This is a genomic window from Pseudomonas sp., assembly GCF_049590575.1.
Lineage (GTDB): Bacteria > Pseudomonadota > Gammaproteobacteria > Pseudomonadales > Pseudomonadaceae > Aquipseudomonas.
This window is the reverse complement of the sequence record NZ_JBAWDE010000120.1, coordinates 1-44173: the sequence shown is the minus strand read 5'-3', so window position 1 is coordinate 44173 and position 44173 is coordinate 1. Positions and strand designations below refer to the sequence as shown.

At 62.2% G+C, this 44173-nt stretch carries 46 protein-coding genes; 26 read left to right on the top strand and 20 right to left on the bottom strand.

All coding sequences use genetic code 11. From position 1 onward, the window contains the following. A partial coding sequence (locus WBR57_RS09845; protein ID WP_424083659.1) for a thiamine pyrophosphate-binding protein occupies positions 1–492 on the bottom strand: 492 nt, incomplete at its 3' end. A 110-nt stretch (positions 493–602) separates the two neighbouring features. Between WBR57_RS09845 and WBR57_RS09840 the strand changes: the two genes are divergently transcribed. Beyond that, positions 603–1475, top strand: a complete 873-nt coding sequence (locus WBR57_RS09840; RefSeq protein ID WP_424083658.1) for a LysR substrate-binding domain-containing protein — start codon at positions 603–605, stop codon at positions 1473–1475. 62 nt (positions 1476–1537) lie between these two features. Here WBR57_RS09840 and WBR57_RS09835 read toward each other — a convergent pair whose 3' ends face one another. Beyond that, entirely contained in the window at positions 1538–2152 is a 615-nt protein-coding gene (locus tag WBR57_RS09835; protein WP_424083657.1) for an NAD(P)-dependent oxidoreductase, read from the bottom strand. Between the two features lie 34 nt (positions 2153–2186). Then, positions 2187–3053 carry an MBL fold metallo-hydrolase gene (locus WBR57_RS09830; RefSeq protein WP_424083656.1) on the bottom strand — a complete coding sequence of 289 codons (867 nt, stop codon included), beginning with the start codon at positions 3051–3053 and terminating at the stop codon, positions 2187–2189. Between the two features lie 106 nt (positions 3054–3159). Between WBR57_RS09830 and WBR57_RS09825 the strand changes: the two genes are divergently transcribed. After that, the gene (locus WBR57_RS09825) at positions 3160–4065 is read left to right on the top strand and encodes a LysR family transcriptional regulator (protein ID WP_424083655.1); all 906 of its coding nucleotides are present in this window, start codon (positions 3160–3162) and stop codon (positions 4063–4065) included. A gap of 100 nt (positions 4066–4165) precedes the next feature. After that, complete coding sequence (locus tag WBR57_RS09820) at positions 4166–4342, top strand: hypothetical protein (protein ID WP_424083654.1); 177 nt, start codon at positions 4166–4168, stop codon at positions 4340–4342. Here the strand turns inward: WBR57_RS09820 and WBR57_RS09815 are convergent. Further along, positions 4335–5216, bottom strand: coding sequence for a helix-turn-helix domain-containing protein (locus tag WBR57_RS09815; protein ID WP_424083653.1), 882 nt, complete (start codon positions 5214–5216; stop codon positions 4335–4337). The genes WBR57_RS09820 and WBR57_RS09815 overlap by 8 nt on opposite strands. 189 nt (positions 5217–5405) lie before the next feature. Here WBR57_RS09815 and pobA point away from each other — a divergent pair, with 189 nt between their 5' ends. Together pobA and WBR57_RS09805 are read left to right on the top strand one after the other, a co-directional pair. After that, positions 5406–6590: a 4-hydroxybenzoate 3-monooxygenase gene (gene pobA, locus WBR57_RS09810; RefSeq protein ID WP_424083660.1), complete on the top strand. Its 1185-nt coding sequence runs from the start codon at positions 5406–5408 to the stop codon at positions 6588–6590. 65 nt (positions 6591–6655) lie between these two features. Beyond that, positions 6656–8173 carry an MDR family MFS transporter gene (locus WBR57_RS09805; protein WP_424083652.1) on the top strand — a complete coding sequence of 506 codons (1518 nt, stop codon included), beginning with the start codon at positions 6656–6658 and terminating at the stop codon, positions 8171–8173. 135 nt (positions 8174–8308) lie between these two features. On the opposite strand, the gene WBR57_RS09800 is transcribed toward WBR57_RS09805, so the two are convergent. Together WBR57_RS09800 and WBR57_RS09795 are read right to left on the bottom strand one after the other, a co-directional pair. Beyond that, the gene (locus tag WBR57_RS09800) at positions 8309–9148 is read right to left on the bottom strand and encodes a cache domain-containing protein (RefSeq protein ID WP_424083651.1); all 840 of its coding nucleotides are present in this window, start codon (positions 9146–9148) and stop codon (positions 8309–8311) included. Positions 9149–9199: 51 nt separating this feature from the next. Then, entirely contained in the window at positions 9200–9973 is a 774-nt protein-coding gene (locus WBR57_RS09795; RefSeq protein ID WP_424083650.1) for a transporter substrate-binding domain-containing protein, read from the bottom strand. 366 nt (positions 9974–10339) lie between these two features. Between WBR57_RS09795 and WBR57_RS09790 the strand changes: the two genes are divergently transcribed. From WBR57_RS09790 to WBR57_RS09770, 5 genes are all read left to right on the top strand, one after another. Beyond that, positions 10340–11710, top strand: coding sequence for a glutamine synthetase family protein (locus tag WBR57_RS09790; protein ID WP_424083649.1), 1371 nt, complete (start codon positions 10340–10342; stop codon positions 11708–11710). 150 nt (positions 11711–11860) lie between these two features. Then, the gene (locus WBR57_RS09785) at positions 11861–12460 is read left to right on the top strand and encodes a class I SAM-dependent methyltransferase (RefSeq protein ID WP_424083648.1); all 600 of its coding nucleotides are present in this window, start codon (positions 11861–11863) and stop codon (positions 12458–12460) included. 121 nt (positions 12461–12581) lie between these two features. Continuing rightward, positions 12582–13715: a ribonuclease D gene (rnd, locus tag WBR57_RS09780; RefSeq protein WP_424083647.1), complete on the top strand. Its 1134-nt coding sequence runs from the start codon at positions 12582–12584 to the stop codon at positions 13713–13715. Then, the gene (locus tag WBR57_RS09775; RefSeq protein ID WP_056857316.1) at positions 13712–14005 is read left to right on the top strand and encodes a YcgL domain-containing protein; all 294 of its coding nucleotides are present in this window, start codon (positions 13712–13714) and stop codon (positions 14003–14005) included. The genes rnd and WBR57_RS09775 overlap by 4 nt, the downstream gene beginning before the upstream one ends. Before the next feature lie 107 nt (positions 14006–14112). Beyond that, positions 14113–15045 carry a D-2-hydroxyacid dehydrogenase gene (locus tag WBR57_RS09770; RefSeq protein ID WP_424083646.1) on the top strand — a complete coding sequence of 311 codons (933 nt, stop codon included), beginning with the start codon at positions 14113–14115 and terminating at the stop codon, positions 15043–15045. A 63-nt stretch (positions 15046–15108) separates the two neighbouring features. Here WBR57_RS09770 and WBR57_RS09765 read toward each other — a convergent pair whose 3' ends face one another. Next, complete coding sequence (locus tag WBR57_RS09765; RefSeq protein WP_424083645.1) at positions 15109–15693, bottom strand: nitroreductase family protein; 585 nt, start codon at positions 15691–15693, stop codon at positions 15109–15111. A 153-nt stretch (positions 15694–15846) separates the two neighbouring features. Between WBR57_RS09765 and WBR57_RS09760 the strand changes: the two genes are divergently transcribed. Together WBR57_RS09760 and WBR57_RS09755 are read left to right on the top strand one after the other, a co-directional pair. Continuing rightward, positions 15847–16296 carry a YcgN family cysteine cluster protein gene (locus WBR57_RS09760; RefSeq protein ID WP_424083644.1) on the top strand — a complete coding sequence of 150 codons (450 nt, stop codon included), beginning with the start codon at positions 15847–15849 and terminating at the stop codon, positions 16294–16296. Between the two features lie 12 nt (positions 16297–16308). Next, positions 16309–17529 (top strand): hypothetical protein, encoded by a 1221-nt coding sequence (locus WBR57_RS09755; protein ID WP_424083643.1) that lies wholly within the window; start codon positions 16309–16311, stop codon positions 17527–17529. A gap of 82 nt (positions 17530–17611) precedes the next feature. Here WBR57_RS09755 and WBR57_RS09750 read toward each other — a convergent pair whose 3' ends face one another. The 3 genes from WBR57_RS09750 to WBR57_RS09740 all read right to left on the bottom strand — a co-directional run bounded on the left by WBR57_RS09750 (position 17612) and on the right by WBR57_RS09740 (position 19048). Continuing rightward, the gene (locus tag WBR57_RS09750) at positions 17612–17962 is read right to left on the bottom strand and encodes a YgaP family membrane protein (protein WP_424083642.1); all 351 of its coding nucleotides are present in this window, start codon (positions 17960–17962) and stop codon (positions 17612–17614) included. Between the two features lie 67 nt (positions 17963–18029). After that, positions 18030–18497 (bottom strand): RNA methyltransferase, encoded by a 468-nt coding sequence (locus tag WBR57_RS09745; protein WP_003189607.1) that lies wholly within the window; start codon positions 18495–18497, stop codon positions 18030–18032. A gap of 176 nt (positions 18498–18673) precedes the next feature. Beyond that, positions 18674–19048: a YajD family HNH nuclease gene (locus WBR57_RS09740; RefSeq protein WP_003210675.1), complete on the bottom strand. Its 375-nt coding sequence runs from the start codon at positions 19046–19048 to the stop codon at positions 18674–18676. A gap of 153 nt (positions 19049–19201) precedes the next feature. Between WBR57_RS09740 and WBR57_RS09735 the strand changes: the two genes are divergently transcribed. Further along, positions 19202–20122 (top strand): ParB/Srx family N-terminal domain-containing protein, encoded by a 921-nt coding sequence (locus WBR57_RS09735; RefSeq protein WP_424083641.1) that lies wholly within the window; start codon positions 19202–19204, stop codon positions 20120–20122. A 69-nt stretch (positions 20123–20191) separates the two neighbouring features. Here WBR57_RS09735 and WBR57_RS09730 read toward each other — a convergent pair whose 3' ends face one another. Further along, positions 20192–20878, bottom strand: coding sequence for a spermidine synthase (locus WBR57_RS09730; protein WP_122542824.1), 687 nt, complete (start codon positions 20876–20878; stop codon positions 20192–20194). A gap of 78 nt (positions 20879–20956) precedes the next feature. Between WBR57_RS09730 and WBR57_RS09725 the strand changes: the two genes are divergently transcribed. Beyond that, positions 20957–21235: a hypothetical protein gene (locus tag WBR57_RS09725; protein WP_424083640.1), complete on the top strand. Its 279-nt coding sequence runs from the start codon at positions 20957–20959 to the stop codon at positions 21233–21235. Here the strand turns inward: WBR57_RS09725 and WBR57_RS09720 are convergent. Together WBR57_RS09720 and WBR57_RS09715 are read right to left on the bottom strand one after the other, a co-directional pair. Continuing rightward, a complete protein-coding gene (locus WBR57_RS09720) occupies positions 21232–21705 on the bottom strand; it encodes a cyclic nucleotide-binding domain-containing protein (RefSeq protein WP_424083639.1) in 474 nt (157 codons plus the stop codon). The genes WBR57_RS09725 and WBR57_RS09720 overlap by 4 nt on opposite strands. A gap of 68 nt (positions 21706–21773) precedes the next feature. Then, positions 21774–23828 carry a S9 family peptidase gene (locus WBR57_RS09715; protein ID WP_424083638.1) on the bottom strand — a complete coding sequence of 685 codons (2055 nt, stop codon included), beginning with the start codon at positions 23826–23828 and terminating at the stop codon, positions 21774–21776. Between the two features lie 24 nt (positions 23829–23852). On the opposite strand from WBR57_RS09715, the gene WBR57_RS09710 reads away from it, so the two are divergent. From WBR57_RS09710 to WBR57_RS09700, 3 genes are read left to right on the top strand one after another with little or no spacing between them, the layout of a single operon-like run. Further along, on the top strand, positions 23853–24389 hold the full coding sequence (locus WBR57_RS09710; protein WP_424083637.1) for an MFS transporter: 537 nt from the start codon (positions 23853–23855) through the stop codon (positions 24387–24389). 30 nt (positions 24390–24419) lie between these two features. After that, positions 24420–25196, top strand: a complete 777-nt coding sequence (locus WBR57_RS09705; protein WP_122542814.1) for a class II glutamine amidotransferase — start codon at positions 24420–24422, stop codon at positions 25194–25196. An 11-nt stretch (positions 25197–25207) separates the two neighbouring features. Further along, on the top strand, positions 25208–25750 hold the full coding sequence (locus WBR57_RS09700) for a DUF2937 family protein (protein ID WP_424083636.1): 543 nt from the start codon (positions 25208–25210) through the stop codon (positions 25748–25750). 42 nt (positions 25751–25792) lie between these two features. Here the strand turns inward: WBR57_RS09700 and WBR57_RS09695 are convergent, their stop codons facing one another. Further along, positions 25793–26707: a LysR family transcriptional regulator gene (locus WBR57_RS09695; RefSeq protein WP_424083635.1), complete on the bottom strand. Its 915-nt coding sequence runs from the start codon at positions 26705–26707 to the stop codon at positions 25793–25795. 174 nt (positions 26708–26881) lie between these two features. Between WBR57_RS09695 and WBR57_RS09690 the strand changes: the two genes are divergently transcribed. From WBR57_RS09690 to WBR57_RS09680, 3 genes are read left to right on the top strand one after another with little or no spacing between them, the layout of a single operon-like run. Beyond that, the gene (locus tag WBR57_RS09690; RefSeq protein ID WP_424083634.1) at positions 26882–27622 is read left to right on the top strand and encodes a 5-oxoprolinase subunit PxpA; all 741 of its coding nucleotides are present in this window, start codon (positions 26882–26884) and stop codon (positions 27620–27622) included. Next, positions 27619–28323, top strand: coding sequence for a 5-oxoprolinase subunit B family protein (locus WBR57_RS09685; RefSeq protein WP_424083633.1), 705 nt, complete (start codon positions 27619–27621; stop codon positions 28321–28323). The genes WBR57_RS09690 and WBR57_RS09685 overlap by 4 nt, the downstream gene beginning before the upstream one ends. Further along, positions 28320–29234 (top strand): biotin-dependent carboxyltransferase family protein, encoded by a 915-nt coding sequence (locus tag WBR57_RS09680; RefSeq protein ID WP_424083632.1) that lies wholly within the window; start codon positions 28320–28322, stop codon positions 29232–29234. The genes WBR57_RS09685 and WBR57_RS09680 overlap by 4 nt, the downstream gene beginning before the upstream one ends. 59 nt (positions 29235–29293) lie before the next feature. Here the strand turns inward: WBR57_RS09680 and WBR57_RS09675 are convergent, their stop codons facing one another. From WBR57_RS09675 to WBR57_RS09665, 3 genes are all read right to left on the bottom strand, one after another. Continuing rightward, positions 29294–30472: a vWA domain-containing protein gene (locus WBR57_RS09675; RefSeq protein WP_424083631.1), complete on the bottom strand. Its 1179-nt coding sequence runs from the start codon at positions 30470–30472 to the stop codon at positions 29294–29296. Continuing rightward, positions 30472–31317 carry an AAA family ATPase gene (locus tag WBR57_RS09670; protein WP_003210690.1) on the bottom strand — a complete coding sequence of 282 codons (846 nt, stop codon included), beginning with the start codon at positions 31315–31317 and terminating at the stop codon, positions 30472–30474. Before WBR57_RS09670 ends, WBR57_RS09675 begins: the two co-directional genes overlap by 1 nt. 105 nt (positions 31318–31422) lie before the next feature. Continuing rightward, a complete protein-coding gene (locus WBR57_RS09665; RefSeq protein WP_424083630.1) occupies positions 31423–32499 on the bottom strand; it encodes a DUF748 domain-containing protein in 1077 nt (358 codons plus the stop codon). Between the two features lie 124 nt (positions 32500–32623). Between WBR57_RS09665 and cysK the strand changes: the two genes are divergently transcribed. Both cysK and WBR57_RS09655 read left to right on the top strand, forming a co-directional pair. After that, entirely contained in the window at positions 32624–33598 is a 975-nt protein-coding gene (cysK, locus tag WBR57_RS09660; protein ID WP_424083629.1) for a cysteine synthase A, read from the top strand. A 127-nt stretch (positions 33599–33725) separates the two neighbouring features. Further along, positions 33726–34664, top strand: a complete 939-nt coding sequence (locus WBR57_RS09655; RefSeq protein WP_424083628.1) for an aspartyl/asparaginyl beta-hydroxylase domain-containing protein — start codon at positions 33726–33728, stop codon at positions 34662–34664. 65 nt (positions 34665–34729) lie between these two features. Here the strand turns inward: WBR57_RS09655 and acnA are convergent, their stop codons facing one another. Continuing rightward, the gene (acnA, locus tag WBR57_RS09650) at positions 34730–37471 is read right to left on the bottom strand and encodes an aconitate hydratase AcnA (protein ID WP_424083627.1); all 2742 of its coding nucleotides are present in this window, start codon (positions 37469–37471) and stop codon (positions 34730–34732) included. 190 nt (positions 37472–37661) lie between these two features. On the opposite strand from acnA, the gene rlmM reads away from it, so the two are divergent. Then, positions 37662–38738 (top strand): 23S rRNA (cytidine(2498)-2'-O)-methyltransferase RlmM, encoded by a 1077-nt coding sequence (gene rlmM, locus WBR57_RS09645; protein ID WP_034126637.1) that lies wholly within the window; start codon positions 37662–37664, stop codon positions 38736–38738. A gap of 126 nt (positions 38739–38864) precedes the next feature. Continuing rightward, positions 38865–39116, top strand: coding sequence for a sulfurtransferase TusA (gene tusA / locus WBR57_RS09640; protein WP_424083626.1), 252 nt, complete (start codon positions 38865–38867; stop codon positions 39114–39116). On the opposite strand, the gene WBR57_RS09635 is transcribed toward tusA, so the two are convergent. Continuing rightward, on the bottom strand, positions 39113–40507 hold the full coding sequence (locus WBR57_RS09635; protein ID WP_424083625.1) for an MATE family efflux transporter: 1395 nt from the start codon (positions 40505–40507) through the stop codon (positions 39113–39115). The genes tusA and WBR57_RS09635 overlap by 4 nt on opposite strands. Before the next feature lie 140 nt (positions 40508–40647). Between WBR57_RS09635 and pdxB the strand changes: the two genes are divergently transcribed. Further along, the gene (pdxB, locus tag WBR57_RS09630) at positions 40648–41790 is read left to right on the top strand and encodes a 4-phosphoerythronate dehydrogenase PdxB (RefSeq protein ID WP_424083624.1); all 1143 of its coding nucleotides are present in this window, start codon (positions 40648–40650) and stop codon (positions 41788–41790) included. A 53-nt stretch (positions 41791–41843) separates the two neighbouring features. Here the strand turns inward: pdxB and WBR57_RS09625 are convergent, their stop codons facing one another. Then, a complete protein-coding gene (locus WBR57_RS09625) occupies positions 41844–42017 on the bottom strand; it encodes a PA1571 family protein (RefSeq protein WP_424083623.1) in 174 nt (57 codons plus the stop codon). 246 nt (positions 42018–42263) lie between these two features. Between WBR57_RS09625 and WBR57_RS09620 the strand changes: the two genes are divergently transcribed. Further along, positions 42264–44039, top strand: coding sequence for an ABC transporter transmembrane domain-containing protein (locus WBR57_RS09620; protein ID WP_424083622.1), 1776 nt, complete (start codon positions 42264–42266; stop codon positions 44037–44039). Positions 44040–44173 lie beyond the last annotated feature (134 nt).

The following is a 44173-nucleotide window of genomic DNA, read 5'->3' as shown; positions in this document are numbered from 1 at the left end:
ATCCAACGGGATTTCGATATGCACCGGGCGCGGCCGCCCCGCCTGGAACAGCGCAAACGCCCGCGCCAACACACCCGGCAACTCCGCTGCCGACATCAGTGTGTGCGAGAACGCCGCCACACCGGCGATCATCGCGCCCTGGTTCGGCAGCTCGTGCAGCTTGCCGCGCCCGCCGCCCAATTGGCTGCGCGATTGCACGCTGGAAATCACCAGCATCGGGATCGAGTCGGCATACGCCTGGCCCATGGCTGTGGTGATATTGGTCATGCCCGGCCCGGTGATGATAAAGCACACGCCCGGCTTGCCGCTGGTACGTGCATAGCCGTCGGCCATGAAGCCGGCGCCCTGTTCGTGGCGCGGGGTCACGTGGCGGATGCTCGAGCGGGCCAGGCCGCGATACAGCTCCACGGTGTGCACGCCGGGGATGCCGAACACCTGGTCGACGCCGTAGCGTTCCAGGAGGTTGACCAATACTTCGCCGCAGGTCGCCATACATGTCGCTCTTGTTATGGATTCGAGGCGGTATTGGAGCGGCTGGCCGGTAGCGGCAACAATCGATAAAAAGTCATACTAGCCATGTCTCCACGTCATGGCTCAACCCGATGAAGCGCCTTCCGCCACTGCCTGCCTTGCACACGTTTTGGGTCACGGCCCAGTGCTGCAATTTCACCCGCGCCGCCGAGCGCCTGCACATCACCCAGGGCGCGGTGAGCCGGCAGATCGCCGGGCTCGAAAGCCACTTGGGCTACGCGTTGTTCCAGCGCCAGGCGCGCGGCCTGAGCCTGACCGAGGAGGGCCGCGAATGGTCGCTGCGTGCCCAGCAGGTGTTTGGCCTGCTGGGTGAGGCCGTGGAGCAGATCGGCAGCCGTCGCGAAACCCTGCAACTCAAGGCCTCGACCTGTGTGATGCGTTGGTTGCTGCCGCGTTTGATGCAGTGGCAGAAGGAGCGCCCGGACGTGCCGGTGGAGCTCACCACCACCGTGGCCTACACCGTGGACTTTCGCCGCGAGCGATTCGACGCGGCGGTGATTTATGCACCGATCGCCGAGCAATCGACCGAGGCGCGGCATCTGTTCGATGAACAACTCACACCGGTTTGCGCCCCCGCGTTGCTCGGCGCCTTGCGCGAGCCTGCGGACCTGCAGCAACAGGTGTTGCTGCACCCCACGCGCGACGAGCGCGATTGGGCGTTGTGGCTGAAGGCGGCGAATACGCGTTTGAGCAACCTGGCCCAGGGGCACCATTTTGAAACCCTGGATTTGGCGATGACGGTAGCGTCCCAGGGTTCAGGCGTGGCGATTGGCGACAGTGCGTTGATTGGCGAGGACCTGAAGGCCGGACGCCTGGCCACGCCGTTTGAACTGCGGGTGCCGACGGGGATGGGGTATCACCTGGTGTATCCGCCTGGGTCGCAGCCGTCTGTGGGGCTGCTGGCCTTGATGAACTGGCTGGTCAGCCAGGCACAACAGCCTTAACACCGAATTTCAAAATGTGGGAGGGGGGCAAGTCGAATCGTCGCACCGCCCCTCCCACAGGGTCAGTAGCCCACGGTGAAACGCTGGCGCGAATGCTTGGGTGTTTCCACCTCGTCAATCAAGGCGATGGCGTAGTCGGCAAAGCTGATCCAGCTGCGGCCTTCACTGCTCACCAGCAGCTCATCCTGGCCCAGACGGAATGTACCGGTGCGCTCGGTTTCAACGAACTCTGCCGAGGGTGACAAGAAGGTCCAATCCAGTGCCTTCTCCTGGCGCAGCACGTCGAGGAATGCCGCCCCGGCGCTGGCTTCGGCCTTGTACTCAGCCGGGAAGCCTGCGCTGTCGATCACTCGACTGCCGTCCGGCAGCAGCAGCGAACCCGCACCGCCCACCACCAGCAGGCGTTTCACCCCGGCCTGTTTCACCGGGCCGATCACGGCGGCGGCGGGCAGGGTGGCAAAGTGCGCGGCACTGATCACCACATCGCTGCCGCTGACCGCCTGTTGCAGTTCGTCAGCGTTCAAGGCATCGGCCTGTTTGACGGTGACGCCCGGCTTCGGATCAATTGATTCAACATTGCGCGCAATCGCCACAACGCTGTGCCCACGACGCAGTGCTTCTTCCAGCAGTTGGCTACCGGCACGGCCGGTGGCGCCAATGATTGCGATCTTGCTCATGATGTTCTCCAGTCAGTCAGGGTTTGAAACCAATTCACCACTTCATTTCGCCCTTGGCGACTTTGGCGCTGAGTTCCAGCGAGCTTTCGTCGGCGAGGGTGGGGTAGCGCTTTTTCATTGCTGCGATCAGGGCCGCGGAGTCCTTGGCCTTGGCGGTTTCATCGTCAAAGGCCTGGATGTAGTCGGCGGTAAAGGTCACGGATTCAAGTGTAGGTGTGCCCAGGTAGTGGCCCGGAACCACCGTGCGCGGGTTCAGCTGTTCGATACGGTGCAGGGTTTCGAGCCAGTTTTTATGCGATTGGGCGCTCTGGGTGTCAGCCATCCACAGGTGAATATTCTCTGCGACCACCACGCCACCCACCACGGCCTTGATCGACGGGATCCACACAAAACTGCGATCCGGTTGCGGGCCGTCCAGGCCGATCACTTCCAGCGGCTGGCCTTCAAGGGTCAGGCTGTGGCCTTCGAGCACCTGCGGCACGATGGTTTTGGCGGGTTTGTCGGCGCCCATTTTCGGGCCCCAGAACGCCAGCTTGCCGGCCACGGTGGCCTTGATATGGTCGACCACCGGTTGCGGGGCCAGCACCTTGGCATCGGGGAAGGCGGCGGTCAGGGTGTCCAGGCCGAAGTAGTAATCCGGGTCGCCGTGGCTGATATAGATGGTGGTCAGGTGCTTGCCGCTGGCGCGGATTCTCTGCACCAGTTGCTCGGCCTGGCTTTTGCCGAACTGCGCGTCCACCAGGATCGCGTCCTTGGCGCCGCTGACCAGCACCGAGCTGACCGGGAAGATCGCCGCTTCGCCTGGGTTGTACACGTCCAGGGTCAGCTCAGCGGCGGCCGCGTGGGCAGCGAAGGCCAGCGCGGCGGTGGCCAGGCTCAAGCGCTTGAAAGTCGAGAACATCGGGGCAGCTCCTGCCATCGGTATGGGATGTGCAGAGCTTAGTTGCACTAAACGAGACTAAAAATGCGATGCTGGGACATAGTTTGTTTCTAAAAGCGTGCAAATCATGGATCGTCTTCAAGCAATGCGTGTGTTTGTTACTGTGGTGGATCTCGGCAGCCAGTCCGCCGCCGCCGACCATCTGGACCTTTCGCGCCCGGTAGTGTCGCGTTACCTCGCCGAGCTGGAAGACTGGGTCGGCGCGCGCCTGCTGCACCGCACCACGCGCAAGCTCAGCCTGACCGCCGCCGGCGCAGAAACCCTGCCACGCTGCCGTCAATTACTCGACCTGAGCGCCGACATGCAGGCCGCCGTCAGCGAGCCGGATGACGCGCCCCGTGGCCTGCTGCGCCTGAGCGTCAGCACCTCGTTCGGCCAGGCGCAACTGGCCGATGCGATTGCCGAGTACGTGCGGCGCTACCCGCTGGTCACCGTCGACCTGCAGATGCTCGACCGCACCGTGAACCTGGTGGACGAGCGCATCGACCTGGCGATTCGTACCAGCAATGACCTGGACCCCAACCTGATTGCCCGGCGCCTGACGGTCTGCCGTTCTGTGGTGTGCGCCACGCCGGCTTATCTGCTCGAGCATCCGGCGCCGCAGAAAGTCGAGGACCTGGCCCGGCACAATTGCCTGACCCACTCTTATTTCGGCAAAAGCCTGTGGCATTTCGAAGAGCACGGCGAGCACGTCTCGGTGCCCATCACCGGCAACATCACCTCCAACGAGGCGAGTACCTTGCTGCGCGTGACGCTGGCCGGCGCCGGGGTGTCGATGCTGCCCAGTTACCAGGCCGGCGACTACATACGCCGTGGCGAACTGGTGCGCCTGCTGCCCAGTGCCGAACCCCGGCAGATGCACATCTACGCGGTGTACGCCTCGCGCAAACACATGCCGGCGGCGCTGCGCAGCCTGCTGGATTTTCTGGTGGTGAGGTTCCCGGAGGAGCCGGCGTGGGATATCGGTCTCTGAGCCGACATAAACGTGTTGAATGTCGCCCGATAATGGCAACTCGCCGTGGCTGGCCTATGCTTTAAACAGCACCGAGTAGATCCGCTCAGAGGTCTGTGCCATGCCACTAAAAATCAGAAAGTACCTGATGATTTTCATGCTTGCCGCCCTGGCCACCGCGCTTTACGGCACCGCCGCCTACCGGGTTGAACAGACCCGCATGCAGCCGACCTTCGCGATCAGCTGCCATCAGGACCAATGCGTGCCCCATACCGGCAGTTTCAGCGCGCTCAGGTAACCGGCTGTTCGGCCTTGAGTTGCTCGCGAAACGCCTTGGGTGAGAACCCGACCCGTCGGCGAAACAGCCGAGAAAAGTTGGTCGGGTCGGAAAAGCCCAACACCTCCGACATTTCATTGATGGTCATGCTGGTGTAAGTCAGCAGGCGCTTGGCTTCCAGCAATTGGCGGTCATGCATGATCTGCAGCGCAGGCTGCCCACCCAATTCCCGACACGTGCCATTGAGGTGTGAGACCGAGATCCCCAGCTTGTGGGCCAAGTCCTCGATCTTTGGGTGTTCGCGGTAATGTTGCTCGACCAGCTGGGTGAAGCGTCGGAAATACTCCCGCCCCCTGGGCGCGCGCGTGTGACGACGCTGGATGGCCTGGCGGCTGATCCACACCAGCAACACACTGACCAGGGCATGCATCAGCATGTCCCGGGCCGGTTGCTCATCGGCATATTCTTCCTGCAGGCGGGTGAACAGGCTGTTGAGGCAGTCGCTGTCCTTGCCCGCCGGGTAGCTGCCCAGTATCTGCAAGCCCTCAGCCGAGGCACCGGCCAATTGCGTCTGCAAATGGCTGACCAGCGGCGCCGCCAGGGTCACGATGTAACCTTCCACATCTTCCGCAAACCGGAATCCATGCACGCACAGCGGCGGCAATACCTGCAGCGTTGCTTCGCTGAGGGTGGTGCGCCGGCCTTCGATTTCCAACTGAGCCTGGCCTTTGTGCACATACAGCAATTGGCACAGATCCGCGTGCCGGTGGGGCTGGATTTCCCACTGGTACTCCCGACTGCGGCGGGAAATGGTTTCGCAGTGCAACAAATCGGGCGTCGGCCATTGCTGGCGTTCCCCGTAAAGCTTGAAGACCGGAATCGCGGTATTGGTCATGGTTTCAATCCGATACTCAGAAGAGTGGTGCGGTAATCGCCCCGATTGGCAAAAAGCGCAGGCTTTGTCTCAGTTTTCACCTTCTTATGCCGGCCACTCAAGTGAAAAATGTCAGCAACAATTCCAATGACAACTCTTTCACTCGATCCGTTCGGGTGGAACTTGCGGGCCATAACAATAATGAAAACCCTGAAAACCCAAGTCGCGATTATCGGCGCCGGGCCGTCCGGTCTGTTGCTCGGCCAGTTGCTGCACAACGCCGGCATCCACACCCTGATTCTAGAGCGCCAGACCGCCGATTACGTGCAAGGCCGCATCCGTGCCGGAGTGCTGGAGCAGGGCATGGTCGACCTGCTGCGCCAGGCTGGCGTCAGTCAACGCATGGACAGTGAAGGGCTGGTGCATCACGGCTTCGAGCTGGCATTGAATGGTCAGCTCACGCATATCGACCTCAAGGCGCTGACCGGTGGCCAGTCGGTGATGATCTACGGCCAGACCGAAGTCACCCGCGACCTGATGGCCGCCCGCGTCGCTGCCGGCGCCACCACCCTCTACGAAGCGCACAACGTGCAGCCGCACGACCTGAAAACTGATCAGCCCTGGCTGACCTTCGAACACCAGGGCGAGGCCTTTCGCCTGGAGTGTGACTACATCGCCGGCTGCGATGGTTTCCACGGCGTGGCGCGCCAGTCGATCCCGGCTGAATCACTGCAAGTCTTCGAGCGCGTCTACCCGTTCGGTTGGCTGGGCGTTCTGGCCGACACACCGCCAGTGCACCCTGAGCTGGTGTACGCCAAGCACCCGCGCGGCTTTGCCCTGTGCAGCATGCGATCGCCGACGCGCAGCCGTTATTACCTGCAAGTGCCGCTCGAAGAGCCGCTGGATGAGTGGCCGGACGCACGCTTCTGGGACGAGCTGAAAACCCGCCTGCCCAGCCAGCTTGCCGAGCAGTTGGTGACCGGCCCGTCCATCGAGAAAAGCATCGCGCCCCTGCGCAGCTTTGTGGTGGAACCGATGCAGTACGGGCGCCTGTTCCTGCTCGGCGATGCGGCGCATATCGTGCCGCCCACCGGGGCCAAGGGTTTGAACCTGGCGGCGAGTGATGTGAGCACGCTGTTCAGGATTTTGCTCAAGGTGTACCGCGAGGGGCGGGTGGACTTGCTGGAACGCTACTCGGCAATCTGCTTGCGGCGCGTGTGGAAGGCCGAGCGATTCTCGTGGTGGATGACTTCGATGCTGCACCCGTTTCCCGAGGCGGATGGGTTCAGCCAGCGGATTGCCGAGAGTGAGCTGGCGTATTTCATCGGTTCCCAGGCGGGGCGCCAGACCATCGCAGAAAATTACGTCGGGCTTCCTTACGAGGCTATCGAATAGCCTGCTATCGTATCGGGCATTCCCGCGGGCGACCTTATCCGTGGGCCCTGCTCGAAGGTTCTGCCGTGACTCAGCTCAATCAACCCGCCCCGCCTGTCCCTGCCGTGCGTAGTATTCTCGCCGCGTTGATGATGGCGATTTTCCTTGGCGCCCTCGACCAGACCATCGTCGCTGTGTCGATGCCGGCGATTTCCGCGCAGTTCCACGACGTCAACCTGCTGGCCTGGGTGATCTCCGGCTACATGGTGGCAATGACGGTGGCGGTGCCGATCTACGGCAAGCTCGGCGACCTGTATGGGCGCCGGCCGATGATGCTGATCGGCATGGGCCTGTTCACCCTGGCATCGCTGTTCTGCGCCATGGCGCAAAGCATGGAGCAACTGGTGCTGGCGCGGGTCCTGCAGGGCATCGGCGCGGGCGGCATGATCTCGGTCAGCCAGGCGATTATCGGCGACATCATCCCGCCGCGTGAGCGCGGTCGCTACCAGGGCTATTTCAGCAGCATGTACGCGGTGGCCAGCGTGGCCGGGCCGGTACTGGGCGGTTACATGACCGAATACCTGTCGTGGCGCTGGGTGTTCCTGATCAACCTGCCGTTGGGCGCCGGCGCCTGGTACGTGGCCCATCGCACTCTGGTGGGCCTGCCGGTGCCGCAACGCAAGCCGATCATCGATTACCTCGGCACCGTGCTGATGATCATCGGCTTGACCGCCTTGCTGCTGGGCATTACCGAAATTGGCCAGGGCCACGCTTGGCGCGACGATGAAGTGCTGGGGTTGCTGGCCTGCGCGCTGGTGGCGCTGACGGTGTTTGTCTGGCATGAGCGCCGCGCACGTGAGCCGTTGTTGCCGATGCATTTGTTCGCCAACCGCAGTGCGGTGCTGTGTTGGTGCACGGTGTTTTTCACCAGCTTCCAGGCGATCTCCCTGACGGTATTGATGCCGCTGCGCTTTCAGACGGTGACCGGCGCCGGTGCTGACAGTGCGGCCTTGCACTTGCTGCCGCTGGCGATCGGGCTGCCCATCGGGGCTTATTCTGCGGGGCGCATGACCTCGGTGACCGGGCGCTATAAACCGATGATCCTCAGTGGCGCGCTGTTGAGTCCTTTCGCGATTCTTGGCATGGCGTTCAGTGCACCGCAGGACGTGATGCTGGCCGGGATGTTTATGCTGCTGTGCGGGATTGCCGGGGGGATGCAGTTTCCTACCTCCCTGGTGGGCTCGCAGAATTCGGTGGAACAGCGGGACATCGGGGTGGCGACCAGTACCACTAACCTGTTCCGTTCGTTGGGCGGGGCGGTGGGCGTGGCGTGTATGTCGGCGTTGCTGCTGGCGTTGTTGCAGGGTTCGAGTTTTGCGCATTTGGCCAGTGCCGGGCTGGGGGGGGAGGGCAGCTCCGGCAATGTGCTGCTGGACGGGCTCAACGCGGCGCCTGGGGCGGCGCAGGATGCGTTGCGCGCGGAGTTGGCGCTGACGTTCCGGCATTTGCTGATGGTCAGTGCGGCGGTGTCGTTGCTGGGGTTGGCGGCGGCGATTGCGATGCCCAACCGGGTGCTGCGCGGGCGTGAAGACAAGGCCAGCTAACTGGAAGAATACAGATCCAGATGTGGGAGGGGGCTTGCCCCCGATGAGGGCGTGTCAGTTGATGCATCGGGTGGCTGACCCACCGGTATCGGGGGCAAGCCCCCCCTCCCACATTTGGGTGCATTTCAATCCGGATCAAGGACTGTAATACCCCACCGCCACCATAAAGTGCCCAGCCTTACGCACATACGCGTGCTTGTTCTCAACCTTGTCAGTCACCGGATTTTTCCAGCGGTACTTGTACTCACCCTGGTCCTGCTCGGCCATCAGCTTCAAGATCGGCTCGCCCACCGGCTTCCCGTCAGGGTCCTTGACCTTGCTGAAGTCCGTATTGATCAGCCGCAACGTGGTGCCATGGGCCACATAACGCTGGGTATTCAGGTCCACCACAAACACATACAGATCATCCTGCAGAAACCCGCCCTGCAATGAATTGATCGCCTTGAGCGTACCCACCTCATCCTTGAGCAACGCGTTCACCGCTTTGTTACGCAGCCCCCGCGCCTGTTCCGGCGTCGCGCGCGGCAGGTAATAACCCACCGCCAGGATGCGCTCACCTACCCGCTGGAAGAACACATGCTTGTGCTCGACCTTGCCGTCGTTCCAGTTCTGCCAGCGGTAGTCGGCCTGCTGCACACCCTGGCCCTCCGGCACCTTGAGTGCCTCCTTGAATGACTGGCGCAAGTCCGGCCCGAGCACCTCGGACACATCGCGGCCGATCAGCGCGGAGGAGGGGCCGCCGCTGGCCAGCAGCACGCCCTGGGTATCGACCACAAACACGTAGCGGTCCTGGTCGATAAACTCGCCCTGGCGGCTGAACGCGGCAAACGCCTTGTCGCCGTTGCTCTGGTAATAGGCCAGGGCTTTTTCCAGCAAGGCCTTGGCCGCCTGCGCGTCCTCATCCTGAGTTGTCGCGGCGTGCACCTGGCTGAAACACAACAGCAGCAGCCAGGTGGCGCGAAGCAGTCCCTTCATGTTGCGTCCCTCATTATTATTGGATGTGCCAACAGCGTAGACGGCTGCGGCTCATGGCGCCGCCAGCCATTGATTGACGATGCCGTCGTATACACCGGTGGCGACGCTCAAGTGCAACCACTGGTCGACATAACTTTTCCACGCCACATCATCGCGGGGCAGCAGGAAGGCTTTTTCGCTGTATTGCATCTGCCGTTCCGGGTTGACCGCACACAGCCCCGGCTTGAGTTTTTGCTGGTAACGCGCTTCGCTGGCGTCGGTGATCATCACGTCAGCCTTGCCCGCCAGCAGTTCGTCGAAAATCGTCACGTTGTCATGCAGGCGGATTTGCGCCTGGCCCAGGTGGGTCCGGGCAAAGATTTCGTTGGTGCCGCCCGCCGGTTCGATCACCCGGACCTGCGGCTGGTTGATCTGCTCGACGGTCTGGTAGCGCTGCACATCCGCGCAGCGCACCAGTGGGATCTTGCCGTCGACTCCAAGGGACTGGCTGAAGAAGGCTTTTTTCTGGCGCTCCAGGGACACCGAAATCCCGCCCACCGCGATGTCGCAACGCTGCGCGAGAAAGTCCGGCATCAGGTTCTTCCAGGTGGTGGGCACCCATTGGATTTTCGCGTTGAGGCTCTTGGCCAGGGACTCGGCCATGGCGATGTCGATGCCTTCGTAGCTGCCATCGGCGCGCAGCGAGGTGTAGGGCTTGTAGTCGCCGGTGGTGCACACGGTCAGCGTGCCGCGCTGCAGCACCTGGTCGAGGCGCGACGGCGTGGGGTCGGCCAAGGCGCTGGTTGCCAGGCTTGCGAGGACGCACAGGGTTATTGTTGTTTTCATGCGATCGAGTCCTTGGGGCATGATCGGGGGCGGCCATTATTTCCAGCTGCGCGGCGCGCTGGCAAGGGCGGCGAATGTTTAGCCAAGTCGCAACCTAACTCCATCAACCCTGAATTTAACCCCCCATCCAGGCGTGTGACGCTGCTGGGCATCCCTTTGACTGTGACGTGCGTATGGACGGCTGCACCGACATTCACCTCGCAAAACTGCCTTCCGCACTGGCCTTCTGGGCCTTGTTCCACTGCCGACACGCGCGCCCACCAGATACCTTTCTCCTACGTTGATCTATCCCATGGATGACGCACCTGTGCGCATCTGCCCGGCAGCGCCTGCGCGCCTGCCTGACGCAAACGTATGAGATTTCCCATGAGTGTTTTCGCCAACCTGCACGAAGCCCAGTCTTTCCTTGAACACAACCCCGACATCGAAATGTTCGAGCTGTTTATCCTCGACAACAACGGCGTGCCGCGCGGCAAGTTGCTGCACCGCGACGAACTGTTGGCGGTGTATGAAAGCGGCCGACCGTTGCCCAGCACCATCCTCGGCCTGACCATCAATGGCGATGACGTGGAAAACTCCGGGCTGGTGTGGGAGGTCGGCGATATCGACTGCCGCGCCTACCCGGTCAGCGGCAGCTTGCAGCGCATGCCGTGGCGCCTTATCCCGACCGCCGCCGTGCAAGTCAGCATGCACCCCACCGAAGGGTTGCCTGCCACCGTGGCCGACCCCCGGCACTTGTTGGCCAAGGTCATCGACGGGCTGAAAGCCGACGGTTATTACCCGGTGATGGCGGCTGAACTGGAGTTCTATCTGATCGATCAGCAGCGCGACAGCCATGGCCGGCCGCAACCGGCGCGGGATGTGGACGGCAACCGCCCGCGCTCGACCCAGGTGTATGGCCTGCGTGAACTGGAGCAGATCGAGCCATTCCTCGCGGACTTGTACAGCGCCTGCAAGCTGCAGGGCATTCCGGCGCGCACGGCGATCTCCGAATACGCCCCGGGCCAAGTGGAAATCACCTTGGAACACCGCTCCGACGCCCTGCAGGCGATGGACGAAGCCGTGCGTTACAAGCGCCTGGTCAAGGGCGTGGCGCACAAACACGGGATGGCCGCGTGTTTTATGGCCAAGCCGTTCGATGACCTGGCGGGCACCGGCATGCACATGCACGTCAGCCTGGCCGATGCCCAGGGCAATAACCTGTTCGCCAGCGAAGCCGCCGACGGCACGCCGCTGTTGCGCCACGCGGTCGGCGGCATGCTCAGCACCTTGCTTGATTCGCTGCTGCTGTTCTGTCCCAACGCCAACTCCTATCGCCGTTTCCAGACCAACAGTTATGCGCCGCTGGCCGCCACCTGGGGCGTCGACAACCGTACCGTGAGCCTGCGCGTGCCGGGCGGCCCGGCTCATTCGCGGCACATCGAACATCGCCTCTGCGGGGCCGATGCCAACCCGTACCTGGCGGCGGCGGCGATCCTTGCTGGGATCCACCGTGGCATCCGCGAACAACGCGACCCCGGCGCCCCCGTGGAAGGCAACGGTTACGCCCAGGCCAAGCAATTGCTGCCCACCGATTGGCTGACCACCCTGCGTGCGCTGGAAGATTCGAGCTGGGCGCGGGAGGCGTTTGGCGGTGAATTTCTGGGTGTTTATTTGGCGGTGAAACGTGCCGAATATCGTCAGTTTATGGGTGAGGTGGGCGAGCAGGATTGGCGCTGGTACCTGCATCAGGCGTGATGCAGCGCAATGGGCTGTTCTGGAGTGAGCAGGCCCTTTCACCACAGATAAAAGCAACGGGCCATGGCGGCTTCGACCTTTTTTTCACGTTGCAGTGTTTAAGCTGCGAATCAAGGTCGTTTACCACCGTTTAACTCACATGAGCCCGTGATGTCGCCACAACCTCCTTCCTCGATCGAAATTGAATACGCCGAGCGTTGCGACCGCGAGCACGCCAGGGTCTGCGCGGACACACGCCCACCGGGGTTGCGTCGGCGCCTGGCGTCATGGCGCGATGAGTGGTTGGTGCGCCAGGCGCTCAAGGTTGCCGGCGAACCCGGGCTGGTGCTGGACCTGGCCTGCGGCTCGGGGCGCTTCTGGCCGGTGTTGGCCGAGCACGTCAACCGGGTGATCCTGGCCTGTGACAGCTCCCAGGACATGCTCGACCACGCGCGCACCCATCACCCGGCGTCCTTGCTCAAGCGAATCAAGACGTTTCAGGGTTCGGCATTTTCCATTGGTTTGTCGGCTAACGCAGTGGATTGCATCTTTTGCGTGGAGTTGTTTCGTCATGTGCCCAGCAGCGAAGGGCGCCTCGCCTTGCTGCGCGAGTTCCATCGGGTCAGCCGTGACACGGTGATTGTCTCGGTGCCGTCGCGCACCCCGGTGGAAGACGAATTTCGTCAGGCCGGCTTCAAGATTCTGAATCACCAGGAATTCATGCCAGGCTCCCACCTGTGGCGGGTCTACGTTCTGCGTAAGAGAGGATAACTTCCGCCTGTCGGACTATTCTTCGTCTGCTGTCTGAGTTTTCATGGTTGCCTGTGCACTCGGATGCTCGCAAGTCCCTTTCGCGATATATACTGCGCGCCATTCTTCAAGGGAGAGCCGTGTGGCCATCGATATTCACTGGATCTGCGACAACGATAGCCTCGGCCAGCATTGCGCCGAATGGCAGCAGTTGCCATTCGTCGCCCTCGACACCGAATTCATGCGGGTCGACACCTTTTATCCCATTGCCGGGCTGATCCAGATCGGCGATGGCGTGCGCGCTTACCTGATCGACCCCCTGACCATCGACAACTGGCAACCCCTGGCCGCCTTGCTGGAAAACCCGGCGGTGATCAAGGTGGTGCACGCCTGCAGTGAAGACCTGGAAGTGTTGCTGCGCCTGACCGGCAGCCTGCCGGTGCCGTTGTTCGACACCCAATTGGCCGCCGCTTACCTGAACCTCGGGTTCTCCATGGGGTATTCGCGCCTGGTGCAGGCCGTGCTGGATATCGAGCTGCCCAAGGGCGAGACCCGCTCGGACTGGCTGCAGCGGCCATTGTCCGAGACCCAGGTGAGCTACGCCGCCGAAGACGCGGTGCACCTGGCCGAGGTCTACATTCGCCTGCGCCCGCAGCTGTCGGACGACAAGTACGCCTGGGTGCTGGAAGACGGCGCCGAACTGGTGGCCAACTTGCGCCGCGAGGTCGACCCGTACGAGGTGTACCGCGACGCCAAGCTGGCGTGGAAACTCTCGCGTGCCCAGCTCGCGGTCTTGCGTGAACTGTGCGCCTGGCGCGAGCAGCAGGCGCGCGCGCGTGACCTGCCGCGCAACCGCATCATCCGCGAGCATTCGTTGTGGCCGCTGGCCAAATCCCAGCCGGATAACCTCGCCGCCCTGGGCAAGATCGAAGACATGCACCCGCGCACCGTGCGTCAGGATGGCCAGTTCTTGCTGGACCTGATCAAGCGCGCCGGCAGCGTGCCGATGGACCAATGGCCGCCTGCGGTGGCCGAGCCGCTGCCGGTGGACGCCGCCACGCTGATCAAGCAACTGCGCGCCCTGGGCCAAGCCGAAGCCGAACGCCTGGACATGGCACCGGAACTGATGCTGCGCAAGAAAACCCTCGAAGCCCTGGTTAAAAGTGGCTACCCCGACGGGCCTTATAAATTGCCAGACTCGCTGCGTGGCTGGCGCCGCGAGTTGATGGGCCAGGCGCTGCTCGACAGCCTGGCCACTGCCGGAGAACAGCCTTGAAACGTATCTGCTCGATTTATCGCAGCCTGAAAAAAGACGGCATGTACCTCTATGTGCTGAAAAGCGACGCCCTGGAGCGCGTGCCGGAGCCCTTGATGGCCGCCTTCGGCAAGGCCCATCTCGCGTTTGAAATGATACTGACCCCTGAGCGCAAGCTGTCGCGCGAAGACATCACTGTGGTCCTGGAAAACCTCGACAAGCAGGGCTACCACCTGCAGATGCCGCCGGCCGAGGACGAGTACATCGAGCACTTGCCCGAAGAGCTGCTGCGTCGCAACGACCCGATGTGATCGGTCAGTGCCCTGTTCGGGGCACATTCTTCAATGCAATTGTCTGCGTGGGCGGTGGCCGTAAGGATGCGGGCGGCCGTCTGCAGTGTTTTTGAAAGGTTTGAACCATGCGTGTTCTGATTGCTGAACAGGATCACCCCCTATACGCCCAATTGCTGAGCGAAGCGGCCCCGGACCTTGAGGTGCTGACCAGCGGCGACTCGGCCGAGCTGTCGCGCCTGGCCGCCGATTGCCCGGTATGGCTCGGCCAGCCGGACCTGTTGGCCACCTTGTTGCGCCAGGGCCACCAGCCGCAATGGCTGCAATCGACCTGGGCCGGCATCACGCCGCTGCTGGCCGAAGGCTTGCCGCGCGACTATCGCCTGACCCGTGCGGTCGGCATCTTTGGCCAGGTCATGGCCGAGTTCGTGCTCACTTATATGCTTGGCCACGAGCGCGAAGTGCTTGCGCGGCTGGTCAGCCAGGTCGAGCGCAAGTGGGACAACCGCATGGGCCAGAGCCTGGCGGGGCGCAAGGCATTGATCGTGGGGACGGGGGATATCGGGCAAAGTGTTGCCGAGTTTCTGTTGCCATTTGGCGTCAAGCTGTATGGCATCGCCAGCAGCGCCCGTGAGCAGGCGCCCTTTATCGAAGTCGCCGGGCTGGATCAACTGGGCCGCCTGGTGGGGGAGGTGGATTACGTGATCAACCTGCTGCCCAACACGCCGGAAACCCACGATGTGTACAACGCGGCGCTGTTCAAGCAATTCAAGCCGACCGGGTTGTTTATCAATGTCGGGCGCGGTGTGGCCGTGGTCGATGCCGATCTGGTCGAAGCCTTGAAAGAAGGGCACCTGGCCGGCGCGGTGATCGACGTCTGCCGCCAGGAGCCGTTGCCGCAGCGCCATCCGTTCTGGACCGCGTGGGGCCTGCTGCTGACCGGGCACAGTTCGGCGCCGACCTCGCCGTCGATGATGGTGGCGTTGTTTGTACAGAACGTGCGCGCGTATCAGGCCAAGCACGCGTTGCGCGGCGAAGTCAGCTTCGAGCGCGGTTACTGACACAACTAAGCTCAACAGGTGGCAGGGGGCTTACTCCCTCCCACCTGTTGTCCTGTATCAGGCTTACAGGCTGAAATCACCTTCAGACACCAGCTCGCTCAGCGGCTTGCGCGGGCTCGGCACTTCACGGCCTTGCAGGTATTCAGGCAGGGTCGACTTGTCGCCCAGCTTGCCCACGGCCACGGCGGCGTGCAGCGCGTAACCGTCGGGGATTTTCAGCTCTTTGCGGGTCAGTTCCTGATCGAAACCGGCCATGCCGTGGGTGTGCCAGCCGCTGATGCTGGCTTGCAGCGCCAGGTGGCCCCAGGCCGAGCCGGTGTCGAAGGTGTGCCACAGCGCCGGGGTTTCTTCGGTGGCGCCGGGGGCGATGAAATCGGTTTTCGACGCGATGATCACCAGGGCCGACGCGTGCTGCGCCCAGCCCCGGTTGAATTCATTCAGCAGGCCCAGGAAGCGTTGCCAATCCGGCGTATCACGGCGTGCGTAGAGAAAGCGCCACGGCTGCGAGTTGTAGGCCGACGGCGCCCAGCGCGCGGCTTCGAAAAAGCTCAGCAGGGTTTCCTGCGGAATGCTCTCGCCGGTGAATGCGCGGGGCGACCAGCGTTCGGTGAACTGGGTGTGGATCGGGTAATCGGCAACGCGTGTCATGGGCTATTCCTGATCGTCAATTCGGCGTTCAAAGCTACTGCGCCGCCGCTGGACTGACAAGTCTTGTAACACCGCCAGTCGCAAGCGCTTGGCCCCAAGGGTCTGTGGCACTAGACTGGCGGCCTTTTCACCGACCGATACTGATGTAGAGCCATGGCCGCCAAAGTCGAACCTTTCTGGATACGCAAAACCCTTGAACACCTCGACCAGGAGGAGTGGGAGTCGTTGTGCGACGGCTGCGGCCTGTGCTGCCTGCAAAAGCTTGAGGATGAAGACGACAGCAGCGTCTATTACACGCGCATCGCTTGCAAACTGCTCGACCTGAAGACCTGCCAGTGCACCGACTACCCCAACCGCCGCGCCTCGGTGCCCGACTGCATCCAGCTCACCCCGGGCCAGGCCGACCAGTTCAAATGGCTGCCGCCGACCTGCGGCTATCGCCTGGTCAGCGAGCGCAAGGACCTGCCGTTGTGGCACCACCTGGTCTGCGGCGACCGCGACGCCGTGCACCACGAACGCATTTCCCAGTCCGGGCGCATGCTCAGCGAAGGCAGCGTGCCCGAGGACGACTGGGAGGATTACCTGATTTTCCGCGCGGGTTAAAAAGGAGTGTGTATGAGGGTGGTAACCAAGCTGGCGGTGAGCCTGGCAGTGTTGGCGCTGAGCTCGCCGGCGTGGTGCGCGAAGAAAGTCGACCTGGATTATCACGTCAAGCTGCTGCCCCAGAGCGATCAGGCCGAGGTACGGCTGAGCCTGTCCCAGGGCTCGGCGGTGCGCAGCCTGAACTTCGACCTCGGCACGGGCGGTGACTACAGCGACTTCAAGGCCGATGGCCAGTGGAGTGTCAATGCACGCCATGGCCTGTGGCAACCCAGCGCCAGCAAAGCCAGCCTGACCTACCGGGTACGCCTGACCCATGCGCGCAAACCGGGTGTCTATGAAGCGCGGATGACGCCAGCCTGGGCACTGTTTCGCGGCGAAGACCTGGTGCCGCCCGCACGTCTCGACCAGCAGGACGGTGTCGAACTGGTCTCGCGCCTGGTGTTCGAGCTGCCGGCGGGCTGGAAAAGCATCGAAACCGCCTGGCCACGCATCGGCAAGAACAAATTTCGCATCGACAACGTCTCGCGCCTGTTCGACCGGCCGACCGGCTGGATGCTCGCCGGCAACCTCGGCAGCCGCCGCGTACGCCTGGGCGACAGTGAAGTGACAGTCGCTTCGCCCAAGGGCCAGGCCATGCGCCGCATGGACGTGCTGACCCTGCTGACCTTCGTCTGGCCGCAGGTGGAAGCGGCGTTCCCGCGCCATCCGGCCAAGCTGTTGATTGTGGGGGCCAGCGACCCGATGCGGCGTGGCGCCTTCTCGGGCCGCGACTCGATCTACCTCAACAGCCGCACGCCGCTGGTCAGCGAAAACGGCAGCAGCCCGCTGATTCGGGAAGTGGTGCAGGCGATCGGCCGTTTCAACGATCACGAGACCAGTGACTGGATCAGCGAGGGCATGGGCGAGTATTACGCCATCGAATTGCTGCGCCGCGCCGGTGGCATCACCGATGAACGGTATCAAGCGATACAGGCGCGTCTGGCGAAGGAGGGCAAGGACGTGACCACGCTGCGTGGCGAGCAGATCAGCGGCGCGACGGTGTCACGGGCAGTGGTGGTGTTGCAGGACCTGGACCGCGAGATTCGCGTGAAAACCCACAACAAACGTTCCCTGGATGACCTCGCGCAGGCTGTGATGCGAGCCAACAGCATCACCACCGCGGAGTTTGTGCAGCTGGCCGCGAGCATTATCGGTGAGTCGTCGGTGGTGCTGGACTCAAAACTGCTGCACTGATTCCAAGCCGTACACAGAGCAAAATGTGGGAGGGGGCAAGCCCCCTCCCACATTCAGATCTTCATTGGATAGGCGTTGAGCATCAGCCTGTGGTTTTCACGGTTTTTTCTGCGGCCACTTCAGCCTTGGTCTTCAAGTTTTTCAACTCGGCGCCCGCACGTTCGATCTTGGTGCGCACGCTGTTCATTTCCTGGCGCCCCTGCTCGAGTTTGTCCTTGAACGAACTGTGCCCGGTGACACCGCGCACCAGCGCCACACCGCCAATCGCCACCTGGATCAGGCCGAAAATCCCGCCACGGCGCAGGCCTTTGCCCACCATCATCACGCCGCCGGCCACCGAGCCGATGCGTTCCCAGCCGTGCACGTTCTGGGTGGGCTGGTTTTCATACGAGGTGTGTTCGATGACAGGTCGCAGGATTTTGCTGTCGCTCATGGTCCGTCTCCAATAAGGGCAAGTGTAAGTAGCTGACCTTTGGCGGGCGCAGGATGTTCCCGAAAAATCAGTACTTGGGGCCCGAACGGGTGTTGTTGCCCTTGGCCAGGCGGTCGTAGAGCACCACGTTGACCGTGGCGGCCAGGTTCATGCAGCCGGTGGTGGGGATGTACACCACGTCTTCGCACCAGTCGCGGATCTCTTTATCCAGCGAGCCGTCTTCGGGGCCGAAGATATACAGCGCGCGGTCGGGGTGGGTGTATTCGGGCAGCGGGCGGGCGCCTTCCACCAGTTCCACCGCGACCGGGATACAGCCCAGCGGCAGAATCTTTTTCAGGTCATCGATGCCGATCAGCGGAATGTCGTGGTGGACCTTCTTGGTGTCGGTGATGAAGTCCCGCGCGCGCTCGTAACGCACGCCGGTGTAGAACACCGAGGCCACGCCGTAGCAGCCGGCGGCGCGCATGACCGAACCGACGTTTTCGGGGGATTTGGGGTTATACAGACCGATGCAGCTGTAGCGTTTATTGCCCACGGGGAAGGGTGCCTTGGAGAAAAACGGCGATTATACGGCCTGTAAGCGATGGAGTGCTTGGGCTATCGCCTTCGCGAGCAAGCCCGCTCCCACATTTGTCCGCGTCTATCCTTTGGAGTGCGATCGAGTGTGGGAGCGGGCTTGCTCGCGAAGAGGCCCGGACAGTCAGTGACGATTCAGTCGTCCTTCTTCATCAGCCCCGCCAGCGCCGCAAACGGATTGTGCGTGGCCTTGGCAATCGTCGGGCTGCTGGTGGAGCCTTCGCCGAAGTATTGCTGGTCGGTGTAGCGCGAGTGTTCGTTGTCGTGGCAATACAGGCACAGCAACTCCCAGTTTGAACCGTCCTGAGGGTTGTCATCATGATTGTGGTTTCGGTGGTGTACGGTGAGTTCGCTCAAGCGTTTGCCGGCGAATTCCCGGGCACAACGGCCGCAGACATGGGGATACATCTTCAGGGCTTTGTCGCGGTAGCCCATTTCCCGGTCGCGCTGGGCATCGGCAAGGATGCGGTCCAGCTTGGCGGTGTGGGAGGGCGGGTTGGTCGAGCTCATCATGGCTCCTGGCTGTTTGGTGGGGCACGGATGAGGTTGATTCTAGCCGCTCGCGCACTAAATGACTGCTGGCTTTTTCAGCAACCGTACAGCCCCGGCACCGGCATGCGTTTGTAGTATCGATTCACTCAATTTCATAAGGATCTGAAACCTATGCGTTTACCCACATGGACAGCTGCACTTCTGCTTTGCGTACTGACGGCTCACGCCCAGGCGTTCTCCACCCCCAAGCCGGGCGAAGTGATCGAGGTTGCCCTCGACCGATTACACCCGACCCAGGCCGTGGTGGGGTTCGACCAGATTTATTACAGCCTGGGGCTGTTTGCCGACAAACCCGAGAAAATCTTCGACGAATACTGCGAGACCAATGGCCAGGGCAAAGCTGACAAGGTGCCCAAGAAAGCCGACCTGCACCGGCCCGACAGTTTCACCTGCAAAGACCCGGTAGGCACCCACCCCGAGGACATGAAAACCGTGGTGGTCGGCCTGGCGGGCCAGCTCTACCTGACCGACGGTCACCACAGTTTCACCACCTTGTGGGAAGCGCCCGGCGCCGGGCCGCAGTTGAAAATGTGGGTCAGGGTGACCGACGACTTCAGCAATAGCCCGGACCTGGCTACGTTCTGGCAGCGCATGCAGACGGCGCGCAAGGTCTGGCTCAAGGACAATCAGGGGCAAACCCTGACGCCGAACGAACTGCCGGCCCAGCTTGGCTTCAAGCACTTGCAGGACGATATGTTCCGCAGCCTGGTGTACTTCACCCGCAAGGCCGCCTATGACAAGCCGGATGATGGCGCTGTCGCACCGGAATTCCTCGAGTTCTACTGGGGTAACTGGCTGCGCACGCAGATCGATTTGAGCCAGTACAACCTGAACAAGAAGGGCGGCTACAAGGATGCGATTGAAGCGCTCGCCAAGCGCATGGTCAGCCTGGCGCCGGGTTCACAGGTCGGCGACAGCGGTTTTACTGCCCGTCAACTGGGTGGCATGACGCAACTGGACCGCGATGAGCTGGAGAAGACCTTCGATAAAAAAGTGCCGTATGTGATCGATTACCGCCAATCCCACAACTGACCCGTATGAAAATGTGGGAGGGGGTAAGCTCCCTCCCGCGTTGGCTCTGCAGTGTCCTGGGGCGCGTGCTCAGCCCTTGAGCTTCTCGGCAATCCAGATGGTATGCCGGGTGCCCTTGTTGCCATGGGCAAATACCTGCACTTCCTCGGCCTTGAACCCGGCTTTGCGCAGTTTGTCGCTGAACAGCTTGTCAGCGCTGGCCGACCATACCGCCAGCACGCCTTTAGGGCGCAGCGCCTTGGCACACGCGGCCAGGCCCCCGGCGGAGTAGAGCCAGCTGTTGGCCTTTTGCGTCAGGCCTTCGGGGCCGTTGTCGACGTCGAGCATGATCGCGTCAAACCCCTGTGGCTCGGCCTGGAGCACCTTGGCCACGTCCTCCATGCGGATCACCGTGCGCGGGTCCAGCAGCGGCCGGCCGGATTTCTCCCCCAGCGGCCCACGGTTCCACTCCACGACACCGGGCACCAATTCCGCCACCACCACTTCAGCGGCCTTGCCCAAATGCTTGAGCGCCGAGGCCAGGGTAAAGCCCATGCCCAAGCCCCCGATCAATACGCGCGAACCCGGCCGCCCGGCAACCTTGCGGCAGGGAATTTCCGCCAGCGCGTCTTCGGAGCCGTGCATGCGCGTGTTCATCAACTGGCCGCCGTCACCGCCCTGGATCTTGATGACAAAATCTTCACCGTATTCGAACAGGCACAAGGCACCGCCGTTGTCGGGGATGGGGGTGGTGTCCAGCAGAACGAAACGTTTCATGGAAATCTCATTGGGAAGGGCATTCTTGCGCGGTTGGGAGTAGCCTTGTGACATTCCGGTCAGGCCATGGAGCCATCGATGAAGTGCAGCATTCTAACGGTCATTGTGCTTGGCGCGCTCACATTGGGTGCGGCGCAGGCTCAGGAGTTGCAAACCGTACCGGTCGCGCCCGCCCCAACGCCGGGTGCACCGGGCACCCCCACGCCGACGCTGTACCCACAAGTCAGCCCGCCGGCCCAGCCCAAGACAAACGGCTCGCCACCCCTGGTGCCCATCGTGTTACCCACGCCGCCGAAGGACCAGACCGTCCCCGGCCTGCTGCAAAACGACAGCAAGCCGAAGACGCCGGGCGGTTAAAACTGCTGCGAGAGCAGTTGCCCGTCCGCCATGCGCAGGCGCTTGGACAACGCGATGGCAATCGCACGGATGATCTTGGCGGCCACCCTGGGGGCTTCGTTGAGCATCTTTTCCAGGGAGTCCTTGCCCAGGTTCAGCAACACGCAGTCGCTGGCGGCCACGCAACTGGCGGAGCGCCGCTCGCCGTCAAGCACGGCCATTTCACCGAAGGCCCGGCCGCTACGCAGGGTGGCAATGCTCAGGCGCTGGCCGTCGTGGTTGGTTTTTTGCACCGCCACCTGGCCGCTGTGGATGATGCACATAAAGGTGCCGGCATCGCCCTCGAGGAAAATCGCCTCGCCCTGGGCAATGCTGCTGATATTGAAGTAGCCCGCGGCCACATGAAAATCTTCCGGCAGCAACGGGTCGAACAGGCCGCAGTCCATCAGCATGTCGCGGATTTCGTTATTTAGCAGTGTAGGTTGGGACATGACTGATCTTGGTCCATCAAGCATTCGGGGCGGTCCTGTGTTCAGACAGGGCCGCCCTGCTAAGTTCCTTAAATCAAGCCCAATGCCTTGAACACGAACGCATATTCGAGCGCTACGTCACGTAATCCCTGGTAACGCCCGCTCATCCCGCCGTGGCCCGCGCCCAGTTCGGTCTTGAGCAGCAACAGGTTGTCGTCGGTCTTGGTATCGCGCAACTTGGCCACCCACTTGGCCGCTTCCCAGTACTGCACGCGGCTGTCGTTGTAGCCGGCGATCACCAGCGTGGCCGGATAGGCCTGGGCGCTGACGTTCTCGTACGGCGCGTAGGCCTTGATGCGTGCGTACACGTCGGGCTCTTCAGGGTTGCCCCACTCGTCGTACTCGGTGATGGTCAGCGGCAGCTCCGGGTCGAGCATGGTGTTGAGCACGTCGACAAACGGCACTTCGGCAATCGCCGCCTGGAACAACTCCGGACGCTGGTTGAGCGCCGCGCCGATCAACAGGCCACCGGCGCTGCCGCCGCTGATCGCCAGTTGCCTGGAAGTGGTCAGGCCTTGGGCGATCAGGTGTTCGGCACAGGCGATAAAGTCGCTGAAGGTATTTTGTTTGTGTGCCTGTTTGCCGTTGCGATACCAGGCCTCACCCAGCTCGCCGCCGCCGCGCACATGCGCAATCGCGAACGCCACGCCGCGGTCGAGCAGGCTCAGGCGCGCATGGGAAAACCACGGGTCGAGGCTGTGACCGTAGGCGCCGTAGCCATACAGGTAGAGCGGCGTCGGCTTGCCCAGCTGGTCGCGCTTGACCACCAGGCTGATCGGCACTTGGGTGCCATCGGCAGAGGTCGCCCACAGACGTTGGCTCACGTAGTCGTCGGCATTGAACTCGCCGAGTACCGGGGTTTCCTTGAGCACCAGCTGCGCGCCGCTGGCGAGTTCCAGCTGGCGCACCTGGGCCGGGCGGTTCAGCGCCTCGTAACGCAGGCGGATCTTGTCGCTTGGGAATTCCAGGCTGTTCTGTACGTAGAGGCTGTAGGCGGCGTCAGGCAATTCCACACGGTAGGCGGGTAAGCCTTCCGGGTGCACTTCGATCACCGGCAGGCCGCCGATGCGCAGGCTCAGGGTCATGGCGCCGGCGTTCAGGCTCACGCCGTCGAGCATCACCTCGTCGCTGTGCGGGATCAGGTTCTGCCACTCATCCTCGGTCGGCACGTCGCCAATGTCGGTCGCCACGAACAGCGCGTAGTTGATGCCGTCGCGGTTGCTGCGGATAAACCAGGTCCACGCGCCATTCAGCTGGCCGTGGTCGACATCGTACTCATGGTCCTCGACCCGTGGCGCCAGGCAGGTGAAGTCCAGGTGTGGCTGGTTGGCGTCCAGCGCCCAGATTTCGCTGGTGGTCTTGCTGCCCAGGGCCAGCAGCAGCTGGCGCTCGGAGCTGGAACGGTAGCAATGCAGGAAGAAACGTCCGTCGGGCTCGTGGAACACTTCCTGCGCCGCCGTGCCGTCCAGGCGGTAGCGGTAGAGTTTGTGCGGGCGATGGGTGTCGTCCAGCTCGCCGAAGAACAGGGTCAGGCTGTCATTGGCCCACGTCATGCTGCCGTCGCAGTTCTCGAACACCAGTTCGCTGACTTTGTCGGTGGCCAATTCCTTCACGTACAGGGTGTAAATCTCTTCACCGCTGGTGTCCAGGCTGTAGGCCAGGCGCTGGTGGTCGGGGCTGATGCTGAACGCGCCGAGGGAGAAAAAGCCGCCATTGGCCAGCACGTTCGGGTCCAGCAGCAGCTCTTCGCTGCTTTCATCCACCTGGTTGCTGTCATCGGCCGGGCGCCGGCAGCGGTAGTGGCGCGCGTATTCGTCACCGGCGGTGGTGCGCGTGTAATACAGGTACGGGCCCCAGGGGGAGGGCAGGGACAGGTCGGTTTCGAGAATGCGGCCCTTGATCTCCTCGAACAGGCTTTCGCGCAGCGCGTGCTGGTCGGCGAGCTGCGCTTCCTGCCAGGCGTTTTCGGCCTTCAGATAATCGAGGACTTCAGCCGTGTCACGCGCTTGCAGCCAGGCGTACGGGTCCGGGCCTTCGGCCTTGCGGGCAATTGGGGCGGCAGTGATGTGGGGCGATGAAGGCATGGATCACTCTCTGTCTGGCGGACGGTGGCAGGCTTTGCAGCCGCGACACGCAAAAGCCGTTATCATAGCCGCCTGTTTGCCTACCTTGCCATGGACACCATGACCGAGAACGATTATCTGACCGCTTGGGGCCTCTACGCCTTCGCCGCTTTGGGCTGCCTGTTGGTGTGGTGGCGCATGACCCGCTGGATGTGGCGTTGGTTGCGCGAGCCGCTGCAATTGCTGATGGCGGTGCTGCTGTTCAGCCCGACCATCGTTGACCCGGTCAAGACTCAATTCGCGCCGGCCGTGGCCATTACCGCGCTGGACCTGCTACTCAAGGTCGGCAATAACGCCTGGCGGGCAATCTCCGACCTGTTTATGTACACGATGATCGCGTTTGGCGTGTACATCGTGATCGTGTTGATCCGCTGGCCCATCGAACGCGCCGCCAACGCTCGCCGTGAACGCAAGGCCGCGGCTGACGCGGCGTTGGCCGCCGACCTGCGCGATGACGATGACGACGAGCCTTTCCGCCGTCCTGCACCGGTGAGCGGTATGCGGGTCGAGCCGCGCCTTTAACGTTGTCTGCCCTGCAGCGAGAGCCCTGGCATGTGTGAATTATTGGGCATGAGCGCCAACGTCCCCACCGATATCGTGTTCAGCTTCACCGGGCTGATGCAGCGCGGTGGGCGTACCGGCCCGCACCGCGACGGTTGGGGCATTGCTTTCTATGAAGGCCGCGGCCTGCGTCTGTTCCAGGACCCGGCTGCGAGCAGCGAGTCGGAAGTCGCGCTGCTGGTGCAGCGGTATCCGATCAAGAGTGAAGTGGTGATCGGGCATATCCGTCAGGCCAATGTGGGCAAGGTCAGCCTGGCCAACACCCACCCCTTCGTGCGCGAACTGTGGGGCCGCAACTGGTGTTTTGCGCACAACGGCCAGCTGGCGGACTTCAACCCCCGCGCCACGTTCTACCGCCCGGTGGGCGATACCGACAGCGAAGCGGCGTTCTGTGACCTGCTCAACCGCGTGCGCGAAGCCTTCCCCGAGCCGGTGGACATCGAGCAGATGCTGCCGGACCTGATCGCCGCCTGCGCCGAGTACCGCAGCAAAGGGGTGTTCAACTGCCTGCTCAGCGACGGCGACTGGCTGTTTTGCTACTGTTCGACCAAGTTGGCGCAGATTACCCGGCGTGCGCCGTTTGGCCCGGCGCGCTTGAAAGATGTCGACGTGATCGTCGACTTTCAGGCCGAAACCACGCCCAATGATGTGGTGACGGTGATCGCCACCGAACCCTTGACCGACAATGAAAACTGGACCCGTTACGAACCGGGCCAATGGAGCCTGTGGCGACGCGGTGAATGCGTCAGCCAGGGCGTTACCGAGTAAGGATATCGACCATGTTGCTCAGCTATCTGCGGTTGGTGCTGTTTGCCATTGGCTTGTTGGTCGGCGTGCAAGTGCCGGGCTTCATCAACGACTACGCCAAGCGCGTCGAGGCCCACCTGATCGAGGCGCAGACCGGCCTCAGCGGGTTTGAAAGCACCGCACGGCAGTTCTTCAACGGCGATTTGAAGGCACTGGTCGCGCATTACCGCGCCAGTGATGACCCGGTGTTCCAGAGCGATGCCAACAGCCTGGGCGCAATGCTTGACCGCCAGGTGGCGCTGGACAAGCAATTCCAGGCGATGCAAGGTCCGTGGTACATCCGCGCCCTGCAAGTGGCGGTGGCCGCCGACCCGGATATCCGCCGGGAAACCTGGAATGGCTACAGCTACCAGATCCTGCTGACCCCTGAAGCCATGGGCTGGGGCCTGGGCGGGGCGATGCTGCTGTCGTTTGGCCTGGAATGCCTGTTTCGCCTGATCGACTGGGTGGTATTGGGCGGCAAGCGCCTGCGCCAGAGCCGGCCGATTGAAGAGCGCGACCTCAAAGGCCTCTAAAGGTGGGAGGGGGCTTGCCCCCTTCCAGATTAATCCGGTTTTTCAGTTGCTCAGCACCATGTGCTCTTCGCCGACTTCTTCGGCATACCTGGCCACCACCTTCTGACACAACCCCACAATCTCCTCCACCAACTCCACCCCCACGCGCCACGACACCACCACTTGTAAATTCGGCAGCTTCTGTGCCATCGGCAGCATCACCAGCTCCCCACGGGCTAATTCTTCACTGACCAACACCGGCGGCAGTGCGCCAATACCAAAGCCATCGCGCAGCAAGCGTGTGATCGCCGACACCGAGTTCACACAGTTCATGCGCGGCGCGGCCACGCCGTTGGCTTGCATCAGGCTGAGCACGTCCTGGTGCGGGTGGGAGTTTTTCGAGTAGGTGATGATACGTTCCTGGGCCAGTTCGGCCAGGGAGGCGTAGTCGCGGTTGTAGATCGACTGGCTGGCGACGATCCAGGCCATGGGGTGGCTGGCCAGCTCCAGGCTGCGCACGGTTTCGAGGCGCAGCAGGTCGGTTTGCAGGATCAGGTCGAGAAAACCTTTTTGCAGCTGATCGCTGAGGTTCAATGCGGTATCGGCGACCAACTCGATTTCTACCAGCGGGAAATGGTCCATCAGTTCCGCCACCAACGGGCTGAGCCAGGTGTGGATCACCGTGTCCATGGCACCGATGCGGATCCGCCCGACCTTGCTGCTGGTGGTCTCCAGGGACTGCTTCAGGCCCTGCATGGTGACCATCATCTGCTCGGCGTAATCGAGTACCTTCAGGCCTTCCGGGGTCAGGCTCACGCCCCGGGAGTCGCGTAGAAACAGCTTCACCCCCAGTTCGCTTTCGAGCACGGCAATGCGGCTGGAGATCGAAGCCTGGGTGGTGAACAGCTTCTCGGCGGTCAAGCGAAAGCTTTTGAGCTTGGCCACCCAGACGAAGGTTTCGAGGAACTTCAAATTCATGGGATCAACTTTTTCTTATGCATGGATCGGTTTTTATTAGTTGGACGCCGCGCCGGGCAAGCGCCAAAAATCGAGCCATTCCACGATAAGCGTCGTTGGGGTGTCAGGACAAGTTGCGAGTTCTGCGTAAAAAATCCCACACTACAAAAAAACAAAGCCTACAGGAGCGCCACCGTGAGCCGTCTGCTATTGAATTGCGATATTGGCGAAAGCTTTGGCAACTGGACCATGGGTCTGGATGCCGAGGTCATGCCGTTCATTGATTGCGCCAACGTGGCGTGCGGCTTCCACGCCGGCGACCCGGGCATCATGCGCAAGACCGTCAGCCTGGCGCTCAAGCACGGCGTGCAAGTGGGCGCGCACCCGGCCTACCAGGACCTGCAAGGCTTCGGCCGCCGCTCCATGGCCTACACGCCCGAGGAAATCCAGGACCTGTTGCATTACCAAATCGGCGCCCTCGACGGCATCTGCCGGGCGCAAGGCGCGCGGGTCAGCTACGTCAAACCCCACGGCGCGATGTACAACGACATGATGGCCAACCCCGCGCAACTGCGCGCGGTGATCCAGGCCGTGGCCGCCTATGGCGAGCTGCCGCTGATGCTGCTGGCCACCCGCGATAACAGCGCGGCGCAGGCGCTGGGCGCTGAATACGGGGTAACCCTGTGGTTCGAAGCCTTCGCCGATCGTGCTTATGACCCTAAAGGCCACCTGGTTTCGCGCCAGCTGCCGCGCGCTGTGCACCATGATTCCGAGACCATTGTGCAGCAAGCCCTGACCCTTTCCCGTGGCGACGCCTTGACCGCCAGCGACGGCAGCGCCCTGGTGTTGCAGGCCAACACCCTGTGCGTGCATGGCGATAATGCCAGTTCGGTGGCGGCAGTGAAGCGCATCCGCGAGGCGTTGAAGCCAGCATGAAGCCACGCATTGAAGTGGTGGCCATCGACTGTCTGATGGTGCGTCTTTTTGACGTGATCGCTGAAGCCAATATGCCGTGGATGTTGGCCGCCACCCAGGAGTTGCGCAGCGGTTTCGGCGCAGCATTGGTGGACCTGGTGCCGTCCTATACCACATTGATGGTGCATTACGACGTTAACGCACTGAGCCCGGCCCAGGCTCGCGAACTGATCGACCAGGCGTTGACCGACCTGCAACCCCAGGCCCAGGGCAGCGGCCAGTGCCATGTGCTGCCGGTATGGTATGACCTGAGTGTCGGCCCCGAGCTGACGTTGCTCAGCCAGCGCAGCGGCCTGTCGATAGCCGACGTGATCCGCCGCCACAGCGCCCACGAATATCAGGTGTTCGCCCTCGGCTTCGCGCCCGGCTTCGCCTTTATGGGGCTGGTGGACGAAATCCTCGCCACGCCGCGCCTCAACACGCCGCGTAAACGCGTGGCGGCCGGCAGCGTCGGTATTGCCGAACGGCAAACCGCCGCCTACCCGGTGGTGTCCCCGGGTGGCTGGAACCTGATCGGCCGCACCCCGGCCAAGCTGTTTGATCGTGAGCGCGACGGCTACAGTTTGATGCAACCGGGCGACACGGTGCGTTTTGAACCGGTCGAGCACGCCGAATTCATCAAGTTGGGTGGCGATGACACGCCGTTGGAGGCGCAGGCATGAGCCGCTTAGTGATCGAGGCCAGCACGCCGCTGTGCCTGTTGCAGGACGCCGGGCGTTTCGGCGTGCGCCACCTGGGCGTGACCCAGGGCGGCGCGCTGGATTGGGTGTCGATGTCCTGGGCCAATTGGCTGCTGGGCAATGCACTGGACGCGCCCGTGGTGGAAATCACCCTGGGCGGGTTTACCGTGCACGCCGAGGATTACTGCCTGCTGGCCCTGGCCGGGGCGGACCTGGGCGCATACATCGACGAGCGCGCCATCAGCCCCGGCCGCAGTTTTATCCTGCAAAAGGGCCAGCGTTTGCGTTTCACCCAGCCGTTCAATGGCGCGCGGGCTTACCTGGCGGCGCCGGGCGGGTTTGATGCGCCGGATGTGCTGGGCAGTTGTGCCACGGTGGTGCGCGAGGAATTGGGCGGGCTCGACGGTTTTGGCAAGGCCTTGGCCGAAGGCGGGCGGTTGGCGTATTCCGGTACGGGCGGTGCGATGAAGGTGTTGAGTCACGCGGATTTGCAATCCGCGGCACCACTGGACGTGATTCTCGGCGCACAGATCGGCCAGTTCAGCGGGCAAAGCCTGTTCGATGCGTTCAACACCGAATGGGCCCTCGACAGCCGCGCCGACCGCATGGGCATGCGCCTGCTGGGTACGCCGTTGCAGTATCAGGGCCCGTCGCTGATCTCCGAAGGGATTCCGCTGGGGGCGATCCAGGTACCGCCGGATGGGCAACCGATTGTGTTGCTCAATGATCGGCAGACCATTGGTGGTTATCCGCGATTGGGCGCGCTGACGCCGTTGTCGCTGGCGCGGCTGGCGCAGTGCTTGCCGGGCGAAACAGTGCGCCTGACGCCGGTGGTGCAAGAAACGGCGCATCGCCAGCACATTGAGTATTTGCGGCGCTTTACAGAAAGCTAAAGAGCGCTGCAGTCCAAAATGTGGGAGCGAGCAAGCCCGCTCCCACATTGGATCTCCAGTTACTTGGAGAGAAAGCGCATCCCTTCTTCCAGCCCGCGCAGTGTCAGTGGATACATCTGATCTTCGATCAACTCCCGCACAATCCCCGTCGACGCCGTATACCCCCAAGTGTCTTTCGGATACGGGTTAATCCAGATCAGCTTCTTGTACTTGGCCATGAAGCGCTGCATCCACACATAGCCCGGCTCTTCGTTCCAGTGCTCGACGCTGCCGCCGGCCTGGGTGATTTCATACGGCGCCATCGACGCATCGCCGATAAAAATCACTTTGTAGTCGGCGCCGTACTTGTGCAGCAGGTCCTGGGTGGCCGTGCGTTCCGAGGTGCGGCGCTGGTTGTTCTTCCACACCGACTCGTAGACAAAGTTGTGGAAGTAAAAATACTCCAGGTGCTTGAACTCGGTCTTGCACGCGGAGAACAGCTCTTCGCAGATCTTCACGTGCGCGTCCATCGAGCCGCCAATGTCGAACAGCAACAGCAGCTTGATGGTGTTACGCCGTTCCGGGCGCATCTGGATATTCAGCAACCCGGCATCGCGCGCGGTGTGGTCGATGGTGCCGTCGATGTCCAGCTCTTCGGCCGCACCCTGGCGGGCGAACTTGCGCAGGCGGCGTAGGGCGATCTTGATGTTGCGCGTGCCCAGTTCGACCTGATCGTCGAGGTTCTTGTACTCGCGCTGGTCCCAGACCTTCACGGCCTTGCCCTGGCGCTTGCCGGCATCGCCGACGCGAATGCCTTCCGGGTTGTAGCCGCCGGAGCCGAACGGGCTGGTGCCGCCGGTGCCGATCCATTTGTTACCGCCGGCGTGGCGTTCCTTCTGTTCTTCCAGGCGTTTCTTGAATTCTTCGATCAGCTTGTCCAGCCCGCCGAGGGACTGGATCTGCGCGCGTTCTTCCTCGCTCAGCGAACGCTCGAATTCCTTGCGCAGCCACTCTTCGGGGATCAACGCCTGCAAATGGTCGTCGAGCTTTTCCAGGCCGTTGAAATAGGCGCCGAAGGCCCGGTCGAACTTGTCGAAATGCCGTTCGTCCTTGACCAGGATCGCGCGGGCCAAGTAGTAAAACTCGTCCATGTCGGCGAACGTCACGCGCTGTTTCAACGCGTTGATCAGGTCCAGCAGCTCACGCACCGACACCGGCACCTTGGCTGCGCGCATTTCATTGAACAGGTTGAGCAACATTAGCGATTACCGCGACGGCTCATGAATGCCAGGCGTTCGAGCAGCTGAACGTCTTGCTCATTCTTGACCAAGGCACCGGCCAGCGGCGGGATGGCCTTGGTTGGGTCGCGTTCGCGCAGCACGGCTTCGCCGATGTTGTCGGCCATCAGCAGTTTCAGCCAGTCGACCAACTCGGAGGTGGAAGGCTTTTTCTTCAGGCCCGGCACTTTGCGCACGTCGAAAAACACGTCCAGCGCCTCGCTGACCAGGTCTTTCTTGATGTCGGGGTAGTGCACGTCGACGATTTTTTGCAGGGTGGTGCGGTCGGGGAAGGCGATGTAATGGAAGAAGCAGCGGCGCAGGAACGCGTCCGGCAGCTCCTTTTCGTTATTGGAAGTGATGATGATGATCGGGCGTTTCTTGGCCTTGATGGTCTCGTCGATTTCGTAGACGTAGAACTCCATCTTGTCGAGTTCTTGCAGCAGGTCGTTGGGGAATTCGATGTCGGCCTTGTCGATTTCATCGATCAGCAGAATCACCCGCTCCTCGGACTCGAACGCCTCCCAGAGCTTGCCCTTCTTCAGGTAATTGCGCACGTCGTGGACCTTGTCGACGCCCAGCTGCGAGTCGCGCAGGCGGCTGACCGCATCGTACTCGTACAGGCCTTGATGGGCCTTGGTGGTGGACTTGATGTGCCAGGTGATCAGCTTGGCGCCGAAGGACTCGGCCAGTTGCTCGGCGAGCATGGTCTTGCCGGTGCCGGGCTCGCCCTTGACCAGCAATGGCCGCTCCAGGGTGATGGCGGCGTTGACGGCCAGTTTCAGGTCATCGGTAGCCACATAGGCCTGGGTGCCTTCGAACTTCATCAGTCATTCCTCGAATTCATCAATGCCGGGACTATACCGCGCAGCCCCGGCGACTGTGAACGCAGACGGGTTATTCAGTCTCTGAATGGCCGGTCACGCCGCGGTTTAATCCGTTGAGGGCTTGGGCTGTTCATAGCGCGCATTGAATGCCTGGATAAAGCCGTTACGCAGAATCGCGATAACGGCCGAAAACGCGCTGACATTCTGCTGATGCACGCTGCCACTGAGCTCCACACGGGTGGCAAACTGGTTTTTATGCTGGTTTTTCAACACCGTCTCACTGGCGCCGACCACGGCTTCCCAGATCGAGCGGAAGATATTCTTGTCCTTGTTTTCCACGTCCTGTTTCCAGTCGAACACTTCTACGTCGCGCAAAAGCGGCTTGATGTAACCCGTCAGTTGGCCTTTTTCCGCCTGGGCTTCGATCACCACATCGCCGGTGCCGGCCTTGAAGTCGAACTTGCCGTAGGCCGAGGCGAAATCGTTCATGCGTTTGAGCTGCAAGTCGCGGGCGCGGAAACGGAATTCGAATTCCTCGAAATCGCTCAACGGATCAAATGTTGCCGTGGCTTCCAGGGGGGCCTGGCCCTGCAGCAGCGCCTTACCTTCGAAGCGTGCGTCGCGCTTGCCTTTGACATCCACGACGTTGGTCAAATTATAGAAACTCGCATTCACGCCCGTGGCGTTGATGTTTACCTGAGGCGTGGAGTTGAAGTTGCGGAAGGCGATCTTGCCGTCTTCGATGCGCACTTCGTTGAGTGTGATCGGCAGCAGTTTGCGCAGTTGTTCCTGCCAGTCCGTGCCTTTACCGGTCTGGGACGCTTGTTTATTGGCACCGCCGTCGACGAAATTGATTTCCGGTTTTACAAAGTGCCCCTCGGCAACCACGGCATGGTCGTACCACAACGAGTGCCAGCTCACGGCAAACTCGATCAGCGGTGCCTTGACGAACGGCACTGGCACCTTGCCGTCGACCTTGACGATTTGCAGGCCGTTGATCCGGTACGCGCCGCGCCATAGCGCCAGGTCAACGTCCGCGATTTCGCCACGGTAGTCGCCCATGTTGGCAAGTTTGTCATTCAGGTAGTTGCGCACCATATAGGGCAGCGCAATGCTCAAGGCAACCAGGACCACCACCAGCCCGGCGACGGTCCATAGTGGCCAACTGTAGCGACGTTTCATGGTGCAGTTCTCCGTGCAATAAGGCGGTTGACTGTTTCAAGGGCGCCAACGTTCCTCTGACTGGACGCTTTGCAGCACGAGGCATACCCTTGTGGCCTTCCTGAAATTGCCAATAGGACCCGTCATGAGCCGCATTTTTGCAGACAACGCGCACTCCATCGGTAACACGCCGCTGGTGCAGATCAACCGCATCGCACCGCGCGGCGTGACCATCCTGGCCAAGATCGAAGGGCGTAACCCGGGTTACTCGGTGAAGTGCCGCATTGGCGCCAACATGATCTGGGACGCCGAAAGCAGCGGCAAACTCAAGCCGGGCATGACCATTGTCGAGCCGACTTCCGGCAACACCGGCATCGGCCTGGCATTTGTCGCCGCCGCCCGTGGCTACAAGCTGCTGCTGACCATGCCGGCGTCGATGAGTATTGAACGCCGCAAGGTGCTCAAGGCCCTCGGCGCCGAACTGGTATTGACCGAGCCGGCCAAGGGCATGAAAGGCGCCATCGATAAAGCCGGCGAAATCGTCGCCGGCGACCCGGCCACCTACTTTATGCCGGCCCAGTTCGAAAACCCGGCCAACCCGGCGATCCACGAGAAAACCACCGGCCCGGAAATCTGGAACGACACCGATGGCGCCGTGGACGTATTGGTCGCCGGTGTGGGCACCGGCGGCACCATCACCGGTGTGTCGCGCTACATCAAGAACATCCAGGGCAAGCCGATTCTGTCGGTGGCGGTGGAGCCGATCGTCTCGCCGGTGATTACCCAGGCGCTGGCCGGGGAGGAAATCAAGCCCAGCCCGCACAAGATCCAGGGCATCGGCGCCGGTTTTGTGCCGAAAAACCTCGACCTGTCGATGGTTGATCGCGTGGAGCTGGTGACGGATGACGAATCCAAGGCCATGGCCCTGCGGCTGATGCAGGAAGAGGGGATTCTGTGCGGGATTTCCTGCGGGGCCGCCATGGCCGTGGCTGTGCGCCTGGCCGAGAAGCCGGAAATGCAGGGCAAGACCATCGTGGTGATCCTGCCGGACTCCGGTGAGCGTTACCTGTCGAGCATGCTGTTCAGCGATTTGTTTACCGAGCAAGAAAACCAGGCTTGATTTAGGTCAGCCGGTCGGCCTGGGCCTTCTGCATAATGCTCCAAATGTTTATCATGGCCGGCTGCTACGTCTGGTTTCCCATTGACGGGAGGCTGTTGGCCAGGCGCTTATTTCCAGGAGTTGCTGCATGACCTTTTCTTTGGCCGCCAAACTGTCGGTGTTGCTGTTGTTTATCGGCAGCACGTTGTATGTGCACCTTCGCGGCAAGGCGCGTTTGCCGATGTTGCGCCAGTTCGTCAACCATTCGGCGCTGTTCGCCCCGTATAACGCCCTGATGTACCTGTTTTCGGCGGTGCCGTCCAAGCCGTACCTGGACCGCAGCAAGTTCCCGGAACTGGACGTGCTCAAGGACAACTGGGAGGTGATCCGCGAAGAGGCCATGCACCTGTTCGACGAGGGTTACATCCGCGCCGCCGAAAAGAACAACGACGCCGGTTTCGGTTCGTTTTTCAAGAAGGGCTGGAAGCGCTTCTACCTCAAGTGGTACGACAAACCCCTGCCATCGGCCGAGGCGCTGTGCCCGAAAACCGTGGCGCTGGTGAGCAGCATCCCCAACGTCAAGGGCGCGATGTTCGCGCTGTTGCCGGGCGGCAGCCACCTCAACCCGCACCGCGACCCGTTTGCCGGTTCGCTGCGCTATCACCTGGGCCTGTCCACGCCGAACTCCGACGACTGCCGCATCTTTGTCGACGGCCAGGTCTACGCCTGGCGCGACGGTGAAGACGTGATGTTCGACGAAACCTACGTGCACTGGGTCAAGAACGAAACTGACCAGACCCGCGTGATCTTGTTCTGCGACATCGAACGCCCGCTGAGCAATCGCATCATGACCCGCGTCAACCGTTGGGTCAGCCAGCAGCTGGGCCGCGCTACGGCGCCGCAGAACCTCGACGACGAACGCGTGGGCGGCATCAACCAGGCCTATGCCTGGAGCAAGACCTTCAGCGACAAGTTCAGCGGCCAGGTCAAACAGTGGAAGCGCAAGCATCCCAAGGCCTACCGCATTGCACGGCCGGTGCTGGCGGTGGTGGTGTTGGTGCTGTTGTGGAAGTGGTTGTTCGGCTGAGCGCAAACGCGGTCAAAAATGTGGGAGGGGGCAAGCCCCCTCCCACATTGGTTTTGCAGCGTTGTTTATGAGGCGATCAACTGGCGAAGCACATAGTGCAGAATCCCGCCCGACTTGAAGTATTCCACTTCATTCAGCGTGTCGATCCGGCACAGCACCTCGACCTTCTCCGTACTGCCATCCTCCCGGGTGATCACCAGCGTCAGGTTCATGCGCGGTACGATCTCGACGTCGGTCAGCCCGAGGATGTCGATCTTCTCCTTGCCGGTCAGCTTGAGCGCCTTGCGGTTCTGATCCAGCTTGAACTGCAAGGGCAGCACGCCCATGCCCACCAGGTTCGAGCGGTGGATTCGCTCGAAGCTCTCGGCGATCACCGCCTTGACCCCCAGCAAGTTGGTGCCCTTGGCCGCCCAGTCGCGGCTGGAGCCGGTGCCATATTCCTGCCCGGCGATCACCACCAGTGGCGTGCCCGAGGCCTGGTATTTCATCGCCGCGTCGTAGATCGGCATTTTCTCGCCGGTGGGGATGTAGAGCGTATTGCCGCCTTCTTCACCGCCGAGCATTTCGTTGCGGATGCGGATATTGGCGAAGGTGCCGCGCATCATCACTTCATGGTTGCCGCGGCGTGAGCCGTAGGAGTTGAAGTCACGCGGCTCCACGCCTTGCTCGCGCAAATAGCGGCCGGCGGGGCTGTCGGTCTTGATGTTGCCGGCAGGGGAGATGTGGTCGGTGGTCACCGAGTCGCCCAGCAGGGCCAGCACGTTGGCGCCCTTGACGTCCTTGATCACCGGTAACGGGCCGGCAATGTCGTCGAAAAACGGCGGGTGCTGGATGTAGGTGGAGTCTTCCTGCCAGACATAGGTCGCGGCCTGCGGCACCTCAATGGCTTGCCACTGCTCGTCGCCAGCAAACACTTCGGCGTATTCCTTATGGAACATGCCGGTGCTGACTTGCGCCACGGCATCGGCAATTTCCTGGCTGCTCGGCCAGATGTCCTTGAGGTACACCGGATTCCCCGCCTGGTCGTTACCCAGCGGCTCGCTGCTGATATCGATACGCACCGTGCCCGCCAATGCATAAGCCACCACCAGCGGCGGCGAAGCCAGCCAGTTGGTTTTCACCAGCGGGTGCACGCGGCCTTCGAAGTTGCGGTTGCCGGACAGCACCGAAGCGACGGCCAGGTCAGCTTTCTGGATGGCTTTTTCGATTGGCTCAGGCAGGGGGCCCGAGTTGCCGATGCAGGTGGTGCAGCCATAGCCGACCAGGTCGAAGCCGAGCTTGTCCAAATACTGCGTGAGGCCCGCCGCCTTGTAATAGTCGGTGACCACTTTGGAGCCGGGCGCCAGCGAGGTTTTCACCCAGGGCTTGCTGGTCAGGCCTTTTTCCACGGCTTTTTTCGCCACCAGGCCGGCCGCCATCATCACGCTGGGGTTGGAGGTGTTGGTGCACGAGGTGATCGCGGCGATCACCACCGCGCCGTTTTTCAGGCGATAGGTGTGGCCGTCGTATTCATAGTCGGTTTCGCCCACCAGGTCGGCGTTGCCCACCGCCACGCCGCCACCGCCTTCACTTTCCAGGCGGCCTTCTTCCTTGTTGGTCGGTTTGAATTGCAGGTCGAGAAAGTCACTGAAGGCCTGGCCGACATTCGGCAGCGATACGCGGTCCTGCGGGCGTTTCGGTCCGGCCAGGCTGGCTTCGACGCTGCCCATGTCCAGCGCCAGGCTGTCGGTGAACACCGGTTCCTGGCCGGCGTTGCGCCACAGGCCCTGGGCCTTGGTGTAAGCCTCGACCAGCTTCACGGTTTCTGCCGGGCGGCCGGACAGGCGCAGATAGTCCAGCGTCACTTCGTCCACCGGGAAAAAACCGCAGGTGGCGCCGTATTCCGGGGCCATGTTGGCGATGGTCGCGCGGTCCGCCAGGGGCAGATCGGCCAGGCCGTCGCCGTAGAACTCGACGAATTTGCCCACCACGCCTTTTTTACGCAGCATCTGGGTGACCGTCAGCACCAGGTCGGTGGCGGTAATACCTTCTTTCAATTTGCCGGTCAGCTTGAAGCCGATCACTTCCGGGATCAGCATCGACACCGGCTGGCCGAGCATCGCCGCTTCGGCTTCGATCCCGCCCACACCCCAGCCGAGTACGCCAAGGCCGTTGATCATGGTGGTGTGGGAGTCGGTGCCGACCAAGGTGTCGGGGAACGCATAGGTGCGGCCGTCTTCGTCCTTGGTCCACACGGTGCGGCCGAGGTATTCGAGGTTGACCTGGTGGCAGATGCCGGTGCCCGGTGGCACCACGCTGAAGTTGTCGAAGGCACTTTGGCCCCAGCGCAGGAAGGCGTAGCGTTCGCCGTTGCGCTGCATTTCGATATCCACGTTCTGCTCGAAGGCGCTGGTGGTGCCGAACTTGTCGACCATCACTGAGTGGTCGATGACCAGGTCGACGGGGGAGAGCGGGTTGATGCGCTGCGGGTCGCCCCCGGCCTTGGCCACGGCGGCGCGCATGGCGGCCAGGTCGACCACGGCGGGCACCCCGGTAAAGTCTTGCATCAAGACGCGGGCCGGGCGGTACTGGATCTCACGGTCGGACTGGCGCTCTTTGAGCCAGGCGGCGATGGCCTTGAGGTCGGTGCCGGTGACGGTCTTGTTGTCTTCCCAGCGCAGCAGGTTTTCCAGCAGCACTTTCAGGGACATCGGCAGTTTATCCAGGTCGCCCAGGCTCTTGGCGGCCTCGGGCAAGCTGAAGTAATGGTAGGTTTTGTCGTCGATCTGCAGGGTTTTAAGGGTTCTCAGGCTATCAAGGGATGACATTACATGACTCCTTATGGTCCGCACGGCTACGGACCTGACGGGACGAACAGAGCTTTCAAACTAGCCCTGTTTTCAGTAGCTGGCTAATTACTGGACTCTATGGACAGAACCAAGGTTCCGAACTCGGCTATCATGCGCGCGTTTTCATGACAGGCCTTGCGCTACGGCAAGCCAGTTGCCAGGAGATTCAATGAACACCCTTTTTATGCACTGCCGCCCGGGTTTTGAAGGCGAAGTCTGTTCCGAGATCGCGGAACACGCCGCGCGCCTGAACGTTTCCGGCTACGCCAAAGCCAAGACCGGCAGCGCCTGCGCCGAATTTGTCTGCACCGAAGAAGACGGCGCCCAGCGCCTGATGCACGGCCAACGCTTTGCCGAGCTGATCTTCCCAAGGCAGTGGGCGCGCGGGGTGTTTATCGACCTGCCGGAAACCGATCGCATCAGCGTGATCCTCGCCCACCTGCGTGAATTCCCGGTGTGCGGCAGCCTTTGGCTGGAGATGGTCGACACCAACGACGGCAAGGAACTGTCGAATTTCTGCAAGAAATTCGAAGTGCACCTGCGCAAAGCCTTGCTCAACGCCGGCAAACTGGTGGATGACCCGAGCAAGCCGCGCCTGCTGCTGACCTTCAAGAGTGGCCGCGAAGTGTTCATGGGCCTGGCTGAGTCGAACAACTCGGCGATGTGGCCGATGGGCATTCCGCGCCTGAAATTCCCGCGTGACGCGCCAAGCCGTTCGACCCTCAAGCTGGAAGAGGCCTGGCACCACTTTATCCCCCGCGACCAGTGGGACGAGCGCCTGCACGGTGACATGACCGGTGTCGACCTCGGCGCAGCCCCCGGCGGCTGGACCTGGCAACTGGTCAACCGGGGCATGCTGGTGACCGCCATCGACAACGGCCCCATGGCCGAAAGCCTGATGGACACCGGCCTGGTGCAGCACCTGATGGCCGACGGCTTCACCTTCGTGCCCAAGCAGCCGGTGGACTGGATGGTGTGTGACATCGTCGAAAAACCGGCGCGCAACGCTGCGTTGCTGGAAACCTGGATCGGCGAAGGGCATTGCCGCGAGGCGGTGGTCAACCTGAAATTGCCGATGAAGCAGCGTTACGCCGAGGTGAAACGCCTGCTGGAGCGCATCGAGGACGGTTTCAAGGCGCGCGGCATTCGCGTGGAAATCGGCTGCAAGCAGCTGTACCACGACCGCGAAGAAGTGACCTGCCATTTGCGCCGGTTGGTGGATGTGAAGAAATCTAAAGGCCGCTGAGATCAAGTGTGGGAGCGGGCTTGCCCGCGAAAGCGGTATAACAGTCGAAATTTACGTTGAATGTGCCCGCGTCTTCGCGAGCAAGCCCGCTCCCACAGGAGAGCGGCTGTGTTTCAGGAGTGAAGTATGAATCAGCCAGTAGAACTGCCCGTCGACGGCACCCTCGACGCCACCGGCCTCAACTGCCCGGAGCCAGTGATGATGCTGCACCAGCACATCCGTGACCTGCCGCCGGGCGGCTTGCTCAAGGTGATCGCGACCGACCCGTCGACGCGCCGCGATATCCCCAAGTTCTGCGTGTTTCTCGACCACGAACTGGTGGATCAGCAGGAGCAGGCCGGTACGTACCTGTACTGGATCCGTAAAAAGGCCGATTAACCCCGCGCCTTGTCCAGGCGAATGCGCCGGCGTGCACTGCGCGCCAGGCGCACCAGCAACATCCCCGCGGCACAGCTCAGGCCCACGATCAGCCCTTGCCATAGACCGCTCGGGCCGCTGGGTTCGCCGAGCCAGTCCGTCAGCCCCAGCGCGTAACCCACCGGCAGCCCCACGCCCCAATAGGCAAACCAGGTCAGCACCATGGTCACGCGCGTGTCCTGGTAACCACGCAAAGCACCGGCGGCCGTGACCTGGATCGAGTCACTGAACTGGAACAGCGCCGAAAACACGATCAGCGTCGACGCCAGGTGGATGACGATCGGGTCCGGGGTGTAGATGGTTGCGATCTGCTCGCGAAACAACAGCATCAGGCTGCAGGACAGGCAGGCATACGCCAGCGCGGTGCCCATGCCGACTCCGGCGGCGAAACGCGCCTCACGTGCTTCACCGCGCCCCAGCGCCTGGCCGACACGCACGGTGACCGCCATGCTCAGGGAGTAAGGAATCATGAACACCAGGGAGCTGACGTTCAGTGCGATCTGATGGCCGGACACCACGGTGGCGCCGAGGCTGCCGATCAGCAGGGCGATCACTGCAAAAATGCTCGATTCGGCAAAGATCGCGATGCCGATGGGCAGGCCGATCCCCAGTACCCGTTTGATCACCGCCCATTGCGGCCAGTCGAAACGCTTGAACAGCTCACTGCTCTGGTACACCGGCGCCCAACGCGTCCAGCCGGCCAGGCCGAGCATCATCACCCACATCGCAATCGCCGTGGCCCAGCCACAGCCCACGCCGCCCATCGCCGGTACGCCCAAGTGGCCATAGATGAAGATGTAGTTCAGCGGAATATTCAGCGCCAGCCCGCACAGGCCCATGACCATGCTCGGCCGCGTGCGGCCCAGGCCATCGCTGAAACAGCGCAACACGTAATACAACGCGATGGCGGGCATGCCGGCGGCGATGCCGTGCAGATAGCCCATGGACGGTTTGATCAGGTCAGCCTCGACCTTCATCGCCTGCAGGATCGGTTCGGCGCAGAGCAGCAACAGCGCCGCAGTGATCCCGACCACCACCGCCAGCCACAGGGACTGGCGCACCAGCGGGCCGATCTCGCTGAACTGCCCGGCGCCGTAGCGCTGGGCGACTTTCGGTGTGGTCGCCAGCAGGGTGCCGGTCATCAGCAGGTACACCGGAATCCAGATCGAATTGCCCAGGCCCACCGCCGCCAGGTCCTGGGGGCTGACGCGCCCGGCCATCACCGCGTCGACAAAGCTCATCGCGGTGGTTGCCAGTTGGCCGATCATGATCGGCAGGGCGAGGGTCAGCAGGCCGCGCACTTCGCGGCTGATGCGCGCGGGGCGGGTGAGGGTGGCGGTGGCAGTGTTCACGTACGGGTGTCCAATCAAGAGAAGCGCAAGGACGGCGGATTCTACGCCTTGACGCATCGGTCAGGAAAAAACCTGTGTTAGCGATTTGTAAGCGGCGGCCGTGATGCCTGTACACTGCGGGTCCGCGAAAGGAGCCTGCCATGTTGATTGTTGCCGACGAAAATATCCCGCTGCTCGATGCATTCTTCCAAGGGTTTGGCGAGATCCGCCGGGTGCCGGGCCGCGCCATTGACCGCGCGACGGTCGAACAGGCAGATGTGCTGCTGGTGCGCTCGGTGACCAACGTCAACCGCGCTTTGCTGGAAGGGACCAAGGTGCGTTTTGTCGGCACGTGCACCATCGGCACGGACCACCTGGACCTCGATTACTTCAAGCAGGCCGGCATCCAGTGGTCCAGCGCCCCCGGCTGCAACGCGCGTGGCGTGGTGGATTACGTGTTGGGCAGCCTGCAGACCCTGGCCGAAATCGAAGGCGTTGACCTTAATCAGCGTACCTATGGTGTGGTGGGCGCCGGTGAAGTCGGTGGGCGGCTGGTCAAGGTGCTCAAGGGCCTGGGCTGGAATGTGCTGGTGTGCGACCCGCCGCGCCAGATCGCCGAAGACGGTGATTACGTGAGCCTCGCGCAGATCATCGAGCAATGCGACGTGATCAGCCTGCACACGCCGCTGACCAAATCCGGCAACGGCTCCACCTGGCACCTGTTCGACCGCCAGCGCCTTGAGCAGCTCAAGCCCGGCACCTGGCTGATCAACGCCAGCCGTGGCCCGGTGGTCGACAACGCCGCCCTGCGCGAGGTGTTGCTGGATCGCGAAGACCTGCAAGCGGTGCTGGACGTATGGGAAGGCGAGCCGCAGGTGGATGTCGACCTGGCCGACCTGTGCGTGCTGGCTACGCCGCATATCGCCGGTTACAGCCTGGATGGCCGCCAGCGCGGCACCGCGCAGATTTACCAGGCGCTTTGCACCTACCTGGGCCAGGAAGCGGCGATTCAACTGAGCGACTTGCTGCCGGCGCCGTGGCTGGCCGAGGTGCATTTGAATGCCGCCACCGACCCGGCCTGGGCGCTGGCGACCTTGTGCCGTAGCGTGTACGACCCGCGCCGTGATGATGCGGATTTCCGTCGCAGCCTCGTAGGCAGCGTGGAAGACCAGCGCAGGGCGTTCGACCTGTTGCGCAAGGGCTACCCGGCGCGGCGCGAGATTGACAGCTTGAAGGTGCGCATCGACGGAGAGTCGCCGGTGTTGTCGAAGATTGTCTCGGCCTTGGGCGCCCAAGCGCTTTAACCGGCATAAAAAAACCCGGCCAATCAGGCCGGGTCTGAAAGAGCGTGGGCGCTTCAGCCTTGCTGCGCAGGCTTGACCAGTCGCTGTTCCAGCTCGTGGCACGCTTGCTGGATCATCTCTTCGGTAATCTGCACTTCGCGGCCTTGGGCGTCGATGACGGAACAAGGCAAGTATTGCGGTTGGCGGATAACTTCAATTTTGGCATCGCTGCTCGTTTGCAAGGTCATGGCCTGTCTCCTCATCAGGTTGTGTACCTACTTTGAACCCCCCGCGTGACTGCGCTGTTACAACTCCTGGCACATTCATCGGTTCGAATACTCAGTCGATCAGAAACCGCTATGAATTTCCAGCCGGGCATTAGACCGATAGCCTCTAGGGGCCAGCATCGGCGGGCATAATTAACCTGACTCATTGTTATTCAGCCAAGTTCCCCCAATGTTATGGCTGTAGATACTTATCCCCCTGCGCAGGTGATGCCCTCCATGCTCTCAGCCCGTCAACGCCGTGCGATTCGCCTGGCCAGCCGCTTTATTGCGCCCTACCGCTGGGAGGCACTCGGTGCCCTGCTGGCATTGATCGTCACCGCCGGCATCACCTTGTCCATGGGGCAGGGCATCCGCCTGCTGGTAGACCAAGGCTTCATGACCCAGTCACCGCACCTGCTCAACCAGTCGATCGGTCTGTTCATGGTCCTGGTACTGGGCCTGGCGGTGGGCACGTTTGCGCGGTTTTACCTGGTGTCGTGGATCGGCGAACGGGTGGTTGCGGACATTCGCCGGCAGGTGTTCAACCACTTGATCTACCTGCATCCCGGTTTCTACGAGAACAACCGCAGCTCGGAAATCCAGTCGCGGCTGACCACCGACACCACCTTGCTGCAATCGGTGATCGGCTCGTCGCTGTCGCTGTTCCTGCGCAATGCCTTGATGGTCATCGGCGGCATCGTGCTGCTGTTTATCACCAACCCCAAGCTCACCAGCATCGTGGTGATTGCGTTGCCGCTGGTGCTGGCGCCGATCCTGATTTTCGGTCGCCGCGTGCGCAGCCTGTCGCGCTTGAGCCAGGACCGCATCGCCGATGTCGGCAGTTATGTGTCCGAAACCCTTGGCCAGATCAAGACCGTGCAGGCCTACAACCATCAGCTTCAGGACGAGCAACGTTTTGCGGTGACTGTGGAAGACGCCTTTACCACCGCGCGCAAACGCATCGTGCAACGCGCCTGGCTGATTACCCTGGTGATCATGCTGGTGCTCGGTGCTGTGGGCGTGATGCTCTGGGTCGGCGGCATGGACGTGATCGGCGGGCGCATTTCCGGGGGCGAGCTGGCGGCGTTCGTGTTCTACAGCCTGATCGTCGGCAGCGCCGTCGGCACCCTCAGCGAAGTGCTCGGCGAGCTGCAACGCGCCGCCGGTGCCGCCGAGCGAATCGGCGAATTGCTGCAATCAAGCAACGAAATCCAGGCGCCCGTCGATGGCACCGTGCGGTTGCCGGAGCGGGTCAGCGGGCGCATGGAGCTGCAGGAGCTGCGCTTTTCCTACCCCTCACGGCCGGACAGCTACGCCATCGACGGCTTGAGCCTGACCATCAACCCCGGTGAAACCCTGGCATTGGTCGGCCCTTCCGGGGCGGGCAAGTCGACAATCTTCGACCTGCTGCTGCGCTTCTACGACCCACAGCAAGGCCGCATCCTGCTCGAGGGCCACGCGCTGACCGAACTCGACCCGCTGGACCTGCGCCGTCACTTCGCCCTGGTTTCCCAGAGCCCGGCGCTGTTTTTCGGCAGCGTCGAAGAGAACATTCGCTACGGCAACCCGTCAGCCACCCGCGAGCAAGTAGAAGCCGCCGCGCGCATTGCCCATGCCCACGACTTCATCCTGCAAATGCCCGACGGCTACCAGACCCACCTCGGCGACGGCGGCATGGGCCTCTCGGGCGGCCAACGCCAACGCCTGGCCATTGCCCGCGCGTTGCTGGTGGACGCACCGATCCTGCTGCTGGACGAAGCCACCAGCGCCCTCGACGCCCAGAGTGAACACCTGATTCAGCAGGCGCTGCCGCAACTCATGCAGGGCCGCACCACCCTGGTGATTGCGCACCGCTTGGCCACGGTGAAGAACGCCGACCGGATTGCAGTGATGGACCAGGGCAAGTTGGTGGCGGTGGGCACGCATCAGCAGTTGATCGCCAGCAATCCGTTGTATGCGCGGTTGGCGGCGTTGCAGTTCAGCGATGGCGTGGAGGTCGAGTAGGTCGCTTGCTTCTTGTGGCGAGCAGGCTTGCCCTGCGTTGGGCTGCGTAGCAGCCCCTGCAATCTTTCAGTTGTACCGGCGGTGGCTGGATTGGGAGCGCTTCGCACTCCAACGCAGGGCAAGCCTGCTCGCCA

What these genes read in the sequence shown, in the direction of transcription:
- WBR57_RS09655 (WP_424083628.1), top strand. Translation starts at nt 33,726, where the DNA reads ATGACCTTTTCTTTGGCCGCCAAACTGTCGGTGTTGCTGTTGTTTATC.
- WBR57_RS09685 (WP_424083633.1), top strand. Translation starts at nt 27,619, where the DNA reads ATGAAGCCACGCATTGAAGTGGTGGCCATCGACTGTCTGATGGTGCGT.
- WBR57_RS09790 (WP_424083649.1), top strand. Translation starts at nt 10,340, where the DNA reads ATGAGTGTTTTCGCCAACCTGCACGAAGCCCAGTCTTTCCTTGAACAC.
- WBR57_RS09675 (WP_424083631.1), bottom strand. Translation starts at nt 30,472, where the DNA reads ATGTTGCTCAACCTGTTCAATGAAATGCGCGCAGCCAAGGTGCCGGTG.
- WBR57_RS09830 (WP_424083656.1), bottom strand. Translation starts at nt 3,053, where the DNA reads ATGTTCTCGACTTTCAAGCGCTTGAGCCTGGCCACCGCCGCGCTGGCC.
- WBR57_RS09740 (WP_003210675.1), bottom strand. Translation starts at nt 19,048, where the DNA reads ATGAGCTCGACCAACCCGCCCTCCCACACCGCCAAGCTGGACCGCATC.
- WBR57_RS09620 (WP_424083622.1), top strand. Translation starts at nt 42,264, where the DNA reads ATGCCCTCCATGCTCTCAGCCCGTCAACGCCGTGCGATTCGCCTGGCC.
- WBR57_RS09785 (WP_424083648.1), top strand. Translation starts at nt 11,861, where the DNA reads ATGTCGCCACAACCTCCTTCCTCGATCGAAATTGAATACGCCGAGCGT.
- rlmM (WP_034126637.1), top strand. Translation starts at nt 37,662, where the DNA reads ATGAACACCCTTTTTATGCACTGCCGCCCGGGTTTTGAAGGCGAAGTC.
- WBR57_RS09770 (WP_424083646.1), top strand. Translation starts at nt 14,113, where the DNA reads ATGCGTGTTCTGATTGCTGAACAGGATCACCCCCTATACGCCCAATTG.
- WBR57_RS09820 (WP_424083654.1), top strand. Translation starts at nt 4,166, where the DNA reads ATGCCACTAAAAATCAGAAAGTACCTGATGATTTTCATGCTTGCCGCC.
- WBR57_RS09665 (WP_424083630.1), bottom strand. Translation starts at nt 32,499, where the DNA reads ATGAAACGTCGCTACAGTTGGCCACTATGGACCGTCGCCGGGCTGGTG.
- WBR57_RS09670 (WP_003210690.1), bottom strand. Translation starts at nt 31,317, where the DNA reads ATGAAGTTCGAAGGCACCCAGGCCTATGTGGCTACCGATGACCTGAAA.
- pdxB (WP_424083624.1), top strand. Translation starts at nt 40,648, where the DNA reads ATGTTGATTGTTGCCGACGAAAATATCCCGCTGCTCGATGCATTCTTC.
- cysK (WP_424083629.1), top strand. Translation starts at nt 32,624, where the DNA reads ATGAGCCGCATTTTTGCAGACAACGCGCACTCCATCGGTAACACGCCG.
- WBR57_RS09695 (WP_424083635.1), bottom strand. Translation starts at nt 26,707, where the DNA reads ATGAATTTGAAGTTCCTCGAAACCTTCGTCTGGGTGGCCAAGCTCAAA.
- WBR57_RS09725 (WP_424083640.1), top strand. Translation starts at nt 20,957, where the DNA reads ATGAAGTGCAGCATTCTAACGGTCATTGTGCTTGGCGCGCTCACATTG.
- WBR57_RS09755 (WP_424083643.1), top strand. Translation starts at nt 16,309, where the DNA reads ATGAGGGTGGTAACCAAGCTGGCGGTGAGCCTGGCAGTGTTGGCGCTG.
- acnA (WP_424083627.1), bottom strand. Translation starts at nt 37,471, where the DNA reads ATGTCATCCCTTGATAGCCTGAGAACCCTTAAAACCCTGCAGATCGAC.
- tusA (WP_424083626.1), top strand. Translation starts at nt 38,865, where the DNA reads ATGAATCAGCCAGTAGAACTGCCCGTCGACGGCACCCTCGACGCCACC.
- WBR57_RS09715 (WP_424083638.1), bottom strand. Translation starts at nt 23,828, where the DNA reads ATGCCTTCATCGCCCCACATCACTGCCGCCCCAATTGCCCGCAAGGCC.
- WBR57_RS09625 (WP_424083623.1), bottom strand. Translation starts at nt 42,017, where the DNA reads ATGACCTTGCAAACGAGCAGCGATGCCAAAATTGAAGTTATCCGCCAA.
- WBR57_RS09825 (WP_424083655.1), top strand. Translation starts at nt 3,160, where the DNA reads ATGGATCGTCTTCAAGCAATGCGTGTGTTTGTTACTGTGGTGGATCTC.
- WBR57_RS09840 (WP_424083658.1), top strand. Translation starts at nt 603, where the DNA reads ATGAAGCGCCTTCCGCCACTGCCTGCCTTGCACACGTTTTGGGTCACG.
- WBR57_RS09700 (WP_424083636.1), top strand. Translation starts at nt 25,208, where the DNA reads ATGTTGCTCAGCTATCTGCGGTTGGTGCTGTTTGCCATTGGCTTGTTG.
- WBR57_RS09760 (WP_424083644.1), top strand. Translation starts at nt 15,847, where the DNA reads ATGGCCGCCAAAGTCGAACCTTTCTGGATACGCAAAACCCTTGAACAC.
- WBR57_RS09835 (WP_424083657.1), bottom strand. Translation starts at nt 2,152, where the DNA reads ATGAGCAAGATCGCAATCATTGGCGCCACCGGCCGTGCCGGTAGCCAA.
- WBR57_RS09750 (WP_424083642.1), bottom strand. Translation starts at nt 17,962, where the DNA reads ATGAGCGACAGCAAAATCCTGCGACCTGTCATCGAACACACCTCGTAT.
- WBR57_RS09680 (WP_424083632.1), top strand. Translation starts at nt 28,320, where the DNA reads ATGAGCCGCTTAGTGATCGAGGCCAGCACGCCGCTGTGCCTGTTGCAG.
- WBR57_RS09800 (WP_424083651.1), bottom strand. Translation starts at nt 9,148, where the DNA reads ATGAAGGGACTGCTTCGCGCCACCTGGCTGCTGCTGTTGTGTTTCAGC.
- WBR57_RS09815 (WP_424083653.1), bottom strand. Translation starts at nt 5,216, where the DNA reads ATGACCAATACCGCGATTCCGGTCTTCAAGCTTTACGGGGAACGCCAG.
- WBR57_RS09765 (WP_424083645.1), bottom strand. Translation starts at nt 15,693, where the DNA reads ATGACACGCGTTGCCGATTACCCGATCCACACCCAGTTCACCGAACGC.
- WBR57_RS09795 (WP_424083650.1), bottom strand. Translation starts at nt 9,973, where the DNA reads ATGAAAACAACAATAACCCTGTGCGTCCTCGCAAGCCTGGCAACCAGC.
- WBR57_RS09735 (WP_424083641.1), top strand. Translation starts at nt 19,202, where the DNA reads ATGCGTTTACCCACATGGACAGCTGCACTTCTGCTTTGCGTACTGACG.
- WBR57_RS09730 (WP_122542824.1), bottom strand. Translation starts at nt 20,878, where the DNA reads ATGAAACGTTTCGTTCTGCTGGACACCACCCCCATCCCCGACAACGGC.
- WBR57_RS09705 (WP_122542814.1), top strand. Translation starts at nt 24,420, where the DNA reads ATGTGTGAATTATTGGGCATGAGCGCCAACGTCCCCACCGATATCGTG.
- WBR57_RS09720 (WP_424083639.1), bottom strand. Translation starts at nt 21,705, where the DNA reads ATGTCCCAACCTACACTGCTAAATAACGAAATCCGCGACATGCTGATG.